At 61.7% G+C, this 57,671-nt stretch carries 53 protein-coding genes (2 of these 53 cut by a window edge); 30 read left to right on the top strand and 23 right to left on the bottom strand.

What is annotated here, in order from left to right:
* From NKF25_RS22130 to NKF25_RS22110, 5 genes are all read left to right on the top strand, one after another.
* A protein-coding gene (locus tag NKF25_RS22130) for an oligopeptide/dipeptide ABC transporter ATP-binding protein (protein WP_253228807.1) crosses the window boundary here: on the top strand, positions 1-965 show its 3' portion. Its footprint begins 343 nt before the window's first position; only the last 965 of its 1,308 coding nucleotides appear in the window; its start codon lies off the left edge, out of view; the stop codon is at positions 963-965.
* Between the two features lie 54 nt (positions 966-1,019).
* On the top strand, positions 1,020-2,003 hold the full coding sequence (locus NKF25_RS22125) for a BtrH N-terminal domain-containing protein (protein ID WP_253228806.1): 984 nt from the start codon (positions 1,020-1,022) through the stop codon (positions 2,001-2,003).
* A gap of 90 nt (positions 2,004-2,093) precedes the next feature.
* Positions 2,094-3,146, top strand: a complete 1,053-nt coding sequence (locus tag NKF25_RS22120; protein ID WP_253228805.1) for a zinc-binding dehydrogenase — start codon at positions 2,094-2,096, stop codon at positions 3,144-3,146.
* A gap of 93 nt (positions 3,147-3,239) precedes the next feature.
* Positions 3,240-3,437, top strand: a complete 198-nt coding sequence (locus NKF25_RS22115; protein ID WP_253228804.1) for a hypothetical protein — start codon at positions 3,240-3,242, stop codon at positions 3,435-3,437.
* Entirely contained in the window at positions 3,438-3,758 is a 321-nt protein-coding gene (locus tag NKF25_RS22110; RefSeq protein WP_253228803.1) for an antibiotic biosynthesis monooxygenase family protein, read from the top strand.
* 18 nt (positions 3,759-3,776) lie between these two features.
* On the opposite strand, the gene NKF25_RS22105 is transcribed toward NKF25_RS22110, so the two are convergent.
* From NKF25_RS22105 to NKF25_RS22095, 3 genes are all read right to left on the bottom strand, one after another.
* Complete coding sequence (locus NKF25_RS22105) at positions 3,777-4,748, bottom strand: acetamidase/formamidase family protein (RefSeq protein ID WP_253228802.1); 972 nt, start codon at positions 4,746-4,748, stop codon at positions 3,777-3,779.
* Between the two features lie 74 nt (positions 4,749-4,822).
* Positions 4,823-5,602: an SDR family oxidoreductase gene (locus NKF25_RS22100; RefSeq protein ID WP_253228801.1), complete on the bottom strand. Its 780-nt coding sequence runs from the start codon at positions 5,600-5,602 to the stop codon at positions 4,823-4,825.
* Positions 5,603-5,671: 69 nt separating this feature from the next.
* Positions 5,672-8,758, bottom strand: coding sequence for a GH92 family glycosyl hydrolase (locus NKF25_RS22095; protein ID WP_253228800.1), 3,087 nt, complete (start codon positions 8,756-8,758; stop codon positions 5,672-5,674).
* Positions 8,759-9,340: 582 nt separating this feature from the next.
* Between NKF25_RS22095 and NKF25_RS22090 the strand changes: the two genes are divergently transcribed.
* From NKF25_RS22090 to NKF25_RS22065, 6 genes are all read left to right on the top strand, one after another.
* On the top strand, positions 9,341-10,111 hold the full coding sequence (locus tag NKF25_RS22090) for an IclR family transcriptional regulator (RefSeq protein ID WP_253228799.1): 771 nt from the start codon (positions 9,341-9,343) through the stop codon (positions 10,109-10,111).
* Between the two features lie 222 nt (positions 10,112-10,333).
* Complete coding sequence (locus NKF25_RS22085; protein WP_253228798.1) at positions 10,334-11,215, top strand: tripartite tricarboxylate transporter substrate binding protein; 882 nt, start codon at positions 10,334-10,336, stop codon at positions 11,213-11,215.
* Positions 11,216-11,228: 13 nt separating this feature from the next.
* Complete coding sequence (gene tcuA / locus NKF25_RS22080) at positions 11,229-12,647, top strand: FAD-dependent tricarballylate dehydrogenase TcuA (RefSeq protein WP_253228797.1); 1,419 nt, start codon at positions 11,229-11,231, stop codon at positions 12,645-12,647.
* On the top strand, positions 12,644-13,177 hold the full coding sequence (locus NKF25_RS22075) for a tripartite tricarboxylate transporter TctB family protein (protein WP_253228796.1): 534 nt from the start codon (positions 12,644-12,646) through the stop codon (positions 13,175-13,177). Before tcuA ends, NKF25_RS22075 begins: the two co-directional genes overlap by 4 nt.
* Positions 13,177-14,685, top strand: coding sequence for a tripartite tricarboxylate transporter permease (locus tag NKF25_RS22070; RefSeq protein WP_253228795.1), 1,509 nt, complete (start codon positions 13,177-13,179; stop codon positions 14,683-14,685). Before NKF25_RS22075 ends, NKF25_RS22070 begins: the two co-directional genes overlap by 1 nt.
* Before the next feature lie 36 nt (positions 14,686-14,721).
* Complete coding sequence (locus tag NKF25_RS22065) at positions 14,722-15,864, top strand: PrpF domain-containing protein (RefSeq protein WP_253228794.1); 1,143 nt, start codon at positions 14,722-14,724, stop codon at positions 15,862-15,864.
* 18 nt (positions 15,865-15,882) lie between these two features.
* Here NKF25_RS22065 and NKF25_RS22060 read toward each other — a convergent pair whose 3' ends face one another.
* The 3 genes from NKF25_RS22060 to NKF25_RS22050 form a co-directional block, all read right to left on the bottom strand.
* Positions 15,883-16,308, bottom strand: coding sequence for an OsmC family protein (locus NKF25_RS22060; RefSeq protein ID WP_253228793.1), 426 nt, complete (start codon positions 16,306-16,308; stop codon positions 15,883-15,885).
* Between the two features lie 717 nt (positions 16,309-17,025).
* Entirely contained in the window at positions 17,026-17,841 is an 816-nt protein-coding gene (locus tag NKF25_RS22055) for an IclR family transcriptional regulator (protein ID WP_253228792.1), read from the bottom strand.
* 528 nt (positions 17,842-18,369) lie between these two features.
* Positions 18,370-19,614, bottom strand: a complete 1,245-nt coding sequence (locus tag NKF25_RS22050; RefSeq protein WP_253228791.1) for a Zn-dependent hydrolase — start codon at positions 19,612-19,614, stop codon at positions 18,370-18,372.
* A 230-nt stretch (positions 19,615-19,844) separates the two neighbouring features.
* Between NKF25_RS22050 and NKF25_RS22045 the strand changes: the two genes are divergently transcribed.
* The 5 genes from NKF25_RS22045 (at position 19,845) to NKF25_RS22025 (ending at position 26,552) form a co-directional block, all read left to right on the top strand.
* On the top strand, positions 19,845-21,476 hold the full coding sequence (locus tag NKF25_RS22045) for an ABC transporter substrate-binding protein (protein WP_253228790.1): 1,632 nt from the start codon (positions 19,845-19,847) through the stop codon (positions 21,474-21,476).
* A gap of 14 nt (positions 21,477-21,490) precedes the next feature.
* A complete protein-coding gene (locus tag NKF25_RS22040) occupies positions 21,491-22,450 on the top strand; it encodes an ABC transporter permease (RefSeq protein WP_253228789.1) in 960 nt (319 codons plus the stop codon).
* Positions 22,450-23,337 carry an ABC transporter permease gene (locus NKF25_RS22035; RefSeq protein ID WP_253228788.1) on the top strand — a complete coding sequence of 296 codons (888 nt, stop codon included), beginning with the start codon at positions 22,450-22,452 and terminating at the stop codon, positions 23,335-23,337. The genes NKF25_RS22040 and NKF25_RS22035 overlap by 1 nt, the downstream gene beginning before the upstream one ends.
* Complete coding sequence (locus tag NKF25_RS22030; protein ID WP_253228787.1) at positions 23,334-25,475, top strand: ABC transporter ATP-binding protein; 2,142 nt, start codon at positions 23,334-23,336, stop codon at positions 25,473-25,475. Before NKF25_RS22035 ends, NKF25_RS22030 begins: the two co-directional genes overlap by 4 nt.
* Positions 25,476-25,790: 315 nt before the next feature.
* Positions 25,791-26,552 (top strand): IclR family transcriptional regulator, encoded by a 762-nt coding sequence (locus NKF25_RS22025; protein WP_253228786.1) that lies wholly within the window; start codon positions 25,791-25,793, stop codon positions 26,550-26,552.
* A 30-nt stretch (positions 26,553-26,582) separates the two neighbouring features.
* On the opposite strand, the gene NKF25_RS22020 is transcribed toward NKF25_RS22025, so the two are convergent.
* Positions 26,583-27,737, bottom strand: coding sequence for a glycoside hydrolase family 18 protein (locus NKF25_RS22020; RefSeq protein ID WP_253228785.1), 1,155 nt, complete (start codon positions 27,735-27,737; stop codon positions 26,583-26,585).
* Between the two features lie 149 nt (positions 27,738-27,886).
* Here NKF25_RS22020 and NKF25_RS22015 point away from each other — a divergent pair, with 149 nt between their 5' ends.
* On the top strand, positions 27,887-28,687 hold the full coding sequence (locus NKF25_RS22015) for a creatininase family protein (protein WP_253228784.1): 801 nt from the start codon (positions 27,887-27,889) through the stop codon (positions 28,685-28,687).
* A gap of 7 nt (positions 28,688-28,694) precedes the next feature.
* On the opposite strand, the gene nagZ is transcribed toward NKF25_RS22015, so the two are convergent.
* Genes nagZ through NKF25_RS21995 form a run of 4 tightly spaced genes read right to left on the bottom strand, consistent with a single transcriptional unit; the run spans position 28,695 to position 33,846 of the window.
* Entirely contained in the window at positions 28,695-30,350 is a 1,656-nt protein-coding gene (nagZ, locus tag NKF25_RS22010; protein ID WP_253228783.1) for a beta-N-acetylhexosaminidase, read from the bottom strand.
* A 5-nt stretch (positions 30,351-30,355) separates the two neighbouring features.
* Positions 30,356-31,522, bottom strand: a complete 1,167-nt coding sequence (locus NKF25_RS22005; protein ID WP_253228782.1) for a DUF1343 domain-containing protein — start codon at positions 31,520-31,522, stop codon at positions 30,356-30,358.
* 48 nt (positions 31,523-31,570) lie between these two features.
* Positions 31,571-32,746, bottom strand: a complete 1,176-nt coding sequence (locus NKF25_RS22000; RefSeq protein ID WP_253228781.1) for a hypothetical protein — start codon at positions 32,744-32,746, stop codon at positions 31,571-31,573.
* Positions 32,747-32,799: 53 nt separating this feature from the next.
* The gene (locus tag NKF25_RS21995; RefSeq protein WP_253228780.1) at positions 32,800-33,846 is read right to left on the bottom strand and encodes a serine hydrolase domain-containing protein; all 1,047 of its coding nucleotides are present in this window, start codon (positions 33,844-33,846) and stop codon (positions 32,800-32,802) included.
* Between the two features lie 95 nt (positions 33,847-33,941).
* Here NKF25_RS21995 and NKF25_RS21990 point away from each other — a divergent pair, with 95 nt between their 5' ends.
* Positions 33,942-34,622 carry an HAD family hydrolase gene (locus tag NKF25_RS21990; protein WP_253228779.1) on the top strand — a complete coding sequence of 227 codons (681 nt, stop codon included), beginning with the start codon at positions 33,942-33,944 and terminating at the stop codon, positions 34,620-34,622.
* 535 nt (positions 34,623-35,157) lie between these two features.
* Here the strand turns inward: NKF25_RS21990 and NKF25_RS21985 are convergent.
* From NKF25_RS21985 to NKF25_RS21975, 3 genes are all read right to left on the bottom strand, one after another.
* Positions 35,158-36,330, bottom strand: coding sequence for an anhydro-N-acetylmuramic acid kinase (locus NKF25_RS21985; protein ID WP_253228778.1), 1,173 nt, complete (start codon positions 36,328-36,330; stop codon positions 35,158-35,160).
* Positions 36,327-37,310: a GNAT family N-acetyltransferase gene (locus NKF25_RS21980; protein ID WP_253228777.1), complete on the bottom strand. Its 984-nt coding sequence runs from the start codon at positions 37,308-37,310 to the stop codon at positions 36,327-36,329. Before NKF25_RS21980 ends, NKF25_RS21985 begins: the two co-directional genes overlap by 4 nt.
* 75 nt (positions 37,311-37,385) lie before the next feature.
* Positions 37,386-38,231: an SDR family NAD(P)-dependent oxidoreductase gene (locus NKF25_RS21975; protein ID WP_253228776.1), complete on the bottom strand. Its 846-nt coding sequence runs from the start codon at positions 38,229-38,231 to the stop codon at positions 37,386-37,388.
* A 101-nt stretch (positions 38,232-38,332) separates the two neighbouring features.
* Between NKF25_RS21975 and NKF25_RS21970 the strand changes: the two genes are divergently transcribed.
* Positions 38,333-40,306, top strand: a complete 1,974-nt coding sequence (locus NKF25_RS21970) for an ABC transporter substrate-binding protein (protein WP_253228775.1) — start codon at positions 38,333-38,335, stop codon at positions 40,304-40,306.
* Between the two features lie 78 nt (positions 40,307-40,384).
* On the opposite strand, the gene NKF25_RS21965 is transcribed toward NKF25_RS21970, so the two are convergent.
* Together NKF25_RS21965 and NKF25_RS21960 are read right to left on the bottom strand one after the other, a co-directional pair.
* Positions 40,385-40,606, bottom strand: a complete 222-nt coding sequence (locus NKF25_RS21965; protein ID WP_253228774.1) for a hypothetical protein — start codon at positions 40,604-40,606, stop codon at positions 40,385-40,387.
* A gap of 20 nt (positions 40,607-40,626) precedes the next feature.
* Positions 40,627-40,809: a hypothetical protein gene (locus NKF25_RS21960; RefSeq protein WP_253228773.1), complete on the bottom strand. Its 183-nt coding sequence runs from the start codon at positions 40,807-40,809 to the stop codon at positions 40,627-40,629.
* 96 nt (positions 40,810-40,905) lie between these two features.
* On the opposite strand from NKF25_RS21960, the gene NKF25_RS21955 reads away from it, so the two are divergent.
* From NKF25_RS21955 to NKF25_RS21935, 5 genes are all read left to right on the top strand, one after another.
* On the top strand, positions 40,906-41,931 hold the full coding sequence (locus tag NKF25_RS21955; RefSeq protein WP_253228772.1) for an ABC transporter permease: 1,026 nt from the start codon (positions 40,906-40,908) through the stop codon (positions 41,929-41,931).
* On the top strand, positions 41,918-42,961 hold the full coding sequence (locus NKF25_RS24515) for an ABC transporter permease subunit (RefSeq protein WP_253228771.1): 1,044 nt from the start codon (positions 41,918-41,920) through the stop codon (positions 42,959-42,961). Before NKF25_RS21955 ends, NKF25_RS24515 begins: the two co-directional genes overlap by 14 nt.
* Positions 42,958-43,197, top strand: coding sequence for a hypothetical protein (locus NKF25_RS21945; RefSeq protein ID WP_253228770.1), 240 nt, complete (start codon positions 42,958-42,960; stop codon positions 43,195-43,197). Before NKF25_RS24515 ends, NKF25_RS21945 begins: the two co-directional genes overlap by 4 nt.
* Positions 43,198-43,324: 127 nt before the next feature.
* Complete coding sequence (locus NKF25_RS21940; protein WP_253228769.1) at positions 43,325-44,437, top strand: ABC transporter ATP-binding protein; 1,113 nt, start codon at positions 43,325-43,327, stop codon at positions 44,435-44,437.
* The gene (locus tag NKF25_RS21935) at positions 44,434-45,573 is read left to right on the top strand and encodes an ABC transporter ATP-binding protein (RefSeq protein ID WP_253228768.1); all 1,140 of its coding nucleotides are present in this window, start codon (positions 44,434-44,436) and stop codon (positions 45,571-45,573) included. The genes NKF25_RS21940 and NKF25_RS21935 overlap by 4 nt, the downstream gene beginning before the upstream one ends.
* Positions 45,574-45,591: 18 nt before the next feature.
* On the opposite strand, the gene NKF25_RS21930 is transcribed toward NKF25_RS21935, so the two are convergent.
* The gene (locus NKF25_RS21930; RefSeq protein ID WP_253228767.1) at positions 45,592-46,707 is read right to left on the bottom strand and encodes a mandelate racemase/muconate lactonizing enzyme family protein; all 1,116 of its coding nucleotides are present in this window, start codon (positions 46,705-46,707) and stop codon (positions 45,592-45,594) included.
* Between the two features lie 100 nt (positions 46,708-46,807).
* On the opposite strand from NKF25_RS21930, the gene NKF25_RS21925 reads away from it, so the two are divergent.
* The 3 genes from NKF25_RS21925 (at position 46,808) to NKF25_RS21915 (ending at position 49,737) form a co-directional block, all read left to right on the top strand.
* Positions 46,808-47,632 (top strand): PIG-L family deacetylase, encoded by an 825-nt coding sequence (locus tag NKF25_RS21925; RefSeq protein WP_253228766.1) that lies wholly within the window; start codon positions 46,808-46,810, stop codon positions 47,630-47,632.
* Between the two features lie 44 nt (positions 47,633-47,676).
* Positions 47,677-48,405, top strand: a complete 729-nt coding sequence (locus tag NKF25_RS21920; RefSeq protein ID WP_253228765.1) for a glutamine amidotransferase — start codon at positions 47,677-47,679, stop codon at positions 48,403-48,405.
* Positions 48,406-48,525: 120 nt separating this feature from the next.
* Positions 48,526-49,737: an aminotransferase class V-fold PLP-dependent enzyme gene (locus NKF25_RS21915; protein WP_253228764.1), complete on the top strand. Its 1,212-nt coding sequence runs from the start codon at positions 48,526-48,528 to the stop codon at positions 49,735-49,737.
* A 590-nt stretch (positions 49,738-50,327) separates the two neighbouring features.
* Here the strand turns inward: NKF25_RS21915 and NKF25_RS21910 are convergent.
* From NKF25_RS21910 to NKF25_RS21895, 4 genes are all read right to left on the bottom strand, one after another.
* Entirely contained in the window at positions 50,328-51,395 is a 1,068-nt protein-coding gene (locus NKF25_RS21910) for a glucose 1-dehydrogenase (RefSeq protein ID WP_253228763.1), read from the bottom strand.
* 15 nt (positions 51,396-51,410) lie between these two features.
* Entirely contained in the window at positions 51,411-51,797 is a 387-nt protein-coding gene (locus tag NKF25_RS21905) for a RidA family protein (RefSeq protein ID WP_253228762.1), read from the bottom strand.
* Between the two features lie 169 nt (positions 51,798-51,966).
* Complete coding sequence (gene rdfA, locus NKF25_RS21900; protein ID WP_253228761.1) at positions 51,967-52,608, bottom strand: rod-determining factor RdfA; 642 nt, start codon at positions 52,606-52,608, stop codon at positions 51,967-51,969.
* Positions 52,609-52,681: 73 nt separating this feature from the next.
* Complete coding sequence (locus NKF25_RS21895; protein WP_253228760.1) at positions 52,682-53,086, bottom strand: hypothetical protein; 405 nt, start codon at positions 53,084-53,086, stop codon at positions 52,682-52,684.
* Between the two features lie 609 nt (positions 53,087-53,695).
* Between NKF25_RS21895 and NKF25_RS21890 the strand changes: the two genes are divergently transcribed.
* The gene (locus tag NKF25_RS21890) at positions 53,696-54,052 is read left to right on the top strand and encodes a hypothetical protein (RefSeq protein ID WP_253228759.1); all 357 of its coding nucleotides are present in this window, start codon (positions 53,696-53,698) and stop codon (positions 54,050-54,052) included.
* A gap of 73 nt (positions 54,053-54,125) precedes the next feature.
* Complete coding sequence (locus tag NKF25_RS21885) at positions 54,126-55,160, top strand: LLM class flavin-dependent oxidoreductase (protein WP_253228758.1); 1,035 nt, start codon at positions 54,126-54,128, stop codon at positions 55,158-55,160.
* A 47-nt stretch (positions 55,161-55,207) separates the two neighbouring features.
* Here NKF25_RS21885 and NKF25_RS21880 read toward each other — a convergent pair whose 3' ends face one another.
* Both NKF25_RS21880 and NKF25_RS21875 read right to left on the bottom strand, forming a co-directional pair.
* Positions 55,208-55,342 carry a transporter gene (locus tag NKF25_RS21880; protein ID WP_253228757.1) on the bottom strand — a complete coding sequence of 45 codons (135 nt, stop codon included), beginning with the start codon at positions 55,340-55,342 and terminating at the stop codon, positions 55,208-55,210.
* Positions 55,343-55,397: 55 nt separating this feature from the next.
* A complete protein-coding gene (locus NKF25_RS21875; protein ID WP_253228756.1) occupies positions 55,398-56,165 on the bottom strand; it encodes an SDR family oxidoreductase in 768 nt (255 codons plus the stop codon).
* A gap of 259 nt (positions 56,166-56,424) precedes the next feature.
* Here NKF25_RS21875 and NKF25_RS21870 point away from each other — a divergent pair, with 259 nt between their 5' ends.
* Positions 56,425-57,671: the 5' portion of an O-antigen ligase family protein gene (locus NKF25_RS21870; protein ID WP_253228755.1), read on the top strand. 181 nt of this gene lie beyond the right edge of the window; the window shows 1,247 of its 1,428 coding nt (coding positions 1-1,247); its start codon is at positions 56,425-56,427; its stop codon lies beyond the right edge, outside the window.

Here is a 57,671-nt window from a genome sequence, read left to right as displayed (position 1 = left end):
AGATGATCTTCCAGGACCCGCAGTCCTCGCTGGATCCGCGCATGAAAATCGGTCCCATCGTGGAGGAACCGATGAAGGCCCACGGGCTGTACGACGCTGACGAGCGCGAGGAGAAGGCACGCGAACTGCTGGCGAAGGTCGGGTTGGACCCGCAGCACTACAACCGCCACCCGCACGCCTTCTCGGGTGGGCAACGCCAGCGGGTGAATCTGGCGCGGGCGCTGAGCGTGAACCCGGACTTCATCGTCTGTGACGAACCCGTGACGGCGCTCGACGTCTCGATTCAAGCCCAAGTGCTCAACACGATGCGCTCGCTGCAGGACGAGTTCGACTTGACGTACCTGTTCATCGCACACGACCTCTCGGTGATTCGGCACATCTCTGACCGCGTCGCCGTGATGTACCTCGGTCAGTTGGTCGAGTTGGCGGACAAGGAGGAGCTGTTCGAGAACCCACAGCATCCGTACACGCAGGCATTGCTCGAATCCATTCCCGTGCCCGACCCCCGTCTGGCGGAGGCGCGCGGCGTGCTGGAGGGCGACGTGCCGTCGCCAATCGACCCGCCGAGTGGCTGTCGGTTCCGGACCCGCTGTCCGAAACTCATCGCGCCGAAGGAGTACGATCTCTCCCACGAGGAGTGGCAAAACACGCTCGCCTTCCTTCGGGAGGTCCAGCGACGGTCGTTCGAGACGACGACGGAGTCGACCCTCGTGGACCGCTTCTTCGCCGACGGGAAGCCGACCGGCGAGGCGGGAAGCATCGTGGACGAGGCAATCGGTCGCATCTCGAACGACGACTGGGACGGTGCGACGGAACTGCTGAACGAGTCGTTCGCCGAAAAGAGCGTCTGTGCGAAGGAGCTTCCCGACTACGAGGTGCCGACCGAGCACGGAACGTCACTCCACTACGCGGCGTGTCATCACCACCGTGAGGACGTCGTCGACGGCCGTCAGGTCGATCTGTAATCGCGGAACGAGAAAAGAGGGCAATTCTTTATTGCGGGCATCCCTCGATGGGACATGCAACTGTCCGAATACACGCACACGCCCGGTGCGCATTGCGGGTCGGCGTCGCTTCGAAACCTGGCGGATTATTACGACTGGGGGCTGAACGAGTCGCTCTGTTTCGGATACGGGGCGGGACTCGGCTTCGGCTACTACGAACGCGGCCCGGCGAGCCACATCATCATGGGGCGCAACGGGCAGTTGGAGACGGGGTTCTTCGAGACGTTCGACCTCGATTACCGGGAATCGAGCGGACAGGACTGGGAAACGGCGTGGGCCGACGTGCGGGACGCCATCGCCGACGACACGCCAGTCATGCTGTTCGTGGACCTCTACTACCTCGATTACTTCGGCACGGACACCCACTTCGGACCCCACATCCTCCTCTGTGTCGGCGTCGAGGGCGACGAGGTCCTCCTTTCCGACAGCGAGTTCGATTCAATCCAGCGAATTCCCGCGTCTCACCTTCGAAGAGCGTGGAACTCGGATTACGGATTCGGCCCGCTCGACAACCACTGGATCACCGTGGCCGACCCGACCATCGAAACCGACCGAACGACGGCGGCACGGAACGCGATTCGGCGGACGACGGAGCTCATGCTCTCGCCCGAGGGTGGTGAGTGGGATTCACAGGGAGTGGACGGGATTCGGGCGTTCGCGGCGGACCTCCCCTCGTGGACGGAACTGGAGGATTCGAGCTGGTGTGCGCGCTTTGCCTACCAGAACATCGAACGACGCGGGACCGGCGGCGGCGCGTTCCGTCGGTTGTACGCCGACTTCCTCGACGCGCTCGCACCCGACCTCGGCCTCGACGAGTCGATTCCCGCGAACTGCCACGGCATCGCGGACGACTGGACCGAGTTGAGCAACACGCTCAAGGACGCGAGCGAGACCGAAGGGGAACGACAGGCTCTCCTGTTCGAGGACGCTTCCGAGCAAGCCACGAGAATCGCCGACCGCGAAGAACGGCTGTTCACGCGGCTGCGTGATGAACTGTAGTTCCGGGTATTTCTCATTCGAACCTCCTATCGGATGCTTCGGAAGTCGATTGAAGTGTTCGGCCGTCGAACCCCGCCCGGGGGGAAGAACGTGCAAGCGTACGTAATGAAATCGATCGGCGAAACGGGGTTTATCGACAAGGAACGACCGGAAGCGGGACCGAACGACGCTATCGTCCGTCCGACGAAGGCGCTCGTGTGTACCTCCGACGTTCACACCGTCGGCGGCGCGATCGGCGAGCGGGAGGACATCACGCTCGGCCACGAAGCGGTCGGAATCGTTCACGAAGTCGGGGAGGGGGTCGAGCACTTCGAACCGGGCGACCGCGTGGCAGTCGGTGCGATCACTCCGGATTGGGGGTCGCTGGCCGCTCAGGACGGCCACCCATCTCAGTCGCGGGAAGCGTTGGGCGGGTGGAAGTTCGCCAACGTCAAGGACGGCGTCTTCGCGGAGTACTTCCACGTCAACGAGGCCGACGCGAACATGGCACACATCCCGTCGTCAGTGAGCGACGAGGCGGCCGTGTACGTGACGGACATGATGAGTACCGGTTTCAGTGCGGCGGAGAAAGGGCGGATTCCAGTTGGCGGAACGGTCGCCGTTTTCGCACAGGGACCGGTCGGCTTGATGGCGACCAAGGGGGCGGCCCTGCGAGGGGCGGGGACCATCATCGCCGTCGAAACCGTTCCCGAGCGACAGGAATTGGCGGAGTTCTACGGTGCAGATGAGATCGTGGATTACACCGAGATGGATGTCGTCGAGACCATTCTAGACCTGACGGACGGCGAAGGCGTCGATGCCGCCATCGAAGCGTTGGGGACGAACACGACGTTCGAAGCGTGTGTCGAAGTGACCAAACCGGGCGGCGTCGTCTCCAACGTCGGGTATCACGGCGAGGGGGAGTACGTCGAGATCCCACGCGCGGAGTGGGGTGTCGGCATGGCCGAAAAGGACATCGTGACCTCGCTCTGTCCCGGTGGTAGGCTCCGACTTCGGCGTCTCCTGCGGTTGCTGGAGACGGACCGAGTCGATCCGACGAGGATGACGACCCACGAGTTCTCGTTCGACGACATGGAAGAGGGCTTCCACCTCATGGACACGAAGGAGGAGGGAATCATCAAACCGCTCATCGACTTCGAGTAACCGTAAAAAACATGTTCGCGTCAATCTACAGGCCGTGACGGCTCGTCCGTTTAGTCGATGACTCGAACGTCATGCAGCAGATCGGATTGTGGTGTGGAACAGGCAGAAACGAACCCGGAAGACCGGCAGGGACCACCGACGCGCTGTGGTCGGTCAGGACGCACCGGATCACCGGCACGGCGCGGCCCGTCGGGACGCAACGGCCCGCCGCGGTTCGTCGTCTTCGCGCTCGGCGTCGCCCTCGGCGTGTTCGCCTCCCGTCGACTCGAACTCGACTCCGGAGGCGATTAAATGCCCGAAATCGGCGGCGGGGGCGTCGGCGCGACGCTCGTCAACGTCTTCGAAATCGCCCCCGAAAAACAGGACGCACTCGTGGACGAAATTCGGGAAACGGTGGATTCGATGGGCGAACTGCCGGGATTCGTCTCGATGAGCCTCCATCGGAGCCTCGACGGCGAGCGCGTCGTGAACTACGTGCAGTTCGAGAGTCAGAAGGCGTTCGAAGCGCTTCGAGATTCACGCGACTGGGAGGCGGACATGGGCGAGGCGATGGCATCGGCGGAGGTGGATCCGCACTTTTACGAGGTCGTCCTCACGCACGAGGCGGAGTGAATCGGTTGCGGTGACCCCTCACTTCGTGCCGTTCTCCGGAAAGATGGATTGCGGGAGGTACGCCGAGACGACCCAATTCGGGGCGTCCACGACCTCGTTGATTTTCAGATCGACGGCCGCGGAACACAGCAGATAGGCGTCCGTCCGGCTCAATCCGTGATTCGCGTGGAGGTGGGTGATCATGTGTCGAATCGCCTTCTTGCTGGCGTCCATCAGGTCGTCGCTGATGCCGCTCGTTCCGTAGGCTCGTTCGCCGCGGGTCGCAGCGAACGGGCCGTCGGTCTCGAACTGCGGTTGTTCGATGTCCATCCCGGAGACGACGCGGAGCCGCGCCGTCACCGACATCGGCGCTTCGATACCCGTGATACAGACTTCGCCGTCTCCCTGTGCCCCGTGACAATCGCCGATGCTGAACAGCGCGCCGTCGACTTCGACGGGGAGGTAGAGGGTCGAACCTTCCGTCAGGTGTTTCACGTCGAGGTTCCCGCCGACCCGCCGCGGCGGGACCGTGCTGTGTTCCCCGTCGTCGGCGGGTGCGACCCCGAGGTTACCCGGAAACGGAGCCAGCGGGACTTCGATTCCGTCCACGAAGTGGCCGACATCCCCTTCCAATTCCCAGACGTGCAAACCCGGTTCATCGAAATCCTCGGGGAGCAGTCCGGTTCCCTCGTCACCGCCGTAACAGTACGTGAAACCGATCCCTTCGTGCTCGAACGACAGCAGTTCGACCGCGAGAACGTCCCCCGGTTTCGCCCCATCCACCGCCACCGGTCCCGTCAATGGGTGGCCGGGGAGGGCTCCGACGAGGGCTGAAACGTCCTCGACGGTCGAGTCAGCGTCGAGTCGGCCGTCCGTCGCGTCGCGGCACTCGAATCGGATCACGTCGCCGGATTCGACCGTTCGAATCGGTTCGTGGTCGCGGCTCCAACTCGTGTGGACGTGTTCGTCCTGCGCAGAAATACGGTGGTCGGGAGTGGGTGTCGATGGCATCGGCGTACGGGATGATAGCGCAAAACGGAGTATAAAACTCGTTTTCGCGGCAGTTCACGACGTGTCGATTTCGGCTACCGGACCGTGTACCCGCCGTCGAGCACGACCGTCTCCCCGGTCATGTACGCCGATGCATCGCTCGCGAGATACACCGCGGTCGGGCCGAGCGCCTCGGGCGATGCGATCTCCTCGTGGAGCATCTCGCCCTTCCAGGTATCGACGGCGTTTTCGACCGCTTCGGCCCCCTGATCGGCGTTGTCGGTGGCGATGTAGCCCGGCGCGATGTTGTTCACGCGGATGCCGTGTTCCGCCCACTCGGAGGCGAGTTGGTTCTTGAACCCTTCCAACCCGGCCTTCGAGGTGTTGTAGGCGACCTGCCGTTGTGGGTGATTGGCGATGAACGCCGACATGGAGGAGACGTTCAAAATGGTGCCGCCGCCGTTTTCGATCATCTCGCGACCGGCGGCGCGCGAACAGAGGAACGTCCCCGTGAGGTTCACGTCGATGACGTCGCGCCACTCGTCCAGCGTCATGGTTTCCATGGCCTCGTGCACGACGATTCCGGCGTTGTTGACGAGGATATCGACGCCGCCGAACCGCTCGACGGTCGCTTCGACCATCGCTTCAACCGCATCTTCGTCGGCCACGTCACATTCGACGGCGAGCGTCTCCACTCCCGTCTCGTCGGCGAGTTCGTCCGCCGCGGTTTCCCCTGCCGGTCCGTTCCGGTTCGCGACGACGACGTCCGCGCCCGCCTCCGCGAGCGCGGTTGCGATTGCTCGGCCGATACCACGGTTTCCGCCGGTCACGATAGCCGTCTTTCCGTCGAGTGAGAACGCGTCGAGTACGGACATATTCGTCCCATCGTACGGGGTGCACAAAACGATACGGAACTGTCGAATCGAAAGAAAGTGGTTTCGGGGTCAGTCGTCGCTCATCGACGGCGGCGGACTGACCGTTCCCTTCGGGGTGACACCCCAATCGGTGTTCTTCTCGGTACCCATCTGGAGTCGGAGTTCTCCGCCGTCTTCGAGGTCGGCGTGGTCGAACCAGCTCTCGCGGTGAACGTCCCCGTTCAGGTGCGCGTTCTGGATGTACCGATAGCGGTCGCTGTCGTACTCCGCCCCGGTCGTGTCGACGACGAACTGCCCGCCGCCGTAGTGGTAGTCGGGCAGATTGATGGTCACGGTTTCGAACGCCGGGGAACCGATGACGTAGCTTCCGCTCGCGGGCGTGACGGCGTAGAATCCCATGGCGCTCATGACGTACCACGCGGACATCTGTCCGACGTCCTCATTACCCGGAACCCCACCCGGTCCCGTCGTGTACAGCGAGTTCATGACGTCCTGGACGACCTCCTGGGTCTTCCACGGCTGTCCCGCGAAGGGGTACAGGTACGGGGCGTGATGCGACGGCTCGTTCCCCTGCCAGTAGTGGGTGAACGGGTCGTTCCAGCTGGGATAGACGAACTCGTCGAACATGTGGTCGAGGCGCTCGACGAACGTCTCCTCGCCCATCAGGTCCACGAGACCGCCGATATCTTGGAGGGTGTGCCACGTGTACGACCACGAGTTCCCCTCGGTGAACCCGCCCCAGTCGGTCGGTTTCCACTCGCCGTCGTCGGGCGAGTACCACGACCCGTCGGCCATCCGCGGCCGCATGAACTTCGTGTCGGGGTCGAAGACGTTCTCGTAGAACCCGGCGCGTTTCATGAACGTCTCGTAGTCGTCGTCCTTCCCGAGCAGGTCGGCCGCCTGCGCGATGGCGAAGTCGTTGTAGCTCCCCTCCAGCGTCGTGGAAACGGACCCGCCCGCGTTCCCCTTGTCGTCCTCGGGGATGTATCCGTACTCGGTGTACTTGTCGAGACCGAGACGTCCGGCGTAGTACGTGTCGTCGCCAGGCATCCGCGTCGAGTTCTTGTACATCGCCTCGTACGCCAGGTCCGTGTCGTAGCCCTCGGTGAGTCCTTTCACCATCGATTCGCCGATGATGGAGGTCGCGTGGTCGGCAATCATCACGTTCGTGTAGCGATTGGCGAACTCCCACTTCGGAAGCCAGCCCCCGTGCTCGTACATGTCGAGCAGGGATTTGATGGCGTCCTCCTGCACCTTCGGCTCCACGATGTTCAGGAGCGGGTGTTCGGCGCGGAAGGTGTCCCACAGCGAGAACATCTGGTAGTGGTGGTAGCCGTCGGCGGTGTACACCTCGTCGTCCATTCCGAGGTACTCGCCGTTGGCGTCCTCGAAGATGGTCGGACCGAGCATCGCGTGGTACAGCGCCGTGTAGAATTTCACCTTGTTCGCGTCGTCGCCCTCGACCTCGATACGACCCAACCTGTCGTTCCACGTCTCCGTCGCGTCCGCCTCGACCCGGTCGAAGTCCCAGTCGGGGACCTCGGTTTCGAGGTTGTTCATCGCGTTCTCCCGACTCACGTAGGAGATTCCGACCTTCACGACGACCTCGCTCGCGTCGGCGTACCGAACGAACGCGCCGACGTCTGGTCCGCTCGCCGATTTCGATCCGTCGGTGGTCTCGACGCCGTTCCACGTGCCGTACTCGTCGAACGGCTTCGAGAACTTCGCCGCGAAGTGGATCGAGTACGGTTCGGCTCCGGAACAGAACGGTCCCGGGACGGTCTGACTCCCGACGACGGTTCGTTCGTCCCGAAGTTCGACGTCCGCACTCTTCGTTCCGGAATCCCCGAGGTTGTACCCCGCATCGAGGAGGAACCCGGCGTCGCTCCCGTCGTCGAAGGTGTATCGGTGAACGCCGACGCGGTCCGTCGCGGTCACTTCGGCCTTCGTCGCGTACTCTTCGAGCCGAACCGAGTAGTAGCCCGGTCTGGCCGACTCGGTTTCGTGCGAGAACGTCGAGCTGAGTTGTGGAAGGGACAATCCAACGCCGTCCCCCGCCCCGTCGAACGAGAGCGCGGTTCCGGACGCTCCGTCGGTCGATTCGGGGTCGCCGTAGACCGTCCCCGTGTAGTCGTTCCCTGAGTCGTCGGCGACGTCGTCGCCGTCGTCCGGGGAACTCAGGTCGTCGAACGAATAGGCGAAGAGTTCGCCGTCGCCGACCGACCCGCCGTCGGCGAGCGCCCGTATCTCGCACTCGTCGAGAACCCGGGAGTACACCGCGACTTCGTCCATATCCCCGGTAAACCACTCGCCGCCGTTGTCGACGGCACCGCCGACGCTCCACGGGAGTTCGCTGGTTGCGAGGGTCCCGACGGTCGCATCGTCGCCGTCCTCGGCCGAGGCGACTTCCTCGCCATCGACGTAGGCGGCGACCCGGTTGCCGCTCTCGTAGGTGACGGCGTAGTGGTGCCACTCCCCGTCGACGTACGGTTCGAAGTCGAACGATGCGGTCTGGTAGCCCATCCCCTCGGAGAACCAGACGACGTTGGCATTGTGGGGGCTCCACACCTGTAGCGGCGTGATGTTGTGGTCGTGACGGAGGAGCGACGTCATTCCACCGGGCGCTTTGTCCGTTCTGAACCAGAACGACGCGGATAGCTCGTCCGTGACGTTGAGTTCGCGCTGTTCCCGTTTGACCGTCGTCACGTCTTCCGTCGTCGGGCTGAGGAGGAAGTTGCCGAGGCCGAAACAACCGGTTCCGGAAACGTGCGTGTGGCTGAAGCCGAGTATCTCGTCGTCCTCGTAGTGATAGCCCGCGATGTTGCTCGTTCCGGTATCGGGGCTCAACTGTACCATCCCGTGCGGACGCGTCGCGCCGGGGTAGTTGTTCGGGTACGGCATCGCACCGCCACCCTCACCGGCGGCGGCCGCGCGGGCGGTGCCGATGAACGTGTCGGCGTACTCCACCGGTTCGCTGGCCTTCTCCGGGTCGACGCTTATCGGGCCGTTGGAATCAGCGGCGTCGATACCCTGTACCCCCGTGAACGCGCCGAGGCCGAGTGCAGCCGTTCCCTTGAGAACGGTGCGGCGGCGTATCCTGGAGAGGGTCGTCCGTTCGGTGCTGCTATCTGTTTCGGTCGGGTTTGTGTCTGCCATTTGTAGTGTACTCTGTTGGTGGCGCAGTGGGCGACGGGGGTTCGATCCTCGTCACCAGTTGCCAAGATAATATTCCTAAACCATCCTAAAATATATTTTTATAAAAATAATTAAATTCTATATAGTGTGAACTCAATGAAAATATATGTGTCAAGAGATTCTCCGGTTGGTCTGACATCCCATCCGATCGGCGCGGTGGCGCGCGCGCCATAAATCCAAATATATTATTCTTAATTTAGATATTTTAATTACAAAATTTACTTGGAGAATTATTTGCAAAGCATATTTTATGGAATCATTCCTAGTAACACCGTTCGGTATCTGTAACGGATTTTTGATTGCCGTCCTCCGTAACTGGGTCAATTTCCTACAGTCCTCAACCGTATCGAGTGAATATATTGATAATAGGGGATAATACACGTATATACCGTGACAAACGGAACCTCGTGCCGTCACACATCGTGAACCGATGACCGCGCGATTTTCGTCGCTTTTCCCGTGTTCGTCCGTGAGCGGATACTCCTCGACGCGATATTGGCCGATTCACAAAACGTAAATAGTCACCCTTGGTAGCTATTCTCCATGGTGGGTGATTCCCCCCCGAGTCGTCCGCTGAAGACCGTCGAGACCGCCGTCGACATCGTCGACGCGATTCAACGGCTAGACGGCGCGGACATCGGGGAACTCGCTCGGGAGTTCGACCTCGCACAGAGCACGATTCATGGCTACGTGAAAACCCTCGAAAACCGCGGCTACCTCACCTTCGAAGACGGGACGTATCACGTCGGGCTAGAGTTTCTGAACAAGGGTGGCCACGCTCGCAAACGAAAACGCGAGTACGACTTCATCATCGGAAAACTGGACGACCTGGCCGAACAGACCGGCGAGCGTGTCCAGTTCATCGTCGAGGAAAACGGCCGTGGCTACTACATCCACACGTCCATCGGGGAGAACGCGGTTCACGTCGATGCGCACATCGGAAAGAAGATTCACCTCCACGCGAGCTCGGCGGGCAAGGCGATACTCGCCACCCTTCCGGAGGAACGCGTCGATGCCATCCTCGACCGTTGGGGACTCCCCGTCTACACCCAGCAGACGGTGACGACCCGCGAGGCGCTGTTCGAGGAACTCCGATCCATTCGGGACGTCGGGTACGCGACGAGCGAACAGGAGTCCATCGACGGCCTTCGAGCGGTCGGCGCGCCGATACAGGTGGACGGGGACGAAGCCATCGGGGCGATCAGTTTTTCCGGTCCCGCACACCGCTTGACGGGCGAGTGGTTCGAGGACGAGATTCCCAACCTCGTCCTCGGCGTCACGAACGAAATCGAACTGGATCTCAAATACCAGTAATCGGCACGGATCGTCGTTTTACAATATTCGAACTCCCATTTCGCCGACTCCTTGGGTAGTGGAACGTAATTATTAAATATTAGTTCGGGATTGCCGTGCCTGTTGATGACTGGTAACAAGCACCCCATCTCACGGCGGAACTTCTTGGCGGGAGCGGCAGCGAGTAGTGCCCTTTTGGCAGGATGTACAGGTGACAGTGGTGGCTCGTATCCGAGTGAGGATATGCACTACATCGTCCCGTTCAGTCAGGGCGGCGGGACGGACACCTACGCACGCAAGGTCGTCCCCGAAATCGGCAACGAACTCGACGTCAGCGTCGCCATCGAGAACGTCCCCGGTGCCGCGTCGCTGAAGGGTACCGGCGAACTGCTGAAATCGAAATCCGACGGCTACACGTTCGGCGGCTTCAACCCCCCGTCGACGCCGATATCTTACCTCGTCCACGAGCCGAGTTGGGACATCACGAACCTCGTCCCGGTGGCGACGTACGCCCGGACGCCGTACGCCGTCTTCGCTCGTCCGGAGCTCAAGATCGAGGGGATGAAGGATTTGGCGAAGCGGTACCGGAGCGGTGACCTCTCGAAATTCGCCGGGCTCGCTCGCGGTGGCATCGTCCACGTCGCGGCGAACGTGATGAAATCGGAGTACGATCTGAAGTACAACCGGTACATCGGCTACGACGGCGGTGGCCCGGCGATCAAAGCGGCCATCTCGGGCGAGGTTCCGGTCGTGGCGACGACGGACACGGCGGCGATGAGCGCCGTCGACTCCGGCAAGTTGGAACCCATCGCCATCCTTTCGAGCGAGGGGAGTAGCGTGTTCAAAGACGCGCCGTCCCCCTCGGACGAGGGGCTGCCGAGCATCGACTACATCGGCCAGCTTACCCGCTGTATGTTCCTCCCGAAAGGAACGGACACGAAAAAGCGCGACAAGGTCGAAAAGGCCGTGAAATCGGCGCTGAAACACGACTCGGTTCAGCAGTGGTCGAAGAAGACCGGGAACATCGTGGAGTTCGGCGGCCACGAGAAGGCGAAGAAGGCCCTCAACGACTCCATCGAAACGATTCCGAAGAAGGTAGACCTGCAGAAAATCGCGAGCGAATAACTAACACAGAGATATGGACTTGGAATATTCGGAGACACACGATTACGATGTCGCCGTAGTGGGGAGCGGAACCGCCGGACTCGTCGCCGGGCTTCGGGCCGCGGAACTCGGACGTTCGGTCGCGGTGCTGGAAAAAGCACCCGAGGAACGACAGGGTGGCCACACCCGCTTTAGCGAATCTTTCCGCGTGCCGTCGGTCGGTACCGACCTCGAAGAGTACGGCTACGAGTTCGCCGTGGATGACTACACGGAGGAGGATTTCTACGACGACATCATGAACCAGACGAGCGGGAAAGCCAACGAGGCGTTGACCACCACCCTCGTCGAGAACGCCGGGGATACCGTCGAGTGGCTGACCGCGGCGGGCGTCGATTGGCAAATGGAACCACTCGCGGTGGGATACACCGCCGCCCGAACGTGGTTCGACGGCGAGGAGTACGTCGAAACGCTCACCGCCGCCGCCGAGGACGCTGGTGCGGACTTTTGGTTCGAGACGGAGGCAGCGGCGCTCCACCGCGCACCGACCGGGGAAATCGACGGCATCGGCGCACGGACGCCGGACGGACAGGTCAAGTTCGACGTTGACGCGGTCATTCTCGCGGCGGGCGATTACGGCTCCAACGACGAGAAACGGGTCCGCTACTACGGCCCCGGCTACGACGAGATGAACGTCCGCGGCAGTCGGTACAACACCGGGGAAGCGCTGATGATGGCCGAGTCGGCGGGCGCGAACCTCGTCGGTCAGTGGGGCGGCGCACACATGGCGCTCATCGACGCGGCGTCGCCGGACGTCGAAGGCGGCGCGAACCGCGTCGACGGCTACCAGTACGGCGTCATCCTCAACGACGACGGCGAACGCTTCGTGGACGAAGGCGAGGACGCCAGGGCACACACCTACGCCAAGTTCGGCCGGAAAATCTTCGAGCAACCGAACCACGTCGGCTACATCGTTCTCGACTCGAAGGCCCACGACATGGTGCGGGCGACCGGTCCGTCCGACCCGGTCCGGGCCGACGACTTCGAGGAATTGCTCACGGAAATCGGCTGTGGCGACCCCGCGGCCGGAGCCGAGACGATTCGAGCGTTCAACGGCGCGTGTAACCCGGACGAGTTCGAACCGAACGTGTTGGACAGCAACCGCACGGACGGCCTGGCGCTCGAAAAGTCGAACTGGGCGATTCCGATAGACGAACCGCCGTACTACGCCTACGCCGTAACCGGCGGCATCACGTTCAGCTTCGGCGGCGTGAAGACCGACACCGACGCGTCCGTCATCGACACCCGTGATACGACGATTCCGGGCCTGTTCGCCGCCGGAAACAGCACCGGCGGGTTGTTCTACGACAACTATCCGGGCGGGACCGCACAGACGAACGCGGCGGTGTACGGCAAGATAGCGGCCGAATCGGCGGACGGGTACATCCGATCATGAGCAACGAGGAGCAACCGGGAACCTTCGAACGCAACCCGGCAACGCCAGTCGCGGAGTTCCTTCGGGAGATCGACGGCGGACCGGTGTTCTTCTGGTTCCTCGTCGTCGTCGCCGGATACATGTTCGTGACCGCCGGGCAGTTCTCGTCGTCCGCACAACTCTTCCCCCGACTAACCGCGGGGACGGTGCTCGTCGCGGGCGCGCTCCGATTGGCGGTGACGCAGTTGGATATCGGCGTGGAGCGCAGCGAAGCGGTCGTCCTGAGCGGCGGCCACGACGAATCCGAGGAAGAGGACGAGGGTGAAACGACGCTCGAATCCATGCTCATCCTCGGCGTCCTCGTCATCGGCTACGTCCTCGGCGGCTTCTTCGTCGGGTTGTTCTGGCCCACACCGCCGTTCGTCTTCCTGTACCTGCTGTACAAGCGACAACCGCTCTGGCGCACGGCCCTGCTCACGGTCGCCATGACCGCCGTCGCCTACGGCTTCATGACCATCATGAACCTCGACCTCATGACGGGGGGATTCTGATGGCGGATCTCGGGGTTCTCGTCCACGCGACGAAAATCGTGCTCTCGTGGCCGAACATCGGGCTCGTCCTGCTCGGCGTCCTCATCGGCATCATCGGCGGGGCACTGCCGGGCGTCGGCGGTGCGCTCACCGTCGCGATCACGATGCCGTTCACGCTGGGAATGCCGAGTACGACCGCCATCATCTTCCTGATGGGGATCTACAACGGCGTGATGTACGGCGGCAGCATCTCCTCGATCCTGTTCAACGTCCCCGGCGACTCGTCGGCCGCCGCGACGACGCTCGAAGGCTATCCGATGACGAAACAGGGTCGTGCCATCGACGCGCTGACGATATCGGCACTCTCGTCGGGATTGGGCGACCTCTTCGGCTCCATCGTCATCATCCTGTTGATGCCGGTGATGGTGTCGCTGGTACTGATGTTCGGCACGCCGGAGTACTTCCTCATCGCCCTCTTCGGCCTGTCGCTCATCATCGTCGTCTCGGACGGTTCGTTCCTGAAGGACGTGATGGCGGGCGGGTTCGGCGCGCTCATCGCCACCGTCGGCGTCGCGCCGATGTCGATTTCGGAGCGCTACACGTTCGGCATGCTCGGGCTGTACGACGGCGTCAACTTCGTCGCCGCGCTCATCGGCATCTTCGCCATCTCCGAAATGCTTCGACTGAGCCTTCGCGACGGGAGCATCTCCCGCGACGGCGACGTGGACGTGAGCGGCAGCGTGATGTCCGGCGTGAGGCAGGTCCTCTCGAAACCGGTCACCCTGCTCAAATCGTCCAGCATCGGCCTGCTGGTCGGGGCGATTCCCGGTTCCGGCGGGTCGGTCTCGACGTTCATCGCCTACGGAGAGGCGAAGCGGTCGAGCAAGAACCCGGACGAGTTCGGCAGCGGTGCCGAGGAAGGCGTCGTCGCGACGGAGTCCGCGAACAACGCGACGGTCAGCGGCGCGTTGATACCGACGTTGACGTTCGGCATTCCGGGCAGTACGACGACCGCGGTGCTCATCGGCGCGCTCATGCTTCACGGAGTGCGCCCCGGACCGGCGCTGTTCGACCAACAGATCGGGCTCACGTACTCCATCTTCGCGACGCTCGTCATCTGTAGCGTCGTCATCATCGTCTTCGGCCTGCTCGTCGTCCGATGGGCGGGGTACATCACGACGGTCAACACGGACCTGATAATCCCGGTCATCATCTGCCTCTCGATTCTGGGGGCCTACTCGCTTCACTCGAACTACATCGACGTGTTCGTGGTGCTCGTAATGGGCTTCGTCGGGTATCTCATGGACGCCTACGACTATTCGCTCGTGGCGTTCCTCCTGGGACTCATCCTCGGGCCGATCGCCGAGGAGAACCTGTATCGGTCGCTCCAACTGAGCGGCGGGAGTTTCGGCATCTTCGTCGCCAACCCGCTCCGCATCGCGCTCGTTCTGATGACCATCCTCGTCATCGTCGGGCCGTACGTGCGACCGCTGTTCGAGCAACTGCAACGACGGGCAACCAGCCAGTAACACCACATCAATTCACCCTTTGACGGATAGAAAATAATGCAGCAAGAGATAATTCACTGTGCGTTAGTACGGGGCGGTACGAGCAAAGGCGTCCTCATCTCCGGCGGCGAACTTCCGGCGGAGAACCACGACGATGCGATCCTTTCCCTGTTCGGGAGCCACGAGCCACGGCAGGTGGACGGACTCGGCGGTGCGACATCGACGACATCAAAGCTGATGATCGTCTCGCCGAGTTCGCGACCCGACGTGGACGTGGATTACACCTTCGGACAGGTCGGCGTCACGGAACCTCTCATCGACTACGGCGGCAACTGCGGCAACATGACCACCGGAATCGGGCCGTTCGCCTACGACGAGGGACTGATCCACGCCGAACCGGACGAGGACGGCCGCGTGTCGCTCTCGCTCTACAACACGAACACGGGGACGTTCCTCGAACAGTCGTTCCCGGTGGACGGATCGCGTGCCGTTTCGACCGGGGAGTTCTCCATCGAGGGCGTCCCCGGAACCGGTGCACGGGTCGATACGACGTTTCTCGACCCCGGCGGATCGAAAACCGGGTCGCTGTTCCCGCTCGGCGGACCGACGATAACGCTCGAAACCCCGTTCGAGGACATCGAAGCGACGGTACTCGACGTGACGACGCCCGTCGCGTTCGTACGGGCGCGTGACCTCGGACTCGACGGGACGGAAGGGCCGAAGCGAATCGACACCGACGACGAACTCCTCGAACGGATCGAGCGGATCCGGGCGCACGTCTGTGCGGAACTCGGCCTCGTGGACGACCCCACCGACGCGGCGGCGGAATCGCCGGGCTATCCGAAACTCGCGTTCGTCTCCGAGCCGAAAACGTACGACACGAAAAACGGAATCGTGGAGGCGTGCGGACTCGACCTCACGGCACGCATCATGAGCATGCAGTACCTCCACCCGATCTACGCCGTGACCGGGGCGGCGTGTACGGCGGCCGCGGCACTGCTCCCCGGCACGATTCCGAACGAAGCCGCGGCGGTGAGCGATACCGACGTGACGCTCGGCCATCCACGCGGGACGATGACCGTCTCGGTCGATGCCGAAGCGGAAACCGTGCGGTCGGTGACCGTCTCCCGAACACAACGACGGCTCATGGAAGGAGATGCGTTCTACACGGTAACGGAGCCGTCTCCGGTCGAAAAATAAGCGATTTGAGGGTGCGAACTACTTCAGCGTCGCGTCGAGCGTGATCTCCGGCCCTGCCAGCGCTTTCGAGACTGGGCAGGTTTCCTTCGCTTCCGTGGCGATGTCGTCGAACGTCGCCTCGTCGATGTCCGGAATCTCGGCCTCCAGCGTCAGGTCGATGCGCGGGATTTCGAACCCGCCGCCGTCGGCGCTTTCGAGGTGAACGTCCGCCTCGGTATCGAGGCTGTCTGGCGTGTACCCCTCGCCTTCGAGGAGCGCGGTCAGCTGCATCGAGAAACAGCCCGAGTGGGCCGCGCCGATGAGCTCTTCGGGGTTCGTTCCCACCTCGTCCTCGAAACGCGTCGGGAACTTGAACGTCCCCTCGATCTGTCCGCTCTCGGTCTCGAAGTCGCCGCTGCCGTCCTTGCCGCCGGTCCATGTCGTCTCCGCTTGTCTTGAAACCATCTCATCACCGGGTACGGGAAGCTACCGTATGGTACTATTGGCAGCGAACGTAACCGGCGGGCGGCACGTCGATACACATCCCGGTGGTAGTGATATCGACGGACGTCGAGGTAGCTCCTGGACATCTCTCTTTCCTACCATTCTACTTGGTAAATCAGCTCGACGAACGCTCGACCGAAAAGTAATACGTATGATGGAAATTCCGTTCCTCGCCAACACCCTTCCTACGTGGATACGTTCCGACCTGAAAGGGATTGTATCCGAGACTGGAAAATCCGACCCCGACCGATCGGTGAAACGACCGCAGTCACGTCGGAACGGTCCTCCGGAGATATCGTGACGGAGACCGGTCGGAATACACATCACGATCCGCGCCGTGTCGGATACTACCCCGTCCTCTGATATTCCAAACAGCATCCTATGATCGATCGATGAAAGATCTATCGTTTCCTATATAATCCGATAACAAAATTCTTCGATAATTACTGCTAATCGACATCGGCTACCGACTGATTCGTGAAAGAAACATCTCCGTAGTTGGTCGGATTGGATCGTTTTCGACGGCCGTATCCACCTCCGTCTCCACCGCCGTACCCGTTTTACCGTCCACCCATTACAGCCCATTACACCCCTAATTTTGTAACGGAGATCATGTCATGCTTTTTTCGTGGCCGTATTCGTAGCAATATCGGTCAAGAACGGGAATCGGTCCGCGTCTCAGATGAAGTTCGGATGGTCGGATTCCTGCTCGGCCATGTTGATGTTCACCTCGATGACGTTCGCCGCGTTGGTGACTTTCTCGACCATCGTATCGTGATACTCCGCTTCGTTCATTCGATTGGTCGGGCCGGAAACGCTGACCGCTCCGAGAACGCGATCCTCCCTGTCCAACACGGGTGCACCGATCGCTTTGAGTCCCTCTATCTCCTCCTCGTCGTTGTAGGCGTATCCGCGCTCTCGAATCTCCTCCAATTCCGCGAGCAGTTCCTCGCGGTCGGTGATCGTGTTCTTCGTCTTGCGAACCAATCCGTAGCGGTCGATGATCCCGTTCACGCGCTCGGTCGGGAGCGATGCGAGGATCGACTTTCCGGTCGCGGAGAAGTGGAGATAATCCGGCTTCTGTAGTTTGCTCGTCTGGTAGTTGCTCCCCACCGCTTTCGTCCCTCTGACTTTGTAGAGGTTCACACTCAGCCCGTGCTGTTCGGTCGCGAGATGGGCGTACTCCCCCGTCTCGTCGGCCAGGCTCTCTATCTCCTCTTTACCGATACTGTACAACTTGTTCTGATTACGAACGTACTCACCGAGGAGGAGGAACTGCAGCGACAGCGAGTACGTGCTTCCCTCCTGAACGACGAATTTGTTCTCACGAAGCGTCGCGAGATGGTTGTACACGGCACTTTTCGACATATCGAGGTGCTCCGCCAGTTCCGTCACTCCCGCCCCGTTCAACTCCTCCAGCGCTTGTATCACGTCGAACGCTCGCGTCACCGTTTTCAACGTGCGCGACGAGCCCGTTTCCGTTCGATCGGTCATGTGAGAGGATACCGAATCCAACCGTAATAGTGTTTGTATATGGTGCAGGGTTTTCCGGCGAGCAAAACCAATAGCAGTAAACGACCTTTATCGATATTGGAAATGATTGAATTTCTTATATATCCTCCCTCAGTCCTCGAATAGCCCGTTTTCCGGTGAATAGACCGTTTCGACTTCGTCCACAACTGTTCTCCATACGTGCAAACCATTTCTTGACATTCAGGCTTCGACACCGTATCTTTTTACAGTATTTCGAACGGACAAATGATATTCCCGTAATTCACGGCGTATGGGCGCTCTATAGCCAGTCGCGAATTCATCCGATGTTCTCGATAGATGCAATCCACTGTTCGAGTGTCGGTCGAATTCGAATTCTCCAGCTATCGGATTCGTCCGGTCCGATAGCCCGGTATGACGAGGATAGCGCTCCCACTGTCTCCGTGAATCGACAGAAAAACCGCCTGAACACGGTATCGATGCGCGTCTCGGTGACGTACGGGACCGTTCGTCCGACGAACTGGAACGGGACTATTCGCAGGCGAGTCGCTTCAGCGCACCGCCGAGCACCTGCGTCGCGGCGGCACAATCGTCCCAGTCGGTCCACTCCAACGGGTTGTGGGAAATCCCGTCCCGTGACGGGGCAAACAGCAAGCCAGCGTCCGTGACGTTCGCGACGTGCATGGTGTCGTGGGCCGCGCCGGAGTGCAGTTCGAGCGTTTCGATACCCGCGTCGTCCCCGGCGGCACACAGGGCGGTTCGACAGCGCTCGCTCATCGGTACCGGGTGGCGGTTCCACGGGCGCTCGAACTCGGCGGTCACGGGGCGCTCGGTCTCGATTCGATCGAGACTCGTTCTGGCGCGGTCGACGATGTGTTCGATGGACTCCTGCTCGATGTCGCGGACGTCGAGGCTCAGTTCGACACGTCCCGGGATGACGTTCGGCGCGTTCGGTCGCACGTCGAGTTTACCGACGGTGGCAACTGCCGTGTCCGAATCCGTTTCGACGTCCGCGGCCGTTTCGATATCGAGAACGAACTCGCTGCTGGCAGCGAGCGCGTCCGACCGGTCCGGCATGAGCGTCGATCCTGCGTGATTCGCCTCGCCGGTAATCCCGACGGCACAGCGGGAGAGTCCCGTGATCGTGGTTACGACGCCTGCGGGAACGTCCGCCGCTTCGAGGCGCTCGCTCTGTTCGATGTGGAGTTCTAGCCACGCGTTCCACTCGTCGGCCGCGACCCGCCCATCCCCGCGAAAGCCGATGTCGTCGAGGGCGGATTCGAGGGTCACGCCCGCATCGTCTTCCAACGAGAGGGCCGTCTCGGGAGCCATTTCCCCGGCGGCGACCGCCGAACCGAGCAGGCCGCCGTCGAACCGTTGGCCCTCCTCCTCGGTGAAACAGACGACGTCGACCGGACGGGTCGGTTCGATTCCCGAATCCTGCATCGCTCGGACGCTCTCCAACGCCGCGTACACGCCGAGCGGACCGTCGAAGATGCCTCCTTCCGGCACCGAATCGAGGTGGCTCCCGGCGGCGACCGGTGCGGCGTCCGGATCGGCGCTTTCGGGCGTCCACCGGCCGACGATGTTTCCGACGTGATCGATGCGAACGGCGAGTCCGGCGTCCCGCAACCGCTCGCAGAAGTATTCTCGTGCGTTTCTATCCGCCTCCGTTCCAGTGAGGACCGTCCGACTGTGGCCCTTCTCGACTGCGACCGATCCGAACGCCGCGTTGGTTTCGATATCACTCCGCAGTCGGTCCTCGCTTACTTGCATGCCTCTTCCGGGAGTTGTCCAACCCTCCTATTTGATTGTTTCCCAAACTGATATCGAACGTATATATTTCGTGATTTATCACCTACTTCATCGTGCGTGACTGGACGATTCCGAATTCCAACGCCGTTTCCACCGTCGTCCAGACCGATATCGGTCCGCCTTTTTCACGTTTCAACTAAATATCCGCGTAATGCACAACATTTATGACGGGTAACTGAGTTCGATATTCTATGCCAAGCGATAGCAATAGCCGCGATGTTGTTGAAAATAGCGACACGGCCGGAAACGGACGCGTCGACCGCCGAGCATTCCTCGCCGCGACGGCGGCCGGCGTTCCGGTCGCGCTCGCGGGATGTCTCGGAGGGAACGATTCCGGCGGGTCGGACGGCAGTGGCGGAGGCGGCGACGGAAGCCCGAAATCCGGTGGAACGCTCCAGTGGGGCGGTGCCGTTCCGGTTCAGGGACTCGACCCGCACCTCGAAAGTGCCGCCGCGACCAACCGCGTGCTCGAAAACATCACCGAACCGCTCATTCGGTTGGCTCCGGACTACTCGCTCAAGCCCCATCTGGCGAAGAAGTGGACGACGTCCGACGACAACACCAAACTGGAGTTCACGCTCGAAAAGGGTGTGAAGTTCCACAACGGCGACGAGATGACGTCCAAGGACGTGCTCGCCACCTTCGATCGGATCGCCAACGGCGATTATCTCGCCACCGGCTTCTTCGACTTCGTGGACTCGATGAAGAACCCGGACGATCAAACCTTCGTCGTCCAACTGTCCGAACCGTTCGCGCCGTTCCTCTCGCGGATGTCGACCGGTGAGATGCACATCGTCCCCGAGAAACAGGCGAAGAAGAAGAAGATCAATACACCCATCGGGACGGGCCCGTACCAGTACGACAGTCGCGAGGTCGAAACCTCGTTCACGATGACGAAGTTCGACGACTACTGGAACACCAGCGACGAGAACGGCCCGTTCCTCGACAAGATCGTCAAGAGCGAGATCAAGGACCCCGACGTGCGCCTTCAATCGTTCCGTGCGGGTGAGTACGACTTCATCAACGGCGTCCCGCCGAAGGACGTCGAGTCGCTCAAAAACGACTCGTCCGTCCGCTTCGAGAAGCAGTTCCCGAAGGCGTTGGTCTACCTCGGGTTGAACTGCAACAAGAAGCCGTTCAACAACAAACACGCCCGTCTCGCGCTCGATTACGCGCTCGACAAGGAGAAAATCGCCGAGGCAGCGCTGTACGGCACCGGTAAGACGACCGCGACGCCTGCGGCACCCGGCAGTCCGTGGGTCGACAAGGACATCAAGCCGCGTCCGCGCGACCTCGACAAGGCCAAGGAACACCTGAAGAAGGCGGGAATGTCCGACGGCTTCTCGGTTTCGTTCAAGATTCCGCAGTCCTACCCGACGCAGGTGCAGGGAGCGAAAGTCATCTCAGACCAGGCATCCGATGCCGGAATCAACCTCAACATCCAGAAGATCACGTGGAGCACGTGGCTGTCGGACGTGTACAGCAAGCAGAACTTCGAGGCGACGACCAGTTCGTACCTCGCGCTGACGTACCCGGACGTCTCGTTCTACAAGTTCCTCCACCCGGATGGAGCGTTCTACTTCACCGGTTGGAACAACAGCGAGTACAACAAACTGGTCGAGAAGGCACGGCACATGTACGACGAGGACAAGCGTGCTAACCTGTACAAGAAAGCGACCAAAATCTTCCACGAGGACCGCGCGGGTCACCTGCTGCTCTGGTGGCAGGCGAACCTGTACGCCGGTTCGAAGAAGTACAAAGGGAAGATCGGAACGGCCGACGGTTCGACGCTCCGATTCGAAGACAACTGGTTGGACGAATAAGATGGAGGGACACCATGTCGATGTCTGATTATCTACTGCGGCGGTTGGGGTTCATGGTGTTAACCCTCCTGTTCGTGACGCTGATAACGTTCGTTGTGACGACGATCCTGCCCGGAAACGTCGCGTTGCTCATCCTCGGGCCGAACGCGACTGACAAGTCCATTCACGCGCTGCAAGCCCAGATGGGCCTCGATAAGCCCCTGTACGTCCAGTACATCGACTGGGTGCTCGGGCTTCTGCAGGGCGATATGGGGACGTCGCTTCGGTTCGGCGACCCCGTCATCTCGCTCATCGCAGAGAAGTTGCCGCGGTCGCTCCTGCTCGCCGGTGCAGCGACAGTCATCGCGGTCGTTCTGGCGCTGCCGCTCGGCGTCATCGCCGCGGTGAAACAGAACGACATGCCGGACCTGTTGGCGTCGATGTTCGGTTTCATCGGTGTGTCGATTCCGATCTTCCTGTGGGGACTGGTGTTCATCCTCGTCTTTGCCGTCTGGCTGAACGTCCTCCCGACCGGCGGATACGTCCCGCCGAGCGAGGACCCAATGGGAACGCTAACCCACCTCATCCTCCCGGCGTCGGCGATGGGATTCGCACTCACCGCGTACATCATGCGGATGACCCGGTCGTCGATGCTCGAAGTGATGTCGGAGGAGTACATCAAGCTGGCTCGGTCCAAAGGCATGACCCAGCGGGTCATCGTCCTCAAACACGCGCTTCGGAACGCCATCATCCCGGTCATCACGGTCATCGCGTTTCAGTTCAGCTACGCCTTCGGTGGCGTCGTCGTGCTGGAACAGGTGTTCTACTGGCCGGGCATCGGCAAACTGATGCTGACCGCCATCCAGAGCCGCGACATCCCGCTGTTGCAGGGTTGTATCCTGGTCGTCGCGGTGATGTACATGCTCTCGAACCTCGCCGCGGACATCCTCTACGGCTACTTCGATCCGCGGATTCGCTACGGGGGGAGTGAATAATGGCGACCTCAACGTCGAACTCGACGACTTCTTCCGCGCGGATGGAGCGGTTCGAGCGGTTCGCCCGGCAATTCAGGAACAACACCAAGGCCATGATCGGTCTCGTTATCGTGGTCGCGCTCATCGTGGTCGCGATTTTCGCGCCGGTCATCGCACCGTATTCGATCCAGAAGACGTCCATCTCCGACCGAACGCAGCCACCGTCGGTCGACCATCCGTTCGGCACCGACGACCTCGGTCGGGACATCTTCAGCCGCGTCGTGATGGGAAGCCGTATCTCGCTGAAGGTCGGCTTCGGTGCCATCACCGGCGCGCTCCTGATCGGGACGATAATCGGACTCGTCTCCGGTTTCTACGGCGGGATCATCGACGAACTGCTGATGCGGTTCATGGACGCCGCGATGTCCTTCCCGCCTATCCTCCTCGCACTGACCCTGTTGGTCGTTCTCGGGCCGGAGCTCGACAACGTCATCATCGCGTTGGCGTTCGTTTACACGCCGTACATCGCCCGCGTCGCCCGGAGCGCGACGTTGTCCGAGCGAAACGAGGCGTACGTCGAGGCGGCCATCGCCCGCGGGGAGAGCAACCCCTACATAATCTTCAGCGAGGTGTTACCGAACTGTTCGGCCCCGCTGCTCGTGCAGGGGTCGCTGAACATCGCCTTCGCGATGCTCGCGGAGGCGAGCCTGTCGTTCTTGGGGCTCGGTGCACAGCCACCGACGCCCTCGTGGGGGCTGATGATCAACAATGGAAGCGGCTTCATGCAGACCGCGCCGTGGATCATCATCTTCCCCGGTATCGCCATCGCCGTCACCGTCATCGGGTTCAACCTGCTCGGTGACGGCCTCAGAGACGTTCTCGACCCCAAGGTGGATTCGATAGAATGAACCGAGAAAACACGGACGGCGGACGGCAACCCCTCCTCGAAGTTCGCGACCTCAGGACGGAGTTCCTCACGGAGGACGGGGCGGTCGTCGCCGCAAACGACGTATCGTTCGCCCTCGATGCGGGCGAGACGATGGGCTTGGTCGGGGAGAGCGGTGCCGGAAAAAGCGTCACCGCCCGTTCCCTGCTCCAACTCATCGATACGCCCGGCGAGATAACCGGTGGCGAAGTTCTCTTCGACGGCGAGGACCTGCTCTCGCTCTCCGAGAAGAAGATGCGCGCTGTTCGCGGGAACAAGGTCGCGCTCATTCCGCAGGACCCGATGTCGTCGCTCAACCCGGTGCTCACGGTCGGCGAGCAGATCGTGGAGACGATCATGCACCACCAGGACAAGGACCGACCGGCGGCGCGCGAGCAGGCCATCGAGGTGATGCGGGACGTCGAGATTCCGGATGCGGCGGAGCGGTTCGACGATTATCCCCACGAGTTCTCCGGCGGGATGCGCCAGCGTGTCCTCATCGCCATCGGGCTCTCCTGTAAGCCGGATCTGATCATCGCGGACGAACCGACGACGGCACTCGACGTGACGACCCAGGCGAAGATCCTCGACCTGCTGAACGACCTACAGGACGAGAAAGGTATGGCCATCCTGATGATCACGCACAATCTCGGCGTCGTCGCCCAGACGTGCGATCACGTCGGGGTGATGTACGCGGGTAACCTCGTCGAGACCGCGGAACTCGACGACCTGTTCGAGAACCCGCGCCATCCGTACACGCGCGGCTTGATCGATTCGATTCCCCAAGCGGACGTACAGTACGACGAACTCCCGACGCTCGACGGGGCGATGCCGGACCTCACCGACTTGCCGCAGGGATGTAACTTCGCGCCGCGCTGTGCGTACGCGACCGAGGCGTGTCGAACCGGCGGGAACCCCGAACTCGCTCCGGTCGAAGGGACGACGTCGCGTGCGGCGTGCATCCACGCGAACGACCTCGATCTGAGTCAGGGGTACGAAGCCGAAGGATCGGGCCACGAACGGAAGCAAATCGACCGAAGCGGCGAGCCGCTGTTCGCGGTGAAGAACCTGAAGAAGCATTTCCCCGCTGGGGACGGGTTCTTGGGTAATCTCACGTTTTCGCGGTCCGACGGCGGCCTCCCGACGCTCGAACGACAGGCCGTCAAAGCCGTCGACGGCATCGATTTCGACATCTATGAGGGCGAGACGGTGGGTCTCGTCGGCGAGAGCGGTTGTGGCAAATCGACGGTCGCACGCACCGCGTTGAAGCTCCTCGAACCCACCGACGGTGAGGTGTACTTCGAAGGTGAACCCATCCACGAGATGGGGAGTTCGGAAATCCGGAGCCTGCGCCGCGAGATGCAGATGATCTTCCAGGACCCGCAATCCTCGCTCAACCCGCGGAAGACGGTCGGGCAGATAATCGGGCGGGCGATGGAGAAACACGACATCGCGACCGGCAAGGAAAAGCGGGAGCGAACGCGCGAGTTGCTGACGCGCGTCGGTCTCTCGCCGGATTCCATCCACAAGTACCCCCACCAGTTCTCCGGCGGACAACAACAGCGCATCGCCATCGCGCACGCGCTCGCCGTCGAACCGAAGCTTATCGTCTGTGACGAACCGGTTTCGGCGCTCGACGTTTCCGTCCAGGCACAGATACTGAATCTGTTGAACGAGATCCAAGCCGAGTACAGTCTCTCGTACCTGTTCATCTCGCACAACATCGGCGTCGTGCAACACATCTGTGACCGCATCGTGGTGATGTATCTCGGAAAGGTCGCCGAGGTCGGCACCGTGGAACAGGTTTTCTCGGCCCCGTTCCATCCCTACACCGAGAGCCTCCTCTCGGCGGTGCCACACGCGGACCCGGAACGGAAGAGCAACCGCATCCTGCTCGAAGGAAGCGTTCCGAGTCCGCTGAATCCACCGTCGGGCTGTCCGTTCCAGACCCGCTGTCCGAAGAAGATCGGGGAAGTCTGCGAGGAGACTGAGCCCGTCTTGGAGGAAACGGAACCCGGTTCCGATCATCGGATTTCGTGTCTCCTGTCGGTCGAGGAGATGAGCGAACGCCGGTCAGTCGGCGAACCGGTCGAATCGAATCCCGGCGAACGGGTCCAGTAACTACAGCGGTTCACATTCTGTAGTCGCGTTTTCGGTCCGTCCCCACGATGCGATCGTCTTCGGTCGAGTACCGACGGGTCCATCGCCGAAAGAAATGACTCTTCCCTGACTGTTTCTATTATTGTCGCGTAAACAACTTCAATGACTTAAATAGGGGATATTAGGAACCGGTTCATCATCGCGAGTCGGGGAGGTCGTCAGCGGTCAGGATGGGTTCGAAAACATCGCTGGAAATCGAGGAGACCGATTGGGCACACCCCGTTTCGAAGGAAATTATATAGTGGTCCTCCGGGAAACGAAGAAGCGTAGAGGGCAATGACTCGAGAATCACCGACCCCCGTGAGGACGACCGCGCGTTCGTTCGACATCATCGAGACCCTGCGCGAACTCGACGGTGCCCGTCTCACCGAGGTTTCCGCCCATCTCGACCTCCCGGACAGCACGGTCCACAATCACCTCCGGACGCTCGTGCAGCGAGGCTACATCGTCAGGGACGACAACACCTACTACGTGAGTCTCCAGTTCCTCGACTTCGGGGAGTACGCCCGCTCGCGGCGCAAGGTGTACGAACTCGCCAAGTCGGAGATCGACAAACTGGCCGACGAGTCCGAAGAATCCGCGAACTTGCTCGTGGAGGAGGGCGGCCACGGCGTGTACATTTACAACGCACGCGGCGGCGACGCCATCCCGCTCGATACTCATCCCGGAAAACGCGTCCCACTCCACGCGACCGCCTTGGGAAAGGTGATCCTCGCGTACCTCCCGGAAAGCAGGGTAAACGAGATCTTCGATCGACTGGGCTTGCCCGCCGAAACGCCGAAGACGATCACCGACCGCGAGGAACTCCGCACCGAACTGGAGCGCGTCCGCGAGAACGGACGCGCGGTCGACGACGAGGAACGCGTGCCCGGCATCAGATGCGTGGCGGTCGCCATCAAGAACGAGAACGGCCAAGTCATCGGAGCCATCAGCGTCTCAGGTCCGGCGAGCAGGATCGACGCCGACCCCGACGGTTCGCTTCTCGACGACCTCCTCAGGGCGAAGAACATCATCGAGTTGAAACTCGCACATGCGTAAACGATACCACAAATCGGAAACGAAAACCGACTACGGGTTCATCTTGTCGTCCATCGTCGAGACGAGAGTATTGCTCGTGTCCTGCGAAAGCTCCCAACACATCGTCCCACCGTAGCCGTTGTTCTTCACGAACTCCGATTTGTTTCCGATCGACGCCGCATCGTCGTAGGAGACGAACGTGTTTTCTGCCGCGGAATAGAGCCACGGAACCTGGGCGGTCGAATGCCAGTGATACACGTAGTCCGACTGCGGTTCGATGTTCTGTTTGATATCGTAATATGTCACCGAACTCGAGGACTCGAACGAGTTGAACAGTCCGTCGTCGTCCGATGCGACGCCCGAATACGACCGTCCGTAGAACGGCATTCCCATGACGAGTTTGTCCTTCGCGATTGGTTTCCCCGCCCAATACTGCATGTGGTGTTTGACGTCGAAATCCGACGACGACTTCGGGGCCAAAAACGGCGCGTTGAAGTTGGTCTCGCTGCTCCAGTCCCCGTGGTAGTCGTAGGTCATGACGTTGACGTGATCCAGGTAGTCGCTGATAGTTCCCACCTCGTAGGCGTCGTCCACGATGTTCGGGTTCGGGGATGCCGCGATAGAGAGGTGCGTCCACGGGCCGAATCGCGCGTCGAGTTCGTCCCGACACGCCTTCAGGAGGAGCGAGAAGTTGTGCGGGTCGGCGGACCGAATCGACCCGTCCGGGTACTCCCAGTCGAGGTCGAGACCGTCGAACTGGTACTCCTCCATGATGTCGACGGCCGTCTTCGCGAACCGCTGGCGTCGCGTCGCCGTCGATGCGGCGTCCGAGAACGTCCCCGAGTACCATCCGGCGCTGATGGAGAGCATGAACACCGTGTTCGTGTCGTCGTACGTCGCCAGTTCGTCCAGCAGGTCCGCGTCCGACGAACTACCGACGCTGACCGTCCCGTCCGACGCCACGTCGAGGAAGGCGAAGTTCAAGTGCGTGAGTTCGTCGAACGGAACGTCCGAAGGCGTGTAACTCCCCGCATACGAGGGATAGTACCCGACGACGCGATTGCCGCCACTCGCCGCCTCAGCCCCGCTAGCGGCGATTCCATCTGCTACGACCATCGCACCGGTTCCCTTGAGGAACGTTCGCCTCGACGCGTTCGTCGTCAGTTTCCGTCCGATTCCATCGTGCCTCCGTTTTTCTCCCGTCATATTTCACTATAGAAAATGCAAAATAATAAAATTTATTCCCATCCGTTTGAATTATAGTCTCGGCACCGTTCGACCGACTCGTCATGGCGTCGCCGTTCCGTCTTGACGGAACCCAAACCGTTATACGGCCGATACGAGCAGTGTATCCCATGACTGCAGCGATGCGTCTCTCTCCCGTCGCGTGGGCGGCGAAGACACGACGCGAAATCCGCGATGTCGGCGCGGCCGATGGGTCGGTCGTCGTCGTCCCCGTCGGCAGTATCGAACAGCACGGCCACCATCTCCCCGTCGCCACCGACACGCTGTTGGCCGACGCGGTGGCCCACGCGGGCGCGGAGCGCGCCGCGGACGACGTACCGCTCCTCGTGACGCCGCCGGTGTGGTCGGGCTTTTCGCCCCACCACCTCTCGCTCGGGGGCACCATCTCGCTCGAACTGGACGACTTGCTCGACCTGCTCTCCGACGTGGCCGACACCGCGCTCGAAAACGGCTTCGACGGCATTTGCTTCGTCAACGGTCACGGTGGCAACGGCAACGCTATCGGGAGCGCCGTCAGCATCGTCGGCAAGGAACACGAGGAAGTGGAAGTCGCCGGACTGACCTACTTCCAACTCGCCGAACCGTTCATCGACGAGATTCGGGAGAGCGACGTCGGCGGGATGTCCCACGGCGGCGAGTTCGAAACGTCGCTCATGCGCCATCTACATCCCGAACTCGTGAAGATGGACGAGGCCGACGCCGAATACTTGGACGAACCGTACGACCGCGGGATACAGGACCTCCACGTCGGCGGCCCGCTCTCGACCTACCGCCCGTTCGAGGAGTACTCCGATTCGGGAGCCATCGGGGACCCGAAACTGGCGACCGCGGAAAAAGGCGAGGAACTCCTCAGCAAGTTGGCCGACGAGGTTGCCGACGTGTTTCGAAACGTCTCCGATCAGGCGCGGTGACGACCGTCTATCGCTCCGTTTCGACGCCCGGAATCGTCACCGGAAGTCGGCCGGTAAACTCGCCGCGGCCGACCAACAGGTCGGCCACGGCGGCGAGCGAGGTCGGTGTGTCGTCGTACGTCGTCAGGTAGGTCCCGACCTCCGACATCGCCGAGAGGTCGTACGGATTTCGCATCGCGACGACGATGGGGTTCGCACCCGCCGCGACCAAGTCGTGAACGGCGTCCGCCTGTTCGGGATTCGAGGCCGCGTCGGATGTACAGACCACTGTCAGGCCGTCGGTTTCTACTCCTGTTCCCGGTGACTCACCGTCCCTGAGAACCGTGGCATCGACTGGCATTCCCACGTCCGAAAGTGCCGAGGCGAACTCGCCGCCGCTGTCGTGGGACTCCTCGGCGATGGTCCCGTCGCCGCCTTCGAACTCGTAGACCGAAACGCGGTCGCCCTCGGAAAGCGGGAGCGAGTCCGCGTCGTCACGGACGAGCGTCGCCCCGCGCTCCGCGACGGTTCGGGCAACCGTTTGACAGTCGGCGGCCGCGGTTTCCCACTCCTCCTCGTCGCCGACGTACCCCGCATCGTACGCCCCCTTGGCGTGAAACACCCGCCGAACGGCGGTGTCGATTCGCTCCTGGGGGATGCGTCCCGATTCGACGGCGTCGATGACGGCGTCGATGGCGGCGTGCTGCTTGCGCGGCGTGTGCGAGACGAATATCTGGTTACATCCCGCTTCGACGGCCTGCACGCAGCCTTCAGCGGTACCCACGCTGTCGGCGATGGCGTTCATCTCCATGCAGTCGGTGAGGACGAGGCCATCGAAGCCGAGTTCCTCCCGAAGGAGTCCCGTGACGACTTTTCGGGAGAGCGTCGCGGGTCGCTCCGCGTCCTTCGTGATGGTCGGAAACGCGACGTGCGTCGTCATTATCGCCCCGATGCCGTCCTCGATGGCCCGCCGGAACGGCAACAGTTCGACCGCGTCGAGGCGCTCCCGGTCGTGGTCGATGACCGGCAAATCGAGGTGGGAATCGACCGCCGTGTCGCCGTGGCCGGGGAAGTGCTTTCCGCAGGCGACGACACCGGCGTCTTGAAGCCCGCCCGCAAAGTCGGCACCCAGTTCCGCGACGTGTTCGGGTCGTTCGCCGAACGACCGGACGCCGATGACGGGATTGTCCGGGTTGTTGTTCACGTCGAGGACCGGCGCGAGGTCGATGTCGATTCCGAGGGAACGCAGTTCCCGTCCGACGGCGTTCCCGGCCCGTGCGGCCAGGTCCGGGTCGTCGGCCGCGCCGAGCGCCATGGCGCTCGGCAGTTCGGTCCCCCACGAGAGGCGTGCGACTCGGCCGCCCTCCTGGTCGATAGTGACGAACAGCGGTGGCAGTTCCTCCGGGACGAACCCCTGTAGCGTCCGTGAGAGGGTTCGAACCTGTTCGGGCGATTCGACGTTTCGACTGAAGTAGATGATACCGCCGAGATTCCGTTCGGCGACGAGTTCCTCGATTTCCCCGGTCGGCGTGAGGCCGTCGAACCCCGCGACGAACAGTTGGCCGACCTTCTCCTCCAGCGAGAGGGCCGCGACCGCCGATTCCAGTCCGGTGACGTTCGATGGCGAGTTCGTCGATGTCGATGCCGATGTCGGTGATTCCGGTTCGCTTGGTGCGCTCGTCATGGCTATCAGTACCGCAGGTACTCGGCCCGTGCGTCGAGGAACTCGGTGCGGTCGTCCTCCCAACTGCTCACGATCGTTTCGGCGATTTCGCGGGGGGCGGTCGAACCGTCCGCGTCGTCGATCGTCTCCCGAAGATAGCTTCCGCCCGCCAACTTGTCGATGAAATACTCGTCGTCGTAGGCGATCCACTCGGGATCGTCGTACGTCGTGAACGCCGAGGCGAGCACCGTCAGGCCCACCATCACGGGATCGACGGCGTCCCGGTCGAGGACGTGAATCTGCACGCCGGTGACGTTCTCGCGTTCGTGTTTCGAGAACGTCGGCGAGAAGTACGCTGGCCGAAAGGCGACGCCGTCCAGGTCCTGACTGGACAGTTCCGACGCCCACTCGTCCCCGTCGATCCACGGTGCGCCGACGAGTTCGAATGGCTTCGTCGTTCCCCGTCCTTCCGAGAGGGTCGTCCCCTCGAAGAAACACATTCCGGGGTACAGCGTCGCGGTTCCCGGTGTCGGCATGTTGGGCGAGGGGTACACCCATGGGAGGTCGGTGTCAGAGAACCAATCCGACCGTGACCAGTCGCGCATCTCGACGACTTCCACGTCCGCACCCATGTCGAACTCGCCGTTGAAGTACGTCGCCAACTCGCCGACCGTCAACCCGTGGACGATGGGCAGTTCGTAGCCGCCGACGAACGAGGACGTTTCCGCGTCGATTCGGTTTCCGGTGACCGGGAGCGGCGAGACGGGGTTCGGACGGTCGAGGACGACCATCCGCTTGTCGGCTTCTGCGACTCCCTTGAGCGCATATCCCAGCGTGTAGATGAGCGTATAAAACCGACAGCCGACGTCCTGCATGTCGTACACGATGGTGTCGATATCGTCCACCATCTCCGGTTTCAGCCGCCGTTGTTCGCCGTAAAGGCTCTTCACCGGTAATCCCGTTCGGTCGTCGGTGCTGTCTTCGACCTTCACACCGGCTTGCGCGTCGCCGCGCAGGCCGTGCTCCGGCCCGAACAGTTTGCGCAAGTCGAACTCGTCGCGCGCATCGAGGAGGTCTATCGTCGTGTTGAGGTTGCTGTCGGTACCGGACGGGTTCGTGATGAGTCCGAGGCGTTCGCCGTCGACCGTCTCGGGACAGTCGTCCAGTAACCGTTCTACGCCGAGCGTAACCATATCTTCGGCAATGCGTTATCTCCTTAAAAAACCCCGTGTGAGTCGAGACTAGTTCTCCGGCTTGACGACCGCCGCGTTCAGCCAGTCGAGATGGGCCTCACCCATGAGCGCGTGGTTGTAAACGTGGAGTTCCTCGCCGAGTTCACCGACCTCTGCGACGAACGTCCGCCACTCGTCCTCGGAACCGATGACGTCAGGGTCGAGAGTGACTCCGACATCGACCGGCATCTCGACGGCGTCTCGGTACCCGCGAACTCGCCGCCGGGCGAGGTCCCGGTCGTCCGTGTAACAGAGCGCGATGATTCGGTCGAGATGCGGCCGAATCCGGTCGAGGACGACCCCCGCTGGCCACCCGTCGTTCGGGTCGCGGCCGAGTCCGTCCGCCGCCGAGTAGGTCAACTCCACGTCGCCGCTGGCCGCCGCGATTCGGGAGAGGAAGTCGTCGATGACCGACGCGCGGAAGTCGAAGAGGTCCGCGAGCACGGGTTCCTCCTCGGCGAGTTGCGCCAGCGATCCGACCTGTTGTTCCGGGGTTCGGAGAACGTCACGTACCAGTGACCGGACGATTTCGCGGGCACGGTCGAAATCGACGGCGTGGTCGGCCGCTCGTACCCGACAGGCCGAACAGAAACACTGGGAGACCAATAGTTGCTCGTCCGGTCCGCGGACGACCTGGTTCTTCGCGTGACCGAACGTCGAACCGTGGGGATGGAAGACGCTCGGGAAACCGATCGATTCGAGGTTGATGGCCGAAATATCGTACTCCGCGAGCGAGCGAACGACGCCTTCGAAGTACGCGTGAACCTCGGGATTCGACGGGCAGAACGCGTGCTCGTGGGCGTCGCCGAACGCGCTCTCGACGCGAAACTCCGGGTTCTCCGACGCGAGTTTCGTATTGTGAAAACAGACGAGCCACGCGTTGACGTCGATACCACCGTCGGTCAACCGTTCGACGACGTCCCCGAACGGGTCGGGGTGACCGTCGATGTCGTTCACGGGCGGATCGATGGGCGTGTCGGTGAATTGCTTCGAGTCAGGTGTGAAATAGCACCCCCCCTCGTACGATTCGAACAGCGTGCCTGAGGAACGCGGATCGAGCGTTCGGATGGAGTGATAGTGCGCGGCGACGTTGACGCCCGTCACGCCCAGTTCGGCGAGTTCACGCCTCGTCGTGTCGGGCTGTTGAGAGAGCAGACGCCACGGATAACTCCAGACTGCGACCATACCAGCCAACGTTCGCGCCGTGTATTAAATATTGCCCGGTCGGCGGGGGAAACTCAGTCGAACCGTCCGGCGGCGACCATCGCGTGGAACCGCTCGCGGAATCGAATGAGACCGGTTCCCTTCCCGTCGTACACTTGGTTCGTGAGCAGAATCGCGAACCTGTCGCGGTCGTGGTCGAGCCACAACGACGTTCCCGTATACCCCGTGTGGCCGAGTCCGACGCGTGACCAGTTCGGCGCGGGGTAGGTCTCGTCGGCGAGTCGCCACCCGAGGCTGTGACGGGTGTCGAGACCGGGCAACCAGTCGTCCTGCATGCGCTCGACCGTCGCCGCGGAGAGGAGCGTCCCGTCGGCGGCGAGATACGCCCGTGCGAACCGCGCGAGGTCGTCCATCGTCGTGAATAGCCCCGCGTTTCCGCTCTCCCCGTCCATCGCCCAACCGAGCGGGTCGTGGATTTCGCCGCGGAGAATCCGGTCGCGGTAGTCGTGGTCGTACGTCGCGGCGACGTTTCCGGTATCGGACAACGGTCCGAGGCTCGAATCCTTCATTCCGGCGGGACCGAAGACGTGTTGCTCGGCGAGTTCGCCCAACGAGCGCTCGGTCGCTCCCCGCAGTGCCGCGGCCAGATAGACGAAGTTGAGACAGCTGTATTCGTTCCGACTGCCGGGTTCGGCTTCGAGTATCGACCGATTCCGGAGGCCGTTCAACACGTCCTCGACCGAACTCCACTCCTCGGAGAACGAGTACGGTTGGAATCCGGAACTGTGGGTCACGAGTTCGAGGAGTCGGATTCCGCCGCGTCGATGACCGTCGAGGTTCGGAACGTGTCGCCGGAGTTCGTCCGACAACGTGATCTCGCCCGCTTCGAGGAGCGAGAGCGTCGTCGTCGCCGTCACGACCGGTTTCGTCAGCGAGGCCACGTCGAACGTCGTCCCGCGCGTCATCGCCTTCCCCCGTTCGGGGTCTCGCTCGCCCACGACCGCTATCCGTTCGATACCGTCCGCCGACCCGATTGCGGCCACCGCGCCGGGATACGTACCCTCGTTCATTCCCCGCGTGAGGGTGGCTTCGAGCGACCCGTCGTCTATCGAGCGTTCCATGGTGCCGGATGAGGGTGGGGCATCGACTTAACCCCTCGGTCCGCGGAAATTCGGTGAATAACCTATTTGTCCTCTCCGCCGCTAGGGAGTATTCAATGACATACGATTCGGTGCTGTTCGACGTGGATGGGGTCCTGCTGGACTTCCATTCGGACCACCCGACGATCTATCGACAGGCGGTCGAAGCGACGTTCGGCGCGTTCGGCGTTTCACCATCGGACGACGACCTGAACGCCTTCATCGCCGGTGCGACGATGGACGATATGCGACGAGCGTGTGCCCGTCACGACATCGATTTCGCACGGTTCTGGCCGGAGCGAGAGGAGAACGCGTCGGCGCTTCAGTCCGGGATGATGGACCGCGGCGAGCGGGTGCTCTACGACGATAGCTCGGTCCTCTTCGACCTCGTCGACCATCACGACATGGGTCTCGTCAGCAGCAACCAGCACGCGACCATCGAGTACATGGTGGAGCGCTTCGACCTCGCGCACCTGTTCGAGGCGGTGTACGGCCGCGACCCGACCGTCCAGGGGTTCGACCGGACGAAACCGGAGACGTACTACATCGAGAAGGCCATGAACGACCTCGACGTGACGGACGGACTCTACGTCGGGGACAGCGCGTGTGACGTTCGTGCCGCCCACCGAGCGGGGTTGGATTCGGCCTTCATCCGTCGGGAACACCGGAACGGCTACGAACTCCCGGAGGAACCGACATACGAAATCGAATCGCTCACCCAACTCCACGACCTGCCGGGCGTCGCGGATTCCGCGTAAGGAATTCTTTTCCTCAGTCGGCGTTTATCCGTCGACGTCTATTCGTCGACGCTTGTCGTTCGTTTCGATAGCCCGGAGGACTCGCCGAAAGCGGTAGATCTCTACCCGTTTCGACTCAGTCGAAACGGGTTGTCTAGGCGTTCTCGACCGTAATTTGGCGTTCTCGAACCATTCGGCGTTCATTCACACGTCCCGCCGAATTCGGAAGGGGCGAAATCCGTCCTCAACTCGGTGTGAACAAACAACATGGGCTGTTCGATGGATTTTCGCTCACAGAGAGCATTACGAGCATAAGCGTGTAATGGTGGTCTCGGCGGGACGCTCGGTACCTCTCGCCGCCGTTCGTCATCACTGTATTTTCGTGACGAATTTCGGACCGTCCGAAACCGATTCCGGGACGATTTCTCTCCACATACCTTCCGCTTCGACCTCGATTCCCCGACGAATCGTCTCGCTGGTGATTCGACGGTACCGAAAGCTGTCGATCGATAGAAAGGAGACGCCGAGCACTCGGAAAAAGACGGGTCGCCAGGCCCTATCGATCCGTCGGCGGACAGCGCTTGCCCATGACGACCGGTCGTGATGCGCCCGTCGCGCCGGGGACGTTGTTCGGGACGCCGTCGAGTGCGGCCGCGGCGAGCAAGGCGAACGCGACGGCTTCCTTCTCGTCGGCACCGACGCCGTACTCGTCGATGGTTCGTACCGGCGCGTCCACCTCCGCGTCGAGTAGGTCGAGCAGCGTCGGATTGAACGCGCCGCCACCCGAGACGACGATTTCATCGGGTGACAGGGAAACGAATCGTCGGTAGGCATCGGCGATGGAGCGGGCCGTCAGCGCAGTCGCCGTCGCGACGATATCCGCGTCCGAGCAGTCGTGTTCGCGGCAGGCGGCGACGAACTCACGTGCGTACTCACGGCCGAACCGTTCGCGCCCGGTCGATTTCGGCGGCGCTTCGCGGAAGTACTCGTCGTCCATCGCGTCGGCGAGGACGGATTCATCGACGGTCCCCTCGCGGGCGGTTTTCCCGTCCTCGTCGTAGGTTCGCTCGCCGTCGGTGAGCAGTTCGACCACGCCGTCGATGACCATGTTTCCGGGACCGGTGTCGAAGGCCGTCACGTCCGCCGGTCCTGCGCCGGGTGGAAGCGCGGTGCAGTTTCCGATGCCGCCGACGTTCTGGGCGATACGGAACGACTCGTCGTCGGCGAGCAGCGCGAGGTCGGCGAACGGGACGAGCGGCGCACCGTGGCCGCCGACCGCGACGTCGGCGGTGCGGAAGTCGGCTATCGTCGTGACGCCGGTGCGTTCGGCGATGAGGCTCCCGTCGCCGATTTGGAGCGTCGAACGCAACCGCTGCTCTCCTCCCGGCATTTTCCGCGGTTCAGGCTCGTGTCGGACCGTCTGACCGTGTGAGCCGATGGCATCAACGTCCCCGAGGTCGATGTCCGCGGCCGACGCCGCCGTGTCGGCCGCATCCGCGAAGACGGTTCCGAGCGCGACGTTCAGGGTGCACGCCTCGGCGATGGTTCCCGCGTCCGAACAGGCCGCCTCGATTCGGGTTCGGAGCGCGAAATCGTAGGATTCCGTGACGAACGATTCGACCGTGACGTCGTAGTTGTCCCTTCCATCGCCGCGAATCCGACAACAGGCCGCATCCACGCCGTCGAGCGACGTTCCAGACATCAGACCGATGACGATGCGCTCGGTCATCGCGTCGTCTCCCGGTCGAGTTCCTTCGTGAACGACTCGTAAGCGATCCACGGTTCGAAGCCGAGTTTGGCGTAGTAGCCGACGAGGTCGGTCCAGTCGATGATCATACGATCGTAGCCCGCATCGTGGTAGCGTTCGGCGAGCGTGGATATCATCCAGAGACCCCACGAACGGCCGCGGTACGCCTCGTCGATTCCGAGTGGGCCGATCCCACAGACGCGCCCGTCGAGGCGATTCGCCCAGTTGACGTTGCCGCCGCGATATCCCGAGTCAGGCGTGTTCGCTCGGCAGAATCCGACCGTTTCCCCGTCGTTTCGAAGAAGCCAGTAGTCGTCGGCACCGCCCGGAACCCGGGAGAAGTTCCGCGCTTCGTACAGCCAGCGACCGGGAAACTGGTCGGACAGGAATGCGAACAACGGTTCGGTGTTCGCGCCGACGCGTTCGAGCGTCAGGTTCGTCCACGCGGAATCGACGTCCGCAATTCGCGGCGGCGATTCGTACGTCGTAAGGTCCCCTTTCAGGTCGAAATACGTCCTGTCGGGGGCGAATCCCGCTTCGCGGAGGGATTCACGGAGGGTATCGAATTCCGTCGGCACGCCCGGCAGAAACTGCCCGGGGTCACCGCCGAATCGGAGTCGGGTGACGCCCCGTTCCGCCATGTCCCGCTCGACCGTGGCGAGCAGTTTCGAAGCGATGTGGGTGTCGTCATCGGAATTGTCGGCGAACAGACTGATCCACCCCACGGTTCCGTCCGCGAAGTCCGGAACGGCTTCCGTGAGCCGTTTTCCGAGCGCGAAGGCGACGAGTTCGCCGTCCTCGAACCCGCCCCACGCCGTCACGTCCATCCCGTCGAACGGCGCGAAGACGTTCTGTGACACCAACCGGTCGGAAATGGAGAAGTCCGGATGTGTTCGGTTCCAACGGTCGATACCGGCGAAGACGCGTCCGTAATCGGTGAGGCGACGGCACTCGGTGGTCATAACACCGCTTTCTCGCCGGGCTACTTATACTTCTGTCCGGAAAATCGTGGTTCGATAGTATCTTCGGTTTCGCGTTTATTTTCGGTTTCGCGTCCGTTTTCGGTCTCTAGTCGGCGATTCGTCGATATCGTACATCATCGTCTCCAACTGTTGGTCGAGGCCCGCGGAGAGGCCGCCATCGACGACGAGTTCGGTGCCGGTGACGAACGACGCGTCGTCGGACGTGAGGTAGAACGCGGCGGCGGCCACGTCCTCGGGACGGCCGAACCGACCGACCGGATACTGGTTCACCCACTCCTCCCGAACCGGTCCCTCCGTCGTCAGTTTCTCGCTAGACGCATCGGTGATGATGCTCCCCGGGCAGATGGCGTTCGAGCGGATTCCGTGTCGGCCGTACTGGGTCGCGATGATTCTGGAGAGCGCGATGATCCCGTTTTTCGCGGCGGAGTAGGAGGCTAACCCGATGCCGACCTTCGCGTTGATGGACGAGATGTGGACCATCGAACCCCCGCCCGATTCGACCATCGCGGGGATGGTCTCCCGAGCGCAGAGGAACTGCCCCTTCAGGTTCACGTCGATGATCCGTTCCCACGTTTCGTCGGAGACGTCGGCGACGTTCCCGTCGTCGAACGACCCGCCCGCGTTGTTCACGAGGACGTCGATGCTCCCGTGACGCTCCATCGTCGCCTCGACCATCGCGGCGACGTCGGCGGACTCGCTTACGTCGGTTCTGACGAACTCGGCCGTACCTCCATTTTCCTCGATGCGGGAGACGGTTTCCTCGCCTCCCTCCCGGTCCACGTCCGCGACGATGATGGTGGTTCCCGCGTCCGCGAGTCGTTCCGCAATGGCGCGACCGATACCCTTCGCCGCCCCGGTGACGATGGCGACGTCGCCGTTTCTCTCTGCACTGAAAGCCATATCTCCCACCTGTCGTCCGGGTACAAACGGTTTTGGGTTCACACGCCGGACAGTCACTAACCCAAACCTTTTTCTGTGTTCATTTTAATATCGAATCGAGTATGGTTAACAGCAACCACGGTTCTAGCGGCGAGCCCGATGGGAGTCGGCTGACACGTCGCCAGTGGATGGCGCTCAGCGGCAGCGCGACGATAGCGGGATTGGCCGGTTGTGCAGGCGACAATCCCAACGACCAGGACGTCACGATGTCGAACACCGACGGTGGTTCGGACGGGACCGACGGCGGCGGTTCGCCGGTCACGACGGAACTGAACATGCGCGCGCCGGTCAGTTGGCAGCCGAGTAGTTCCAACATCAACCCCTTCACGGACACCAAGAACACCGAGTACTGGATGGATTACATGTGGTGGGAGTCGCTGGTGTACCCCAACGCGAACGGGGACCCGATCTACTGGCTCGCGGACGAGATCAACCTCAAGGGAGGCGGCTGTGAGGTCGAAATAAAACTCAAGGACGATTACACGTGGTGGGACGGAAAACCGGTGACCGCACAGGACGTCCACACCGCACAGCTCATCAGCGATTACAAAGCCAGCTACGGCCCGGAGAACACCGACGACAGTTGGGAAGTCGTCGACAAACACACGCTCAAACACACCCTGTCGGGACCGGCCAATCCCACGCTCCAGAAGACGGCGACTCCGTATTTCACCACCGTCGTCAAGCACGATTACTTCAAATCGTGGCTCGAACAGTACGAGGACGCCGGTGGCGAAAGCGCCGTCGAGAAGGTGACGAAGGACCTGACGTCGACGACGATCACCCTGAACGACCTCGTGGACAAGGGCCTCGGTTGCGGGATGTGGAAACCGAAACAGCTCTCGCCGACCAACGCCGTCCACGAGAAGTACGAGAATCACCCGCGCGCCGACTGGACGAACCTGAAGACGTTCAACTGGCATCTCATCTCCGAGAAGCAAAAGGCAATACAGGCGCTCAATGCTGGGCAACTCGACATGGGTGACAAGACGATAAATCAGGCCAAACAGAACAGCAAGGTGGACGTGTTCAATCGGTTTCCCACCTCCAGCATCGTGAAGCTCTCGATGAACTGGAACAACAAGCACCTCGCACATCGCCCCGTTCGTCGGGCCATCGCATACCTCCTCGACCACGACGAACTCGTGCAGGTCATCAAGAGCACGCAAGGGTTGAACTACAAACCGCGCGACACCGTCACCGGGATGTCCACGAAGGCGACGAACCAGTGGGCGGGCGAGGGCTTCCGGAACAAACTCATCGGATACGGTCGCAACTCCGAACCCCAGAAAGCCAAGAGAGTGCTCAAGGACGCCGGGTACTCGAAGAACGGCAAGTACTGGGCCGATTCGAGCGGCGACGAGGTCAAAGGACTCACCTACCTCACGCCGCCGTGGAACATCTACGAGACCATCGGGAACTACGTCAGCCCGAAGCTCAAGGAGTTCGGCTTCGGAAACAAACTCATCATCCCGTCGAGCAGCGGCTTCTGGAAGCGCTGGACGGACACGCACGACTTCGACATGGTCAACTGGTTCTCGGACACCTCACACCCGGCGAACGCGTACTCTACCCTCAGCGTCGCCGGAATCGGGAAGTTCGACGAAGTCGTGGACGCGAAGGAACCGACGAAGTCCTGTAAGGTGGACCGCCGGACGCCGGACCTCACGCAGAACCGGAGCAAGAAGCTGAACCAACCTATCCGTCCCAAGTATCCGACGAAGGTCGGCCAGATGGGCAACGGCGGCGCGAAACAGACGCTCTACCCCGTCAAGTGGGACAACATCATGTCCCAGACCCAGTCCACGAAGGAGGTCAAGAAGTTCACCCGGAAGCTGATGTGGTACACGAACTGGCAGGTTCCTCACATCGGATTCTACGACGAGACGCGGGCGTACTGGGGCAACGAGGACAAGTTCGACTTCCCGACCGGGAAGGTGGACGACCACCCACACGCAAAGGAGACGAAGAACGAACACTACACCAACTCGATGGAGTTCCTGATGAAGGGACACATCAACGCCAAGACGAAGTAGGCGAACCGTCGCCATCGGTCTCGTGTCGTCACGGCGGTATCGACCATCACACCAACCGTCACCCACGTGGCTATTTTTTCACGTACGGTAGCACTTCAGCAGAATCGCCGCCGTCGCGGCCCCGAGCACGCTCGCACCCGCGATGTTCAGGATGGAAACGACGTGTTGGGACGTTCCGGGTTCGGAACCGAAGAAGAGCGCGAGCGAGAGGAGACCGGCGAGACACTCGAAGGCCAGCAACAGCGCGAACTTATCCGCGTTCGAGCAGACGTAATCGAAGAGGGTCAACCTGTGGGACATTCGTTCGGGTCACTCGTTCATCAGGAATTAAACGTTTCGTCCGACCCTCCGTCGACACGCGCGACGCCGTGTTGCACGCCACACGCGGGGCACTCGTAGTACTCGCGGTCGAAGGTCTCGCCGCACCTGATACACTGGTACGTTTCGGCGTCATCGTCGCCCCCGCGTCCGAATACGTCGAGAACTCGGTTGAGGAGTGTCATATCGTTCCCTCGTCGAGGACCGTAATGAATGGTCCGTTCCAGACAATCTCTCCCATACCTTTATTGCGGTGGGAGAAACACAAGCACAGTAACACGATGTATTATTGGAAGCGGATCGGCCAGTCAGTGCTGGTGTTTTTCCTCGCGCTGACAGTAACGTTCGCTCTGTACCGGATGCTTCCGTTCGGCCCGGTTCAGATGGTGAAGATCCATCTGATGCAACAGATGCTGGAACAGGGGAACAGTCCATCGGCCCAGCAGATGGAACACATCAACGCGATGGTGCGGACCTATACGGGTATCGACCCATCACAGCCGTGGTACGTCGCGTACTACGACTACCTTCGAGACATCGTCCTCTATCAGGACTTCGGGCGGTCGATATTCAAGAACAGGCCCGTCTTCGACATCCTGTTCGAAGCGATGCCGTGGTCGATCTTCATCAGCATCTACGGCCTCGCGCTCGGGACGACCGTCAGTTTGCTGCTCGGCGCGGTGATGGCGTACAACGAGGGAAGCCCGTTCGACACCGGAATGACGATGGTTTCCATCGCTAACACCACCGTCCCGTACTACATCGTCGCCATCCTCGCGCTCATCGTCTTCTCGTTCTACCTCGGCTGGCTGCCGAGCGGCGGACGGATGGATCCGAACACGACGGCCGGACTCAACTTGCCGTTCATCGTCGGCGTCGTCAAACACGCCATCCTCCCCGTGCTGTCGTCGTTCATCGCCGGGTTCGGCGGTGCGCTGGCGTTCCGGGGCAACTGCATCCGCGAGATGGGTGAAGGCTACATCAGGGTCGCGCAACTGCGCGGCATCAGTCAGGGGAGAATCGCCATCCGTTACGTCGGTCGGAACGCGCTGTTGCCCGTCTACACGAGCATCATGATGGGCATCGCCAGCATCTTCGGCAGCAGCATCATTCTGGAGAAAATCTTCAACTATCCCGCGATGGGATTGGTGACGTTCAACGCGCTCATGAACCGGGATTACCCGGTCATCATGGGGGCATTCATCTTCTTCACCGCGATCACGCTCGTCGGAATCCTCATCGCCGACTTGACTTACGGCGTCATCGACCCGCGCGTCAAAGGAGGAAGTAGCCGTGAATCCTACTGAGGAGTCCGAGAACTCCGCCGCACGAACCGATGGCGGGACGAGCGAGCGGTCCAGGGGTGGTATCGACGACAGCATCTTCACGCAGATGTCGAACGTCCCCGAACTGACGACGCGGGAGAAAGCGCGCAGGTCGTTTGAACGACGGATTTACGCGCCGACCGCGGTGTTGTTGGACGACTGGCGCGCGCTCGTCGGTTCGCTCATCCTCCTGGGATTCGTCGCCGTGGGTATCGTCGCCATCGAACCGTTCGGCATCGTTCTCGTGCCGAAAGCCACCGTGATGGAGGGGCCGATATTCGTACCGCCGTTTCAAAACTGGCAGTATCCGCTCGGAACCAACGTGATGGGGAAATCGATACTCAAGCGGGTCGTTCACTCGACACCGGCGATGCTCGAAATAATTCTGGCCGGTGCGTTGGTCTCGGTCTGTCTCGGGACGGTAATCGGGACGGTGGCGGGGTATCGTGGTGGCCGCACCGATTCCGCGCTGATGACGCTCACCGACGTCGTCCTCACGATTCCCGGACTGGCGTTGGTCATCGTGCTGGCGAGCATCTACCAACCGGAGCAACCGTACGTCGTCGGCCTCATCCTCGGTATCGACAACTGGCCGAAGTTGGCGCGTACGATTCGCTCGCAGGTGCTGAGCATCCGCGAGGAGTCGTTCACCGAAGCGTCCCGGATCATGGGCTTATCCGAGTTCCACATCCTCCGGAAGGACGTCATCTCGAACATGATGCCGTACATCTCGGTCAACTTCGCCAATAGCTCCCGGAGTATCATCTTCGAATCCGTCGGGTTATACTTCCTCGGTATCCTCCCGCAATCGAACCCGAACTGGGGTCTGATGATGCAGAAAGCGTACAATCAGGCTGACCTGACGAACCCGAACCAGATTCACTGGCTGCTGATCCCGATGGTGCTCATCATCCTCATCTCGCTCGGATTCATCCTGCTCGCACAGGGGCTCGACCGGGTGTTCAACGTCCGACTGCGTGCTCGCCACGAAAGCACCGGAGGTGACGAATGAGCGTCGAAGCCGACCACGGGCAGGCCGTCTCCCTGTTGCTCGTCGTTCGCCAGTCGTTCATCGCCTTCGTCACCATGCTGGGTGTCGTCTTCTGGGCGCTCGCCGTTCTTCTTTCGGGGTACGTCCCGTTCGTGACGAACGGCGTCCTCTCCGGGATGCTCGCCATCCTGGGGACGAGCGCCTTCGTTTACGCCATCTTCGGCCACCTCGGACTCCGACTGATAGGGTACAACTGATGACTTCACGATTCACGATACGACCCATGTACACCGCACGAACCACGAACCCGAATCGAATCGCTTGCGAAAGCCATCGACACGCCGTCCGGAAGCACGAAACCGACGGCCGTTGGAGGTAGCCAGCATGGCGACCAACTATCGATCCACGCCGGGAGCGAGCACGCCCCCCGACGAAGACGTGATCCTGGAGGTGCGCGACGCCAGCGTTTCCTTCAGCATGGACCGTGGGGACTCCCGCGTTCTCCGCGACGTCAGCATCGACGTTCACGCGGGTGAAGTGCTCGGCATCGTCGGCGAGAGCGGGTCCGGAAAGTCGATGCTCGCCTCCGCGATGCTCGATGCCATCGTCTCACCCGGACAGGTGGACGGCGAAGTCATCTACCATCCGCCGGACGGCGGCGAACCGATGGACGTGCTCTCGCTCTCGCGCGAGGAACTCACCGCCCTCCGCTGGAACGAGATATCGTTCGTCATCCAAGGAGCCCAGAGCGCGTTCAACCCGACGATGACCATCGGCAGTCACTTCGAGGAGACGCTCCGCGCGCACGACGCCGACCGCACCGAGGGGATGGCGTTCGCTCGTGAATTACTCGCCGACCTCTACCTCGATGCCGACCGCGTGCTCCGCTCGCATCCGCACGAACTGTCGGGCGGGATGAAACAGCGGGCGCTCATCGCGCTCGGTCTCGTCCTCGACCCGAACGTGGTCGTCATGGACGAACCCACGGCGGCACTCGACCTCCTCATGCAGCGGTCCATCATCGGCATGCTGGAGGATCTACAGGCGAAGTACGACCTGACGATGGTGTTCGTCACGCACGACCTGCCGCTGATCGCCGACCTCGCCGACCGGCTTGCCGTGATGTACGCCTTCGACCTCGTCGAACTCGGCCCAACGGACGAACTCCTCGACCACGCTGCCCATCCGTACACTCGCGCGTTGCTCAACGCCGTGCCGAACATCTCGGACCGGGCGATGGACATCGAGGGTATCGAGGGATCGAGTCCCGACCCCGTGTCGCTTCCGAAGGGCTGTTCGTTCAATCCGCGCTGTCCGCTGGCGGACGAGACGTGCCGAACCGAGGTTCCGCACCTGCACGACGTGGCCGACGGCCACGACGTCGCGTGTTTCCATTGGCGAAACGCCCGGGAGGAGATTCCGTTGACGCTCGGCGACTCGGGAGCCGATGTGAGCGCGGACGTAAACGCGAACGCCAACGGAGGTGAGCGACGATGACCGACCGAACGGGCGAACCGTTGCTCTCCCTACAAAACGTGAGCGTCCACTTCGAGAAGGAACGGTTGCTCGGCCTCGTCGGTTCGGAAACCGTCCACGCCGTGGACGACGTGAGCCTCGACGTGTACGAAAACGACATCGTCGCCCTCGTCGGCGAGTCCGGGTGTGGAAAGACGACGCTCGGAAAGACCGCCATCGGCGTCCAGCGCCCCACCGAGGGAAAAGTACTCTACCGCGGCCAGGACGTCTGGGAAACGAAGGAATCCAGTGGATGGTTCGGCGGCGGAAAATCCGAGGGGGAGTATTCGTCCAGCGAAATCCGCCGGTCGCTCCAGATGATCCATCAGGACCCCGGTAGCTCGCTCAATTCGAACTACACCGTCGAATCGAGCCTCGCCGACCCGCTGAAACACTGGCAACCGGAGATGAGCGAGGCGGACCGCCGCGCCCGTATCTACGGGCTGCTCGAATACGTCGGGATGGCCCCGGCGGAGGATTACGCCAACCGCTATCCGCATCAACTCTCGGGCGGTGAACAACAGCGCGTGGTACTCATCCGGGCGCTGTTGATGAACCCCGACCTCATCCTCGCGGACGAGGCCATCAGCGCGCTCGACGTGAGCCTTCGCGCCGAGATGATGGACCTAATGCTGGAATTACAAGAACAGTTCGACACGTCCTACCTCTACATCTCCCACGACCTCGCCAACGCGAAACACCTCACGCAACGGGCGAACGGCCGGATCGGCATCATGTACCTCGGCGAACTCGTGGAAATCGGCACGCCCGAACAGATAATCCACGACCCACAGCACCCCTACACGAAGGTGCTGCTGTGGGCGACTTCGGACCTCAGGAACCGCTCCGCGGGCGTCACTGACCCGCCGATCCGTTCGCTCGACATCCCCACGCCCACCGATCCGCCGTCCGGGTGTCGGTTCCACACGCGCTGTCCCGAAGCGCGGGAGGCGTGTACGAAGGAGTGTCCGACCCTGGCCGATCACGACGGCGACGGCCGCCGGTCGGCGTGTTTCCGACAGCAGGGCAATCACGAGTACTGGAACAGTGCGCCACTGGCGGAGGGAGAGCCCGTGAAAGCGGGTCCCGCGACGAGCGAATCGGCCGAGGGCGACTGATTTCGAATGTTTTACTTCTCAGTCACACCGATACCGCTCGACTTTCTCCTCGTCCACCGTGATGCCGAGGCCCGGTCCGTGGGGCACCGGATACGCGCCGTCCTCGACTTCGAACGGTTCCTCGATGATGTAGTCGTCCCAGCCGTAGTACGTGCTGTCCGGCGGGAGGTTGATGCCGGGCGTGCTCGCCACGGTGTGGAGCACCGCGGCCGTCTTGACACCGAGGTCGAACCCGCAGTGGTGTGAGACCGAGACGCCCGCGTTGGCCGCCATGGCGACCTGGTCCCGGACGGCGAGGATACCGCCCGCCGGAACGAGGTCCACGACGGCCACGTCGATGGCGTCGGCCTGCAACAGAAAGCGGAGGTTCCGCGGGAAGTAGGTGTCCTCGTTGACCGCTATCGGGGTTCGGACGCGGTTTCGGAGCGAGGCGTAGGTTCCGTAGGTGTCGATGCGGACGGGTTGTTCGAGATACTGGAGTAGGATACCTTCCTCTTCGAGGCGGGTGGCGACGCGCACCGCGTCCTCGAACGCCCAGCCCTGATTGGGGTCGAGTCGGAATTCGAGTTCCCCGTCCACCTCGTCGTGCATCGCGCGGATTCGCGCTACGTCCTCGCGCCAATCCGGCCCGGCCTTCGTTTTCAACGTGGAAAAGCCATGATCGACCGCTCGCCGGGCGTAGGTACGCGACTCCTCGGGTCCGAGGATGCCGAGACAGGTCGCGATATCGACTTCGTCGCGGGTCTTGCCGCCGAGCAGTTGGTACACCGGCGCGTCGAGTTTCTTTCCGAGCGCGTCCCAGAGTGCGGTTTCGACGGCCCCCAGGAACGGCCGGACTTTCACGTATGGGAAATAAAACGACTCGACGAAGTCGCGGATGTCGCCGATTTCGCGCCCGACGAGTTCCGGCGCGACCACGTCGTCGATGACGGCCTTCGTCACCGTGGCGGATTTCATGCCGACGAGCATCTCCCCCCACCCGGTTACGTCCTCGTCGGTCTCGACTTTGACGAGCATTCGCGTGACGGATTCGACTTGGTCGTGGTTGCTCACGTACGGTGCGAGACCCAGTCCCGATTCGAGTGGCTGGACACCCATCTCTACAGGGATGGCTGACACGTTCGTAACCGACATATCTCACCCTCACAGCCCACCTACAAATAACTCTCCACAGCGGCGGTTTCGTACCCATCGCCCGGAGAACTTATGTCAGGGAATCGTGTTCGGGCAACTGATGACTACGGAGACGCTGGGGGTCCTCGTCGTGGGCGCGCATCCCGACGACTGCGACCTCAAAGTCGGTGGTGTGGCGTGCAAATATGCCGATGACGGTCACGACGTGTTGTTCCTCTCGATGACGGACGGTTCCGCCGGGCACCACGACCTCCAGGGGGAGGAGTTGGTGCGACGACGACGCGAGGAGGGAAACGCGTCCGCGACGGTCGCCGGTGCGGAATTCGAACTGTTCGACGTTCCGGACGGAAAACTCCAACCGTCGCTCGAAAATCGCGAACGACTCATCGAACGGATCCGGGAGTTCGGTCCCGACCTCGTGATTACCCACCGCCCGAACGACTACCACCCGGACCACCGCTACACGGCGCAACTCGTGCGGGATGCGGCCTACATGGTCGCCGTTCCGAACGTTTGCCCCGAGACGCCCGCGCTCGAATCGAACCCCGTCTTCGCGTACATGAGCGACACGTTCGACCGACCCAATCCGTTCTCGCCTGACGTGGTGGTCGACATCGACGACACCGTCGAGCGCAAGTTCGAGATGCTCGACTGCCACGACAGCCAGATGTACGAGTGGCTTCCGTACGTGGAGGGGACCATCGACGAGGTGCCCGACGACCCTGGCGAGCGGTTCCGCTGGTTGCGAAACGGTGGCCTTCCTCACGTCCGGGCGCTTTCGGACGTGGCTGGCCGGTATCGCGACGGACTGGTCGAACGGTACGGTCCGGACGGTACGGACGTCCAGTACGCCGAGGCGTTCGAGGCGAGCGAATACGGAACGCCGCTGACCGAGGACGAGGCGGCGCGACTGTTCCCGTTCTGACGCGAACGATAGGATTATACCCCGAGGGTTTGACACCGGGAACAATGACGAACGTTTTGCTCGCTGGCGAATCGTGGACGACCGTGCAGTTCGAAATCAAAGGGAGAAACGTCATGCACGACAGCGAATATGGCGAATCGGCCGACGAGTTCATCGAGACGCTCGAATCGGTCGGCGCGTCGGTGACCTATCAACCGTGTCACGTCGCCGCGAAGTCCTTCCCGCGGACGGCCGAGGAATTGGACGAGTACGACCTCGTCCTCCTGAGCGACATCGGCGCGGACTCGCTCCAGATAACCGACCGAGTCGCGGCGGGCGATACCGACGCCGACCGCTGTGCGGTGCTGGCCGACTGGGTCCGTGACGGCGGCGCGCTCGGCATGATCGGCGGTTACATGAGTTTCGCCGGAAAGGGCGGACAGGCACGCTACGGCATGACGCCGCTCGCCGACGTGCTTCCCGTCGAAATCGCTGCGGGGGACGACCGCGTGGAGACGCCGAGCGGCGCGGTGCCGAAAAACGAGGGCGTGCCGGACGCCGACCTGCCGGACGAGTGGCCGCACGTCCTCGGCTACAACCGGACGACTGCGAAACCCGAAGCGGAAGTCTGGGCGACCGTGCAGGACGACCCGTTCCTCGCCATCGGCGACTACGGCGACGGGAGTTCGTTCGCCTATGCGACGGACTGCGCGCCACACTGGGCACCCGAAGGGCTACTGTCGTGGGACGGCCTCCCGACGCTCTGGGAGCGCGTTCTCGACCGTGTCTGTTAGCTTCCGGATTCGGGTTTCTGTTTTCGACCCGGCTCGTTTCACATTACGAAATTAGCGTTCCCGACCAAATCCTCACGCGAACGGCGAATCTATTTATTCCATGCCGCGTGAGACGTTCGTATGCCGAACGAAACCATCTACGAGGAGTTGGGTGTCCCGCACGTCGTCAACGCGACGGGGACGAAGACGAGGATCGGTGGCAGTCGCATCCGACCGGAGGCAGTCGAAGCGATGGCCCGCGCGTCAGCGGCGTTCGTCCGCCTCTCGGACCTGCAGGCCCGGGCGAGCGAGTTGATCGCCGACGTGACCGGCGCGGACGCGGGATACGTCACCTGCGGCGCGTCGAGCGCTCTCGCACTCGGCGCGGCGGCGTGCATCGCGGGAGACGACATCGGGGCGATGGCGCGACTACCGGAGACGGAGGGCGTGCCGGACGAAATCGTCATGCCACGAACCCACCGAACTGGCTACGACCACGCGCTCCGCGCCGCTGGCGCGAACATCGTGGACGTGGGATCGAACGACCGCCACCTCGGAACCGGGTCGCGCAACGTCGAACCGTGGGAGATTGCGGACGCGATAACCGAGAACACGGCCGCCGTCGCGTACATGGAGAAGTCCTACACCGAACCGCCGCTCGAAGTCGTCTGTGACATCGCTCACGACAACGGCGTTCCGGTCATCGTGGACGCGGCGGCCGAACTCCCACCCGTAAGCAACCTCTCGGCCTTCATCGAGGCCGGTGCCGACCTCGTCGCGTTCAGCGGCGGGAAGGCGATTCGCGGCCCGCAAACGACCGGCATCCTCGCCGGACGGAAGGACCTCGTCCAGTCCGTCGCGGCCCAACACCTCGACATGCACGCGGCCGAGGACGTGTGGGAACCGGCCCCCGAACTCGTGAATCCGAACGAACTCGGCGGCGTCCCGCGACAGGGAATCGGTCGTCCGATGAAGGTCGGCAAGGAGGAACTCGTCGGTCTGATTCGCGCCCTCCAACTCTTCGTGGAGGACGACCACGACGCCCGCGTTTCGGAGTGGCTCGACCGCTCGGAGCGAATCGCCGAGCAACTCGACGCCGTTTCGGGATACGAAACGCATCTCACGGCCGACGACAAAACCGCCGTCGCGCCGGAGGTCGTCGTCAGCGTCGATGCCGAACTCGCGGGCGTCACCGCGACCGACGTGGTCGGCGGCCTGCGACGCGAGGAACCCCGGGTCTTCGTCGGCGCGGACGCGCTCACGGATGGTGAGTTCACGGTCAACCCGATGTGCCTCACGGACGAGGAGGCGGAGTACGCCGTCGAACGAATCGTCGCGCAAGTCGAGAAATAGCGAGCAAAACAGTGTTATCAGCCTCCGCGAGCAAGTGACCGAGGAAGCTTGGGAGGGTGAGGGCGGTGCGGTCTTCATTCCCGCTCGGTCGTTGAAATCACAAACCAACCAAATTCAGCTCGTAGCGAGCGATTGAGAGCTTTCTATTCCATCCCAACCTCCGTGGCGTGTGCTGGCGGTGCGGTTGCTGTGCAGTCCCATTAACGCTAGCAACTGCGGTGTTTGACGTTGGTGTCTGCGCTTGTTGCTGTGGCTGCTGTTGAGAATTTGCGGTGCTATCGACACCGACTGAACGGGGACCAAGTCCTCGAAAGCCCCCCACCCGCTCGCGGCCGCTCCACGAGATATTCTCGTGCTCCCCACACTGTCCGCACGGGAATAGTTGCTCGCGGAGACGGCCACGTAAACGCGAGCGGGTGGCCCCTTTTAGTCCCGCCCTGTCGGTTGATCGCACTGGCGAAATTTTGGCGGTCGATTGGATTGGCGACTCCCCAACGGTCAGGTTACCGTCACCCGTCCCGGAGATTCCCCATCCGACACTCGTCTCAAAACACTGCCGACGAAGAAACGAAGTTCGACCCTAAACGACGTTACAGCGTGTCGAATTCGACGACCGTCTTGATGACATCGTGGCCGGATTCGAACGCCTTTTCGGCGTCTTCGGGGTCGTACACGCCGGTTATCAGTTCGTCGGTGAGCCAGTCGGGGAATTCCGCGAGCGACGTTTTAGCCATCTCGTAGTGACGGACGTTCGAATTGACGCTACCGAGTAGCGCCTTGTTCTGGAGCACGATATCCCGGTGGAGACGACCACCGTCGATTTCGAACGTGTGGTCGCCCGGAATGCCGAGCAGGGCGGCGACGCCGTTCGGCGCGAGGGCATCGACGGTCTGGAAAGCGTGTGGCGCGTAGCCCGTGGCCTCGTAGACGAAGTCGATGGCTTCGTGGGCGTGGGGGATGTCGTCCACCGGAATCTCCCGCGAATCGACGTACGTCGCGCCGAGTCTCTCGATGATGTCGATGGTCGGGTCGGGGCGGTCCCGGCGGCCGAGACAGTAGGCGCGGTCGAAATCGTCGTGGGTCACGAGCATCGCCAAGGTGAGCAACCCGAGCGGACCGTTGCCGAGGACGAGGCCCGAATCGGGCGTCCACTCGAACGCCGAGCGGCTAGCGTAGGCGTACTCGATGGCCTTCTCGGAGTTGCTGATCGGTTCGACCAGAAATCCGGTCTCCGCGAACTCGTCGGGGACGGGGACGAGGTACTCCTCGGGGCTGGTGAAGTACTCGGACATGTAGCCGTGCGCGCCAACGATACCGCGTTCGAGGTACGTTCCGTCGGGCGCGACATCCGGTTCGCCGCGTTCGAAGTATTCGTTCGGCTCGCCCGACGGTCGTCTGACCGTCGGGACGACGAGGTCGCCCGCGTCGAAGTCGGTTCCGTTCGGGTCCTCGACCACGCCGACGGCCTCGTGGCCGAGAATCTGATAGTCCTCTCCATCCGGATAGCCGCCGTGGTTTCCCTGTATGACTTCGTGGTCGGTGCCGTCGATACCGACCCGGAGGGTCCGGACCAGTGCCTCTCCCGATTCCAGGGTCGGCTTCGGAACGTCGATGAGTTGTGGGCCGGGTTCACCGCGCCGAACTGCGACTGCTCTCATCCCATCACCTCCTCATCACTCCTCCCCGCGAGCGCTCGCGACGACTTCGATTTCGACGCCGATATCGATGGGCAGATCCTCGACTTGGACGGCGCTTCGGGCCGGATACGGCGAGGAAACGTAGTCGGCGTACACCTCGTTTATCTCGTCGTAATCGTCCATGTCCTGTACGAAAACGGTCGCTTTGACCACGTCATCCAGCGAACGCCCGGCGGCTTGTAAGACGGCATCGATGTTTTCGAGCGTGTGCGCCGTCTGCTCGCCGATGGTGCCCTCGACGATTTCGCCCGTCTCGGGGTCGACGGGACCCTGACCGGAGACGTAAATCCGGTTCCCGTCGCGGATGGCCTGCGAGAAGGGGCCGATGCTCGGCGGCGCGTCGTCGGTGCTGATCTCTTCCATTCAGTTCACCTCCGGGATTGCCGCGGCGGTGGTCTCGATACGGACTATGCATTCGCTTCGATGGAGTGTGGTACCGGTCATCAAACCGTGTAATCAAACCGCTGAATTATAAAACCCGCCGGACGCGCCACTGAAGGTTGGGAGAACGGTATCGGGAAAACGAGAGAAGCTACGCCTCTTCGTCGTTTCCGCAGTCACAACCGCCCGATTCAATCAGTTCGACCGCATCGTACTGCTTTCCGCAGTCCTCACAGAACAGGCGAACGTCGACCAGTACGTCGAACGAACCGAGCGAAATCCGGTCGGTGTCCCGAAGCGTCCGGAGCGTCTTCTCGCTGACGGCCGCCGTCCGACTCCGAAGTCGTCGGATCGTCTCCGCGCCGCGTTCCACGGATTCCTCGTCGGACGGCGTGTCGGGACTCTCCGCGCCGCGCCGTTTCGTGAGGTAGGTGTGGACGGCCTGATGTGAGACGAAATCGGAACGGAGGCGCTCGACGTCCACGCCCTCGCGCTGGAGGGTGGTTTCGGCCTCGGTTCGCATCCCCGCGCTCACGTCGTCGTCGGTGAGGAGTCGATACGTGTTCGGCACGTCGCCGTCGAGAATCGTCATTCCGGCGTTCTCCATCGCGACTCGAACCAGTTCCCGGTTCACGTCGTCGGCCAACTGTCGAAGGCTACGTCGCTCTTCTCCGTCCGCGGTCCAACGATGCACCAGTTCCTCGTCGAAGCCCGAGAGATCGTACTCGCGGAGTACCCGCGCAACCTTGCTGTTCGGCACCTTTTCCTCGGCTTTGGTTCCGCCGTCGGTCATTAGTAGACAGTAGGACGATAGAAGCGCAAAAGCGTACCGACTGAGCGAGTCCACCGTCGACCGAAGGTCGCGTTCACGATTCGTCAGCGGATTTGTCGTCCGAGTTCGGGTCGTTATTTTCTTCTTTTTCGCCTCCCTCGTCCGCCTGCACGTCGTTGATTTCGTCCGTCTCCTCCTCCGTCGCCGTCTGGACGTCTTCGATGTCGATGGCCGAACCGAGCTTCTCCTCGTCGATCGCGGATTCGAGCGTTTCACGGTCGGTGACAGCGTCGAGTCCGTCTTCCTCGACGGCCGACTGTATCGTACCCGCATCGACGGCTCCGCCGACATCCTTCCGCTTCACGACCGATTTGACGGCGCGTCGTACGGCGATATATCCGAGGACACCGGTCCCTCCGGCGGCGACCGCACCCGGAATTCCGTATCGTTTGTAGCCGAACTTTGCCGCCTTCTTCCCGATAGTGAGTGGTCCGAACATCGTTATCTAGCAGCGGTCGAACTCGTCTAAGGCCTGGGCTTGCATGTGAAACTAACTCACCACCCGTCGGCGAATGCACGTGATTTCCGGTTCCATCAACGATCTACGGATCATCTTTCAAGAATTTTATTGATGCTGCAAATGACCATAATATTGTCAGTTTAGGGATCTGAACCGATCATATCGTATGGTCAGGGCGGGTTTGGACGAAATTCACACCTTCCACCGCTTCTGGCCAAGCTTAGCTCGGACTGGATGGTCCGAATGCTCGAATCCAGTTCAAGTTGCGTCGGTCGGTGACCACTGAAACGAGTAGCAACGACCGTACACAGTGTAGAAACCCCACCTTGAGGGATCATAATTTCCAAATATTTTCACGGTACAAAAACGGGATACGGGCAATATTCATCACAGAAATAATCGCTTTCGAATATATGCATTCAATCACACATTAACCTAGCTCTGCCACTGGTAGCAACGCCATCCGATGGATGCGTTCCGTGTCGCATGGACGGTCGGCGGGGTTCCGGGAACGGATCGTACCGAGTTGTGGTCGGGTCACGCATGCGAACGAACAAAAGTCTCGCTCACGTACTCGTCGGCAAGTAGATGACACGCACGCTACGGCTTCCGAACGGGGAGACGGTCACGGAGGACGACCTCATCCTCTACAACGGCTACCCATATCGGGTTCGCTTCGTGGACGACGACGAGTACGAGTTCGAACTCGCACCGCTCTACTGGGGCGACAGTGGAATGGACATTCCCTTCGCCGACCGGGAAGCGCTCGAAGACCAGTGGGAGAGCGATTCGCGGGGGACCCTCTCGGAATCGGAGTGGGAGAAATGGGTCGCGGATGCGCGTCGGGACTCGCAGTTCTCCGACGAGGAGGTGAACGAAATCGCCCGCGAACTGTCGATATCGACTGGACTGCTGGACCGCCTCCGACAGCTGTTTTCCCGGTAATCGGATAACTGAACTCCGACACTGAAACTTCCGGGGAAGTCACGGTTATCCGTTTCGCGCGGTAATCCCGAGTATGGAACTATCGCTCGTGGACCTCGCGCCGATTCCGGAGGACGGCACGGCGACGGAGGCGTTCGAAAACACGCTCGAACGCGCACAGCACGCCGAACGGCTCGGATACTCTCGATTCTGGGTGGCCGAACACCACGACTTCACCGACCGGCTCGCCAGTACGACGCCCGAAGTGCTGATTTCCCATTTGGCCGCCCAAACGTCCGATATCCGCGTCGGGTCCGGGACGGTACTTCTGAATCACTACAGCCCGTACAAGGTGGCCGAAACGTTCGGCGTCCTCGACGCGCTCGCCCCGGACCGCATCGACCTCGGACTCGGACGCGCGACGGGGAATCCGGTCTCGGACTTCGCGCTCCAGAACGAGCGGAGCCAACAGCGGAACCCGAACGACCACGCCGAAAAGATAGACGAAGTGACGAAGTACCTCTACGGCGGCTTCGACGACGACAACCCCTTCAAGCAGTTGTCCGTCGCGCGCTCACGCGACGGAATTCCGGACGTCTGGGTGCTCGGCTCCAGCCCGTCGAGCGCGGCGGTCGCGGGCGAATTGGGGCTGCGCTACTGCTTTGCGTCGTTCATCAGACCCAAGCCCGCAGTCCGGGCGTTCGAGGTGTATCGGGACCACTTCCAGCCGTCGCCGAACGGTGCGGGACCGGACGAACCGTACGGCATGATCGCGGTGAACGTCACCTGTGCCGAGACGGACGAGGAGGCGGCACGGCTTCGCGCGGTCCCGGAGGCGACCCGACAGCGACTGCAGCAGGGCCGCGTGAGCGAGGACCCGATCTACTCGGTCGAGACGGCTATCGACGAACTCGGTGGCGTCCCCGACCCAACGCCGGACACCATCGTTCCGCACGAATGGCCGCGCCAAATCTCCGGCAGTCCCGACACCGTCCGCGGTCTGTTGGACCAGATGGCCGATCAAACCGGTGTCGAGGAAGTCATCGTGCAGAACCAGTTCGCGAACCAGGAAGACGAACTCCGGTCACACGAACTGCTCGCGGACGCGGTCGGATTGACGCCACGGTAACCGGGTAAATCGCGCCTCACGATAACGGGGAAACGCGCCTCGCCCCACTACATGTCGAACATGAATCGAAGCACGGCTCCGAGGGCGAGGGTGAGTATCCCGAGAATCGTCGCGATGGGGGGAATCGGGATGAGCAACAGGACGATACCGGCGAGGATCACCGTCGAAGAGAGTCGAACCATACCGTCGGATACCAGCGACCAGCGGATAGGAGTTGTGGCGGAACTCCTGTCCCCTTCACTGCGCCGTCCAGCCGCCGTCCACGGTGAGACAGCTTCCGGTGACGAACGAGGCGGCGTCGCTGGCGAGAAAGAGGACCGGTGCGGCGATTTCCTCGGGTTCCGCGAAGCGGTCGATCGGGGTTCGGTCGATGATCGACTGTCGGAGTCGGTCGTTCGCTTCGAGGCCCTCGGTGAGGTCGGTGCTGACGTAGCCCGGAGCGACGGCGTTCACCCGGACGGTCGGTGCCCAGTCGAGCGCGAGGCTGCGCGTGAGTCCGACGAGGCCGTGTTTCGACGCGACGTACGGATGCTGGCGCGGGAGGCCGACCATCCCGCCGACACTGGCGATGTTGATGACGCTCCCGCCCGATTCGTGTAACCGCTCTGCAGCGTGTTTCGAACAGAGGAACGCACCGCGGAGGTTGACGTCCATCACCGAATCGAAGGCGTCTGCGGAGATGTCCTCTGGCTTACCGAGCGCGTCGTCCGGGTTGAATCCGGCGTTGTTCACGACGATATCGGCACCGCCGAGTTCCGACTCCACGCGGTCGAACAGTTTCGTAATGTCGTCCTCGTCGGCGACATCGACGGGCGACGCCAGAGAATCCGCGCCACGATTTCGGACGTCCTCGACGGCGGCATCGACGGCCTCCTCGCTACGGGACGTGGGAACGACGGCCGCACCAGCGTCGGCGAACGCCTGCGCGATGGCGAGCCCGATACCCCGCGTTCCGCCGGTCACGACCACGACTTCCCCTTCCAAATCGAATAGTTCGTTCGACATCGTGTGAAAACAGGACGACAGACCGGATTAACTTTGTGTGGAATACACATCTCCATCGACGTTCACTCATCAAAGTGAGCACAAACAGGGGGTTTTCCACGATGAGCGATACCTCCGGGTGTACGCCTTCGTTCCTGTGTTCACAATCGAATATTTGAGATGTGTCATGTTTAGTTATTCCTAAATTATATAAAAAGGCAAAGAAATACTCTTTTTATGCTATGGTTCAACGGTAGTACCGATAGCGAGGATCAAACCAATGAGTATCCGTAACCAACGAAAGACTTCTGTCTCCCTGAATCCCCTTACCGACGAGTTTCAACCGATAGCCCTGCTCCAACTGCTTTTGATACCACTCCTCTTCGTCGTGGTTCTCCTTCGCGTGCCGAACGCACCCGAACAGTACGGGTCGTTTCATATCGACATGCTCTATCTCTACCTCGCTCCGGTTTTGTTGCTCATGTACAGTTATTACAACCGGGACCGGAACTTGTGGCTACATATCGCGCAAGTGTGCGTACTGATACTGCTGACGTTCGTCCTCCTGCGACAACACAACAAATACATCCCGCCGGACGGACGGACTTTCCAAGTCGCTTTCGTCTTCTTACTGTACGTTCTGTACCCGATTCTCGGCCATCGCCTCGTGGAGTTCGTTCGAAGTCGGGCGCTGTTCATCGGCGCGTATTCGGTGTTGCTTGGGGTGTTTTTCTATCACGTCAAGGAAATGAGTGCCGGATCGACGAAAGCCTCGTTCGTCGTGTACGTGGCGCTCATCTTCGGACTGAGCCTCTTTTTCCTGCCGAGATACGTCAATCGTAACGTCTTCCTCTGGGCCGTATCGCTCATCTCCGCATTCGCTGCCGTGGTGGGTCTTCCGGCGTACATGATCGGGGACTACCAACTGTCGTGGCTGCAAATCCAACTGTTTCAAGCGACGTTCGGCCTCCCGCTCTTCGGTCAAACCCATTTCCTCCAGTCGATATTCGCGAACCCGAACACCACCGGAATCGTCGCCTTCGCGGGCGCGTTCGGGGCGCTCGTGTTGGCGAGCGATTCCGTACGACACAGGCGGTACGTCGCGGCCTCGGTGGCGATACCGCTCCTGCTGTTGAACGTCGTCGCCCTCGTCCTCTCTTACTCCCGATCATCGTGGCTCGCGTTCGGCCTGGCATCTATCATTTACGTCGGATACCTGGCTTTCGACCGTAGAAGTCTCCCATTCACCGTCGTCGGTTTGGGAGCGATAACGATTCTGTTCCTCGGTGGGATTCTCTTCTCGGTACTGCCGATAGACGCGAGCGGCCGATTCGTTCTCTGGAAAGCCGGCGTTCGGGCCGTCTACCACGCTCCGTCGCCGATCGGATACGGGGTCGTCAACACGCACGACGTCATCGCTCCGTTCATTTCCGTCGAGAGGATGCGTGGACGCTCCCCGCACAACTCATACGTGGAGATATTCCTCCAGGTCGGTGTGGTAGGCGGGCTCGCGTACCTCACACTCGT

This window comes from Haladaptatus sp. AB643, from assembly GCF_024136975.1.
Classification (GTDB): Archaea; Halobacteriota; Halobacteria; order Halobacteriales; family Haladaptataceae; genus Haladaptatus.
This window is presented reverse-complemented; position numbering and strand designations above follow the sequence as displayed.

Bases quoted from the DNA above. Each gene is read 5' to 3' on its own strand.
- NKF25_RS22055 (WP_253228792.1), bottom strand. From the start codon at position 17,841: ATGACCGATCGAACGGAAACGGGCTCGTCGCGCACGTTGAAAACGGTG.
- NKF25_RS21880 (WP_253228757.1), bottom strand. From the start codon at position 55,342: ATGGTTCGACTCTCTTCGACGGTGATCCTCGCCGGTATCGTCCTGTTG.
- NKF25_RS22065 (WP_253228794.1), top strand. From the start codon at position 14,722: ATGCAGCAAGAGATAATTCACTGTGCGTTAGTACGGGGCGGTACGAGC.
- NKF25_RS21910 (WP_253228763.1), bottom strand. From the start codon at position 51,395: ATGAGAGCAGTCGCAGTTCGGCGCGGTGAACCCGGCCCACAACTCATC.
- NKF25_RS22110 (WP_253228803.1), top strand. From the start codon at position 3,438: ATGCCCGAAATCGGCGGCGGGGGCGTCGGCGCGACGCTCGTCAACGTC.
- NKF25_RS21930 (WP_253228767.1), bottom strand. From the start codon at position 46,707: ATGTCGGTTACGAACGTGTCAGCCATCCCTGTAGAGATGGGTGTCCAG.
- NKF25_RS21980 (WP_253228777.1), bottom strand. From the start codon at position 37,310: ATGACCACCGAGTGCCGTCGCCTCACCGATTACGGACGCGTCTTCGCC.
- NKF25_RS21935 (WP_253228768.1), top strand. From the start codon at position 44,434: ATGACCGACCGAACGGGCGAACCGTTGCTCTCCCTACAAAACGTGAGC.
- NKF25_RS21890 (WP_253228759.1), top strand. From the start codon at position 53,696: ATGACACGCACGCTACGGCTTCCGAACGGGGAGACGGTCACGGAGGAC.
- NKF25_RS21970 (WP_253228775.1), top strand. From the start codon at position 38,333: ATGGTTAACAGCAACCACGGTTCTAGCGGCGAGCCCGATGGGAGTCGG.
- NKF25_RS21895 (WP_253228760.1), bottom strand. From the start codon at position 53,086: ATGTTCGGACCACTCACTATCGGGAAGAAGGCGGCAAAGTTCGGCTAC.
- NKF25_RS22075 (WP_253228796.1), top strand. From the start codon at position 12,644: ATGAGCAACGAGGAGCAACCGGGAACCTTCGAACGCAACCCGGCAACG.
- NKF25_RS21920 (WP_253228765.1), top strand. From the start codon at position 47,677: ATGACGAACGTTTTGCTCGCTGGCGAATCGTGGACGACCGTGCAGTTC.
- NKF25_RS21960 (WP_253228773.1), bottom strand. From the start codon at position 40,809: ATGACACTCCTCAACCGAGTTCTCGACGTATTCGGACGCGGGGGCGAC.
- NKF25_RS22000 (WP_253228781.1), bottom strand. From the start codon at position 32,746: ATGGTCGCAGTCTGGAGTTATCCGTGGCGTCTGCTCTCTCAACAGCCC.
- NKF25_RS21995 (WP_253228780.1), bottom strand. From the start codon at position 33,846: ATGGAACGCTCGATAGACGACGGGTCGCTCGAAGCCACCCTCACGCGG.
- NKF25_RS21990 (WP_253228779.1), top strand. From the start codon at position 33,942: ATGACATACGATTCGGTGCTGTTCGACGTGGATGGGGTCCTGCTGGAC.
- NKF25_RS21915 (WP_253228764.1), top strand. From the start codon at position 48,526: ATGCCGAACGAAACCATCTACGAGGAGTTGGGTGTCCCGCACGTCGTC.
- NKF25_RS22035 (WP_253228788.1), top strand. From the start codon at position 22,450: ATGGCGACCTCAACGTCGAACTCGACGACTTCTTCCGCGCGGATGGAG.
- NKF25_RS21955 (WP_253228772.1), top strand. From the start codon at position 40,906: ATGTATTATTGGAAGCGGATCGGCCAGTCAGTGCTGGTGTTTTTCCTC.
- NKF25_RS21905 (WP_253228762.1), bottom strand. From the start codon at position 51,797: ATGGAAGAGATCAGCACCGACGACGCGCCGCCGAGCATCGGCCCCTTC.
- NKF25_RS22060 (WP_253228793.1), bottom strand. From the start codon at position 16,308: ATGGTTTCAAGACAAGCGGAGACGACATGGACCGGCGGCAAGGACGGC.
- NKF25_RS22025 (WP_253228786.1), top strand. From the start codon at position 25,791: ATGACTCGAGAATCACCGACCCCCGTGAGGACGACCGCGCGTTCGTTC.
- NKF25_RS21985 (WP_253228778.1), bottom strand. From the start codon at position 36,330: ATGACCGAGCGCATCGTCATCGGTCTGATGTCTGGAACGTCGCTCGAC.
- NKF25_RS22125 (WP_253228806.1), top strand. From the start codon at position 1,020: ATGCAACTGTCCGAATACACGCACACGCCCGGTGCGCATTGCGGGTCG.
- NKF25_RS22105 (WP_253228802.1), bottom strand. From the start codon at position 4,748: ATGCCATCGACACCCACTCCCGACCACCGTATTTCTGCGCAGGACGAA.
- NKF25_RS21945 (WP_253228770.1), top strand. From the start codon at position 42,958: ATGAGCGTCGAAGCCGACCACGGGCAGGCCGTCTCCCTGTTGCTCGTC.
- NKF25_RS21975 (WP_253228776.1), bottom strand. From the start codon at position 38,231: ATGGCTTTCAGTGCAGAGAGAAACGGCGACGTCGCCATCGTCACCGGG.
- NKF25_RS22020 (WP_253228785.1), bottom strand. From the start codon at position 27,737: ATGACGGGAGAAAAACGGAGGCACGATGGAATCGGACGGAAACTGACG.
- NKF25_RS22045 (WP_253228790.1), top strand. From the start codon at position 19,845: ATGCCAAGCGATAGCAATAGCCGCGATGTTGTTGAAAATAGCGACACG.
- tcuA (WP_253228797.1), top strand. From the start codon at position 11,229: ATGGACTTGGAATATTCGGAGACACACGATTACGATGTCGCCGTAGTG.
- NKF25_RS22040 (WP_253228789.1), top strand. From the start codon at position 21,491: ATGTCGATGTCTGATTATCTACTGCGGCGGTTGGGGTTCATGGTGTTA.
- NKF25_RS22090 (WP_253228799.1), top strand. From the start codon at position 9,341: ATGGTGGGTGATTCCCCCCCGAGTCGTCCGCTGAAGACCGTCGAGACC.
- NKF25_RS21965 (WP_253228774.1), bottom strand. From the start codon at position 40,606: ATGTCCCACAGGTTGACCCTCTTCGATTACGTCTGCTCGAACGCGGAT.
- NKF25_RS21885 (WP_253228758.1), top strand. From the start codon at position 54,126: ATGGAACTATCGCTCGTGGACCTCGCGCCGATTCCGGAGGACGGCACG.
- NKF25_RS22070 (WP_253228795.1), top strand. From the start codon at position 13,177: ATGGCGGATCTCGGGGTTCTCGTCCACGCGACGAAAATCGTGCTCTCG.
- NKF25_RS22005 (WP_253228782.1), bottom strand. From the start codon at position 31,522: ATGGTTACGCTCGGCGTAGAACGGTTACTGGACGACTGTCCCGAGACG.
- NKF25_RS22050 (WP_253228791.1), bottom strand. From the start codon at position 19,614: ATGCAAGTAAGCGAGGACCGACTGCGGAGTGATATCGAAACCAACGCG.
- NKF25_RS21875 (WP_253228756.1), bottom strand. From the start codon at position 56,165: ATGTCGAACGAACTATTCGATTTGGAAGGGGAAGTCGTGGTCGTGACC.
- rdfA (WP_253228761.1), bottom strand. From the start codon at position 52,608: ATGACCGACGGCGGAACCAAAGCCGAGGAAAAGGTGCCGAACAGCAAG.
- NKF25_RS21940 (WP_253228769.1), top strand. From the start codon at position 43,325: ATGGCGACCAACTATCGATCCACGCCGGGAGCGAGCACGCCCCCCGAC.
- NKF25_RS22085 (WP_253228798.1), top strand. From the start codon at position 10,334: ATGCACTACATCGTCCCGTTCAGTCAGGGCGGCGGGACGGACACCTAC.
- NKF25_RS21925 (WP_253228766.1), top strand. From the start codon at position 46,808: ATGACTACGGAGACGCTGGGGGTCCTCGTCGTGGGCGCGCATCCCGAC.
- nagZ (WP_253228783.1), bottom strand. From the start codon at position 30,350: ATGACGAGCGCACCAAGCGAACCGGAATCACCGACATCGGCATCGACA.
- NKF25_RS22015 (WP_253228784.1), top strand. From the start codon at position 27,887: ATGACTGCAGCGATGCGTCTCTCTCCCGTCGCGTGGGCGGCGAAGACA.
- NKF25_RS22095 (WP_253228800.1), bottom strand. From the start codon at position 8,758: ATGGCAGACACAAACCCGACCGAAACAGATAGCAGCACCGAACGGACG.
- NKF25_RS22100 (WP_253228801.1), bottom strand. From the start codon at position 5,602: ATGTCCGTACTCGACGCGTTCTCACTCGACGGAAAGACGGCTATCGTG.
- NKF25_RS22030 (WP_253228787.1), top strand. From the start codon at position 23,334: ATGAACCGAGAAAACACGGACGGCGGACGGCAACCCCTCCTCGAAGTT.